This is a genomic window from Vibrio mimicus CAIM 602 (genome assembly GCF_000338875.1).
Classification (GTDB): Bacteria; Pseudomonadota; Gammaproteobacteria; order Enterobacterales; family Vibrionaceae; genus Vibrio; species Vibrio mimicus.
Genome location: NZ_AOMO01000016.1, coordinates 1 through 57,671 on the forward strand (window position 1 = coordinate 1; position 57,671 = coordinate 57,671).

Sequence of the window (57,671 nt, forward strand, 5' to 3'; positions counted from 1 at the left end):
GACCTGCCACTATTTCGATGATTCGAATTATCGAGTTATCACAAAAATTTGCGGAAGTGGCGAAATTGGTAGACGCACCAGATTTAGGTTCTGGCGCCGCAAGGTGTAAGAGTTCAAGTCTCTTCTTCCGCACCATATTTTGATGATATTAATCATCACTGCAGGTCTATCGCCAAGCGGTAAGGCAACGGGTTTTGATCCCGTCATCCCCTGGTTCGAATCCAGGTAGACCTGCCACTATTTCGATGATTCGAATTATCGAGTTATCACAAAAATTTGCGGAAGTGGCGAAATTGGTAGACGCACCAGATTTAGGTTCTGGCGCCGCGAGGCGTAAGAGTTCAAGTCTCTTCTTCCGCACCATATTGAAATCTGAAAAGATTTAGAGTGGCTACGTAGCTCAGTTGGTTAGAGCACATCACTCATAATGATGGGGTCACAGGTTCGAATCCCGTCGTAGCCACCAATTATAATTTGATGCATTTAACGCGGTGGTGGCGGAATTGGTAGACGCGCTAGCTTCAGGTGTTAGTGTCCTTAGGACGTGAGGGTTCAAGTCCCTCCTTCCGCACCAAATGTATCGAATTCTGCAGGTCTATCGCCAAGCGGTAAGGCAACGGGTTTTGATCCCGTCATCCCATGGTTCGAATCCATGTAGACCTGCCACTATTTCGATGAGTCGAGCAATCGGGTTATCACAAAAAATTTGCGGAAGTGGCGAAATTGGTAGACGCACCAGATTTAGGTTCTGGCGCCGCAAGGTGTAAGAGTTCAAGTCTCTTCTTCCGCACCATTATTTAGAGCAACGACGATCGTTGTGCAGAATAATACTGCAGGTCTGTCGCCAAGCGGTAAGGCAACGGGTTTTGATCCCGTCATACCCAGGTTCGAATCCTGCAGACCTGCCATTATATCGATGGTTTGAGAAATCAAATTATCACTACAATTTGCGGAAGTGGCGAAATTGGTAGACGCACCAGATTTAGGTTCTGGCGCCGCAAGGTGTAAGAGTTCAAGTCTCTTCTTCCGCACCATATAAACAAACCTAGCTTCGGCTAGGTTTTGTTTTATCTACACGTTTTCTTTTCGATAAATGATTTAGCGAGTGTTTATTAAGTCGTTGAGATTTCATCTAAATAGCCCCCCCTCTTACTTATTCCCTGACTAATCATTAAAGCTTTAGAACTCTCTTCCTAATGCTTCATAAAACACTCTTCTCAGTAATCTATTATCTCCCTACCACAAGGCCATATGCTTCTTATACAGCACGTGCTCGCATGGATTTTTACCCAATAAAAAACCCAGCTGCAGCTGGGTTTTTTCCTATCAACTCGAACTAGCCTAGTAGAGCTAGTGCTGAGTTGGGTGCCTGCTTGGCTTGTGCGAGAACAGAACTTGATGCTTGAGAAAGGATCTGCGATTTGGTCAGTGCAGTCGTTTCTTTGGCAAAGTCTGTATCTTTGATTCGGCTCTTAGAAGCATTCACGTTTTCGTTAATGTTATCTAAGTTGTTGATAGCATGGTTGAATCGATTTTGGAATGCACCGAGTTCAGCACGATGGCTATCCACGTATTTCAGCGCAGCATCGACAATGGCCACACTCTCTTGTGCGCCACCCACAGTGGTCACATCAAGTGTATCAACGGTAACATCTTGCGCGGCACCGATGCCTAACTCACCCGCTAGCGCACCACCAAAGGTTGCTGCACCATCGACTTTGTTGTTGTCAGTGAACAGTTGTAGTTTACCGTCTTCATCCACAGAGGCTTTTACCATATCGGTTTGGCCGTTGATGTAAGTCGCCAATTCTTCGATGTCATCCCCTTCTTTCGCATTGACCGAAATGGTCACATCGCCTTCGCGTTTATCTTTCAGAGTGATGGTCAAATCGGTTTTACCCGCTTCTACACCCCAGCTCTTATCTTTGCCATTCGCTGCTTGATAAGTTTTACCACCCATCAAAACGTTATCACTGCGCATGTCTTTGATGTTGAGCATAACCGCTTCACCGTTGTCCGCACCAATTTGGAAGGACTTGGTTGAGAAGGTACCGTTAAGCAGCTTGTTACCACCGAAAGAGGTAGTTTCTGCAATACGGTTCAGCTCATCATTCAGCGCTGTGATTTCTTCTTGAATCGCAACACGTTCGGATTTCGAGTTCGAACCGTTAGCGGATTGCAAAGAAAGATCACGCATACGTTGCAGGATGTTGGTGGTCTCATTCATCGCCCCTTCCGCTGTTTGCGCCATCGAAATACCATCGTTGGCGTTACGAACGGCGACGCCTAAACCACGGCTTTGCACGTTCAAGCGGTTAGAGATTTGCAGACCTGCCGCATCGTCTTTTGCGCTGTTAATTTTGTATCCTGAAGATAGACGTTCCATCGACGTTTGTTGTGCGTTAGTTGCACTCGTCAAGTACCGTTGTGCTGTCATTGCTGACACGTTGGTGTTTACATTCACCGCCATAGTGGTATCTCCTATTGATTTTCCGACGTAGCGGAACTCCCAAACGGTCTCCGACGTCTCGGAAAACCAAGCAGTTCTCTCAAAGTTACCTTTATTAGCGACTCGGCAAATAAATCCTTTAGCAAAAAGATGGGTTTTCTCTGTAAACCCTCTGGAATCTATGCATCTTGAGAGATATCACGCAAATTGGACAAATATCAGCAGGATCAGCTTAAGTTTTATCACTTCTGGTCGAGTGTTGAGCAAATGGTAAGCGAGCTAAATCTATATGAAATTGGCTTTAGGGGAAAATATGAGCGTAATGAGGAAAACGAGAGGTACAAAAATGCGATGGGTAAAATAGAAAAAGAAAAGCCCCTTTTCCTTTGAGAGAACCGGGGCTAGTTGGTGGTAGCCATCGCCAATGTGGAGATCAAGAGAAATGAACACATTTCGGCTAACCGTTAGGGGCGCATGATTATGTTTGGCTAGTTGAGCAGTTTTGAGTGAGAGAGCTCACCTAATATCCCACAACCATACTTTGCCAAAGTCCCTTCATTACATACCCACGTCTGAGCTTATTAATGAAGGTACCTGGGACTACTGCAATAACGAAATTGCAGAGTTTGGCAACTGTTTCGCTTGGGCAAGAATTGAGGTACCTGCCTGTTGCAGAATCTGAGATTTCGTAAGTTGCGTTGTTTCCTTCGCGAAATCTGTATCTTTAATCCGACTTTTCGACGCTTCCACGTTTTCCTGAATATTGGACAGGTTACTGATGCTGTGACTGAGTCGGTTCTGTTTCGCACCAAGGTCTGCTCGTTGCGAATCTACGTATTTCAATGCGGCATCGATGATACCCACGGCATTTTGTGAACCACCGACACTGGTAATATCAATGTCTTTCACTGTGGTTTTCACACCTGGGCCACCATTTAGGCCAAGTTCCGTCGCCAAGCCACCGGAGATATTGAAGTTGCCTTGAATATTGGGCTCTGCAACAAAAACCTGCAGTTTGCCATCTTGATCAACAGATGCTTTGAACAAATCTGTCTGACCGTTGATGTAAGTCGCCAGTTCTTCAATGTCATCGCCGTCTTTGGCCATGATATCGAGTACAACTGCTTCACCATCTTTCTTGGTGAATTCAAACTTCAGGTCGCGAGCGGTTGGCGGTACACCCCACTCTTTGGTTTTAGCTTGTTCAGCGACAAAGGATTGTCCACCCATGCGGAAATCGTCTGCACGCACACTGGTCAGCCCCATGATGATCGCTTCACCTGAGCTCGAACCAATTTGGAATGAAGCTTCACCAAACGAACCGTTCAGCAGCTTACGTCCACCAAATGATGTGGTTTCAGCAATTCGGTTTAGCTCATCTTGCAGTGCCGTGGCTTCTTCATTTAGAGCCTGACGTTCTGCTGTGGAGTTCGTGCCGTTAGCGGATTGCAGTGCTAGGTCACGAATACGTTGCAGAATACTGGTCGATTCGTTCATCGCCCCTTCAGCAGTTTGAGCAATCGAAATACCATCGTTGGCGTTACGCATTGCCACATCCAAACCACGAGATTGCGCCGTCAAACGGTTCGAAATCTGCAGGCCTGCCGCGTCATCTTTTGCACTGTTAATGCGGTTACCTGATGAGAGGCGTTCCATGGAGGTGTTTAATTCTCCAGTCGCCTTATTCAGGTAACGTTGTGCGGTCATCGCCGACACGTTGGTATTTACGTTAATGGTCATAGTTTGCTCTCCTATCGAGTTCGCAAGCTCATTTGCGAAGCGGTCAGCTTTGGTCTCTTTTGGAAGCACTGACCGTGAATAACTTGCCAAATCGGCCCAAAGGCGGATTTAAAAACCGGTTACAACAACTCTGATGTATCTCATTCAATTAGTGTGCCAACTTTAAAACTTTTGACACTCACCGCTATACATCAATTATTTTCAATAAGTTACACAACTTAGCTTGTTCAATCAGCCACTCAAGGTTGCCAATTGAAGTCGGCGGCGACACTTTTTGCCGCAGACTTGCCGCTTAGTTACCCTGTACAACTTTTCGCCAAGGCTTAATGTTATAAAAGCAACTTTCGCGCCACTTTTTAACTCAACTCACTTCGCTCATATGGCGTAGGCACATAAGGCATTGAAGGTTAGATGTAGTTAAACAGTGTGAGATCTTTCGTTTTACCAAATGCTTTTTGTGAAGCATCCAGAGCTCGTGAGTTCTCGTTGAACTCAATGACGGCTTCGGCATAATCCAGATCCTCAAAGGTACTCTTGGATTTCGCGAGGCTGATTTTAAAATCTTCGTGCTGCTCTTCTTGAATATCGAGCGTACTCAAGCGAGCACCAATATCCGTTCTCGTCTTATTGAGATGAATAAAGGCGGTATGAAACTCTTCAACCAGTTGATGCAGCTTGGCGGTGTTTGAAGCATCCGATACCGAACCTTCGGCATAACGAATCGCATCACGGAAAGTGTCAAACACACTAAAGGTATCGCGCGGAGTAAGATCAATCGCATCACCTTTCGTGATTTGCCCTTTCACCTGAATATTCAGCTCTTCAAACTGAATTCCGGTTTTGGGGTCAAATTCTCCGGCTTGCACAACACTGCCATTACGTTCCAGTTGATAACCGTTTTTCCCATCCGGCATATCCACAAAGGTGATGCGATAAGAAGAGGTATCATCTGGATTCAGGTTCACGGCACGTTCCAGCAGCAGCTCCGAACCTTCTTGCAGCGTGTAATTTGGTTCATAGCTGCCATAAGGATTGGGGATCTCCATGAACACTTTGCTGCCTGGGTTATTAAACGGAATTTCCAAGCTGTTGGAGATCTTCATCTTGCGCTGATAATCATCACCGGCGTAAGTTACGTTGCCTTGGTTATCACGGAAAAACGGCTGATTCTTTGGCTTTGTACCGGCAAAAATATAGTTGCCGGACTCATCCTGCACGTTGGCAAGGTTGAGGAAGTTACTCGCCATTTCCTGCAATACGCGAGCACGCGCCACACGATCTTCTGGTGACAACGAACCGTTGATCATTTCCATCACCGTACGCTTCGCGGAGTCAGAAAATTCTTCGGTATTGGAAATGATGACTTCTTGGTGCTCTAAACGGTTACGTACTAGCACGATGGCATCCAAGTACTGGCGCAACTGCTCTTCTTGTTGCCCTACGTTTTGGATGTAGTGCGTGGCAAGCGGGTTATCACTCGCCGATAACAGTTTTTTACCAGACGCTAATTGCGCCTGGTTATTAAATACTTTCGATTCCTGACGACGAATGTCGTTCTGAACCGCTTGATAATTGTGAAAGCTAGAGATTCGGTTCAACATTTACCCTTCTCCCTATCGCAACGCCAAAATGGTATTAAAGGTGTCATTCGAAGCCTGAATGATCCGTGATGACGCCATATACGCTTGCTGGAACTTCATCATATTGGCGGCTTCTTCATCCAAGTTGACCCCGGAGATGGAAGCGATGCGCGACTGCGCTGCCTCTTTTTCCAAACGAGCCACATCGGTTAAGCGTGTCATGGTCGCCATCTTCAACCCCACATCAGTGTTGAGGTTGTGATACAAATCTATGATGGTCGACTCTTTGTCGTTCATTTTCTTATCGGTTTGGATGTTGATCATTTTGCGCAGGTTGCCGTTATCCCCTTCAGATGGGACAAGGTTTGCCGTGAATTTGTCATTCGGCAAAGCACCTTCCGTCAACTCAAACGTGGTTCCGAGGACAGTGACAGGCCCGGTCGGTGGATACGGCTGAGGCTGCATCAAAATATTGCCTTTAGTATCCGTCACCGCAAATTGATCACCGGTAGGTGAAACGTGCACTTCAAACTCACGCACATCTCCCGCTTGCAGAATTTTGAATTGCGCTTTGCCTTGGGCAAACGTGGTGGAAGCCTCAAAACTCTGTGCGGCAATTTTTGTCGCATCTTCTGTGGCTAAGCGGATTGCCGCTGCGCCGCTACGCGTTGGGCGAACTAAAATACGTTCCCCTACTTGTGGCGCATTGCGTACTTCAATCCGCAAGCCATCAATATAGACATTGCCTTTCACCACAGGTTGTACGGTTTGCTGACCAGAAGGCAGGGTCACGACAAACTCACTGCCGTTGTATTGCATTGAGTATTCGCCACCTTTCAGTTGGCTAACATCGTCAATGAAAACCGCCATATCAGCTTTTGAATTACTGCTGGTTACCACGCGTGACCGGGCAATAACATCTAAGTTCACATCAGTAAATAAAGGGCCGCCCACGTTGCCGCGCAGATCCAAACCTTGTGATTGCAAGGTGTTGACCTCATGAGAAAACGAGATCGCTAAACGGCCGACTTCATCCATCAGATACGGGATGTGTTTATCGCGCATATCCAGAATTGCTTCCATTTTTCCGCCAATATCACGGGCAGAAATCGGTTTGATCGCCTTCCCTTCAATCATGGCTAAGCGATGCTGCTGCGTATCTGGAAAACCATCGATCACTCTAAGCTGGCTTGCCTCAGTACCGGATACCAAGGTGTGGCCATTGCCGATATGGATGTTAAAGCCTTCACCGTTCTTTCTTTGTGTGACGGTGACTTTGGTGTATTGAGAAAGCTCAGCCACCAGCTTTTCGTGTTTATCCATCAAGTCGTTATGCGGGCCTGGCACACGCATCATCAAACGCTGTAAATCTCGGATTTCCAAAGCAAGTTGGTTAATGCGTTCAACACCAAGATCCAAACCTTTGTTGGTGATGTCTTTTTGTAGGCGAACCGTTTCGTGAAAATCATTGAGGTTTTGCGAGATAAGCTTCGCCTTTTCTAATACCACCTTGCGAGCACCCAGATCATTTGGTGAATCAGCTAAGGTTTTAACGGCATCGAACCACTCATTGAGGTTTTCTGGAATTTTTTTCGAAGCGACAGAAGAAAGCAACTTCGACAGCATATCCAAGTTCTCTTCTGTATCTCGCTTGAAGGAATAGTCAGTAGAGGCAATGTTCAGCTCTTTAACGGCAAACTGATCCCATGAGCGGCGAACATTTTCCACATGCACGCCCATGCCGTAGGTTTCACCGCCGTATTGGCGGGGCATATTGGTCCCTTGGATCACAGACTGACGGCTGTAACCCTCTGTATTAACATTAGAAATGTTATGACCTGTGGTATTGAGTTGTCTCTGAGCCGTTAGTACGCTTTGCGTACCCACATTCAGAAGATCAGACGCCATACTGCCCCCGAAAACCGATATTAATCAGTAAAAAACACTGAATCTACACAGTAATTGCAATATGTATGCCAAATTAAGAATCTGATTTTTAATTGAATAAAAATAGAGAGTTAGCTTTCGAAGTCATAGGTTGGCTAAAGAACTTAGCCAACGAAAAGAATGCCGCCGGAAAAATTCCGGCGGGCAATTTACAACAGGTTCATTTGATCGATTTGCGCTTTTACGCGCAGCACTTTATCGGCGTACTGTGGATCCGTCGCGTAACCAGCACGATGAATACCGTGAATGAAACGCTCGTTATTTCCACCGTGATTCAACGCATTGGTATAACGTGGGTTGTTCTCAAGGAAACGAACATAATCATTAAAGCTTTCATCAAAGTTAGCATAAGAACGGAACGCCGCTTTCTCCATCACCGGAACATTGTTGTGGTATTCCAAGGTCTGTGTCGCCACTTTATTACCTTGCCAACTGCGGTCTGCCTTGATGTTGAATAGGTTATTACTGTTACCGTGAGCATTTTTTACCATTTTCTGCCCCCAGCCAGTTTCGAGTGCCGCTTGCGCAATCAACAAGGAAGAATCCACACCGAGCATGCGTGCCGCTTTATCAGCATAAGGTTTAAGTTTGCTCACAAACGACTGACGAGAATCAAATTGGGTAGACTGCACCGCTTGAGTTTTGCGTAGCGGATAAACAGCTGACACCAACTCATCATTACTGCGTTCACTGGCTGTTTGTCGTGCATGTTCCACACGACGCATTGCCTCTTGGAAACCGTCTTCGCCCTTTTTATCGGCCGCAGTTTGCCCCGTTGATAACTGAGCAACAATCATATCGGCCAAACCGAGTGAGCCGGATGAGCTGAACTCACTTGCCATCTGCTCATCGAGCATTTGGCGATACGTATCTTCCGTCTGGCTACTGAACATGTCTGATTTAAAATCGCTGTTCGCATCACGCATTGATTTGAGCATCATCGACGTAAAGATGGATTCAAACTGGCGAGCTGCCGCGGTTAATGCGGATTGCTCTGCCCCTTCATCGCCATTGATCGCCTTTTGACGCAGTTTATCGAGGCCTGCGATATCTTGAATAAAGCCAATGTCATTAGGATTGTTAATCATGGTTGGCTCCTTAAATAATGATCAGTTGGCCTTCAATGGCGCCCGCTTGTTTCAATGCTTGCAGAATCGCCATTAAATCAGAAGGTGCTGCGCCGACTTCGTTAACCGCACGAACCAAATCATCCAAGGTTACACCCGGCTCTAACTTAAACATTTTGCCTTGCTTCTCAGTCACTTCGATACTGGAATTCGGTGTTACCACAGTTTGACCACCACCCAATGCATTCGGTTGGCTGACATTCAGGTTTTCTTTAATCGCAACCGTCATACCACCATGAGTGACCGCAGCTGGTTTGAGGCGAACATTTTGCCCAACCACTATGGTACCCGTACGTGAGTTCACGATGATTTTGGCTGCGCTATCTGCAGGGCTGAACTCGAGGTTTTCAATTGCTGAAAGAAACGCAACACGCTGGCTCAGATCTCGCGGTGCACGCACTTTGATTGAAGCGGCATCGACGGCTGAAGCCATTTGTGGGCCAAGGAATTGGTTAACTGCATCCGCTAAACGCTGCGCAGTTGTGAAATCGGATTCAAACAGGTTAAAGGTAATGTAGTCACCACGGCCAAATGGGTTAGGCACTTCACGTTCCACTATCGCTCCGCTGGAAATCATCCCGACCGTTGGGTTGTTACCAACAATTTTTGAACCATCCGCACCAGTCGCACTAAAACCACTCACCACTAAGTTACCTTGTGCGACGGCATAAACTTGTCCATCCAAACCTTTTAAGAAAGTTTGCATCAAAGTGCCGCCACGTAGGCTTTTCGCCGAACCAATCGAAGAAACGGTGACATCAATGGTTTGACCTTGCTTAGAAAACGCAGGCAGATCAGCAGTCACAATCACAGCGGCAACGTTTTTGGTTTTTGGCTTAGTGCCGGGAGGCAATTGAATGCCGAAGTTTTGCAGCATGGCATTAAAGCTTTGATCGGTAAAAGGGGTTGATTCACCAGTACCCGGCAACCCCGTTACCAAGCCGTATCCGACCAGTTGGTTGTTACGAACCCCAGCAACCTGCGCGACATCCTTGATCCGTGCTGCTTGCGCACTGGAGGCCAGCAACAACATCAATAAAATCGTGAATTTTCTCATGGCGGATTTACCTTACTCTCTAAAACAACGATGAGGCCAAAGGGCCTCACCGTTCACTATGCTGTCAAAAAACTAGCCCAGCGGCTCGACTTATAAAGAGACATTAAAAAAATCGTGCCAAGAATCCAGGTTCTTGCATATCTTGATTGGTTCCCGTACCAGAATATTGAATTCGCGCGTTAGAAATACGGTTAGAAGCAATCGTATTATCGAAGTCGATATCATCGGGACGAATCGTTCCACTCAAGCGAATGTACTCATCACCAGTATTCAAAGTGAGCCATTTTTCACCACGAATCACTAAGTTACCGTTGGCAAGCACTTCAATCACTTCCACCGTAATCGAGCCAGACATGCTGTTACTTTGGTTGGCTGCTGCGCTACCTGTAAATTTATTATCGTTTTTCAGTGCGTAAGAGAAGTTGTAATCACCAACAGTCAAATCTTTGCCACCCACAGCCAAAGGATCCATTTTCGAATCATTTTTCTTTTTCAGATCGGCATCGGCACTTTTTGCCGCTTTAGTACTTTCATTTAAGGTCACCGTAATGATGTCACCAACACCGCGAGGTTTGGAGTCGTCATACATGCTATTTACGTTGGCCAAATTGAATAATGAACCGGTTTCTGCCGCATAATGATCAGGCTTCGCTTTCGGGTAAATCGGTGCCCAAGCTGGATCATCCGCTACAGGATCAGTGCGGTTACGCAGTGCATCCGTTAACCCTGTGTTGCTTTCTGATTTGTCCCCTTCCACTGCATCAACAGTCGTCGTGCCTTGAATAGTTTCAGCAGACTCAATGGGAGCCTGCATCAGGCTGCATCCGGAGAGTAAAATCAATAAGCTAGAAGCAAGTAGACGTTTCATAGCGGCCATCTCTTAATTAGCAATTACAGTTGTTGGTTAACGAAGCTCATCATCTTATCGACGGCAGAGATCACTTTAGAGTTCATCTCATACACACGTTGCGCTTCAATCATGTTCACCAACTCTTCGGTCACATTCACGTTCGACGTTTCGAGCATAGATTGACGAACATCACCCAAACCATCCAAACCCGGAACACCTTCTTGTGGCTCACCACTGGCTCCAGTTGGCAGGTAAAGGTTTTGACCAATCGGCTCTAAGCCACCTGGGTTAATGAAATCTACCGTTGTGATTTGCCCAAGCACTTGGTTATCTTGCTGACCACGCACTCGCACTGACACTTCACCATCGTTACCGATAGTAATTGAGATAGCATCTTCTGGAATCACGATTTCAGGTTGCAAACGATAGCCAGAGCCTGAGGTCACAATTGCACCTTCATCATCCAAGGTGAACTGACCATTGCGGCTATAGGCGATGTTGCCGTCTGGCATCAGGATTTGGAAAAAGCCATCGCCTTCAATCATCATGTCCAAACTGTTGGACGTGGTTTGCGCGTTACCATGCGTATGCACCTTTTGGGTTGCCACGACCTTAGAACCCGCACCCAACATCAAACCACTCGGTAAACGAGTATTTTGTGATGATTGCGCACCAGGCTGGTTAATGTTTTGGTAAAACAGATCTTCAAACACCGCACGCCCTTTTTTAAAGCCTACGGTGGAGGCGTTCGCCAAGTTGTTAGAAATCGTCGCGATGTTGGTCTGTTGAGCATCTAAGCCGGTCTTACTGACCCAAAGTGCTGGTTGCATACCTGACTCCTTACCTTAAATTAGCTTGTGCGAAGTAGTGAATCGGAAGATTTGTCCATCTCTTCCGCCGTGCTCATCATCTTGACCTGCATTTCAAACTGACGTTGCAAGTCGATAAGGCTCGTCATTTCACCAATCGCATTCACGTTGCTGCCTTCCAGCGCACCGGTGAGAATTTTTACGCTCGCATCTGCTTCAAACTGAGTGTTTGGATCCGTTGCACGAAATAGGCCATTCACATCTTTGAACAATGCCTGATCATTGAGGCGAACCAATTTGATTCGATCAACCACTTCCATCGCATCGGCAGGAGCACCTTGCGGACGAACTGAGATAGTGCCATCACCACCAATTTCCACTTTGGTCAGTGGTACAGGCAAAGTGATTGGCGCTCCGGTTTCCCCTAACACAGGATGACCATTGCCGTTAAGCAGCAAACCGGTTTCATCGATACGTAGGTTGCCGTTACGAGTCAGACCTTCTTTGCCGGTTTTATCCAGCACTGAGATCCATCCTTCGCCTTGGATAGTGATGTCGAGATCTCGCCCGGTCGTGATGACGCTGCCTTGGGCAAAATTGTGCCCCGGACGCTCAGTCATACTGAATACGCGAGTTGGGAGCCCTTCACCGTAAGCTTGCATTGAACGCGCTTGCGCTAAATCGGCACGAAAACCAGTTGTGCTGACGTTCGCTAGGTTGTTTGCCCGTAGCTGCATCGCTTGCATGTTTTGTTTTGCGCCACTCATGGCTAGAAACAATGCGCGGTCCATAATCTGCTCCCAAATCGTTAGTTAGAGCAGTTAAAGCAAGCAATGTGCCAACTTATTTAAGCGATATAAATCAAACTGATAGATGAGCCAAACGAGGAAAATTGCTGATTTTGCCGCGGCAATGGGGCAAAGAGGCAACCCCATTAAGCCGCTTTGCCGCAGCTTAATGGGGTTGAAAGTGATTAACGAATTTGCAGGATGTTCTGCTGTAGTCCGTTATGGACTTCCAGAGCACGTGAGTTTGCTTGGAAGTTACGCTGTGCGGAGATCAGATCCACCAGCTCTTGAGTCATGTCGATGTTCGACTGCTCTAATGAACCGTTACTGATGGAACCAAAGGAACCTTTATTGGATTCACCCCAGATCTTGTCACCAGAGAACTGAGTTGCATCCCACTGAGTGCCGCCCTTCTTATCCAGACCTTGCTCGTTCGCAACACGTACCAGAGCGACACGGCCCAGAGTAGTGTTTTGACCATTCGAGTAAGTGGCTAATACGCTACCATTCTCGTCAAAGTCGATCTTAGTCAAGAAGCCCGTTGTCGCACCGTCTTGGTCAAACTTTGTCAGCTCAAAAGGCGCCGCAAACTGAGTCGCACTATCAAGGCTGAAGGACAGCGTTTGACTTACATCTGCACCGTTCAGATCCACTGGGTTCGTACCACCACCTAGTGGTTCAGTCACAATCGGCTGACCGTTGTTTAGACTCGCAAGCGTACCATCGTTGTTAAAACGCATGGTGTGACCCACATGGCCACCAGGGCTTGATGCATCTCCACCGACCACGTTAATTGGCTTTTCACCCGTTTTGTCGGTCACGGTGTAATAAGTCTGCCACGTATTCGGCTGATTCATATCTTTCAAGTAATAAGTGGTGAGCTTATAAGGTTGTCCCATTGAGTCATAAATCGTGGATGACGTGGTACGGTTATAGGTTTCTGGATCCGTAATATCAAACAACGTAGGATCTTTCAGCTCACCGTTTGCTGGCAAGTTAGCCCCCAAATCGATATTCGCTGTCTGCTTCGGCTTACCGAATTGAGGCGGAATATTGATTGGTTTTGGCTCGTAAGACAGCACATCACCTGAATCTGGGTTCACTTCATAGCCCAGCAAAAACTCATCGTTTGCCGTTACCATGTAGCTGTTTTTATCCAAATGGAATGCACCGTTACGTGTCAATTCGTTTTGTTGCGGCACGATCTTGTCCTTCGCTACTGCAAAAAACCCCGTACCGGCAATACGCAAATCCAACGGGTTATTGGTGTAGATGCTGGAACCTTCGTGGAACTGTTGTGCCACTTTTGCCGCTTGTACACCTTGCCCTGGTGTTGTTTTCGCATTGGTAAATAGCGAAGTGGAATACACATCACCAAACTCAGCACGCGACTCTTTAAAGCCAAAGGTATTGGCGTTCGCAATGTTGTTACTGGTGGTATTCAAATCCATCTGCGCGGCGGATAAACCACTAAGAGAGATATATGACATGAGTAATTCTCCTATCTAGCTAGCGCAATCACGCTTTGCCTACTTCAAGTACTTCAGCAAGTCGAACTGGTGCATCAAAACCAGCCAGATTGAGTAGTACGTTACCATCGCCTTTGCCTAACAAAACGCTGTTGACGTTTGCATAAGTGGAGACTTCAAATTCTTTGCTCTCTCCATCCTGCAAGCCAGACGCTTTAACTTTATATTTGCCACCCGGCAACGGATTACCGCTCTGATCTTTACCATCCCATTCAACGCGGTTATCGCCAGAAGATTTGGCGCCCACATCAAAGGTTCGTACCAACTGACCAGCTTCATTCTCAATACGGATGAACAAGTTATCAATGGACTGCGGCAGTTTTACCATTGCCGCCATTCCGCCTTCAGGCTTCTTCATGCCTGCCGCACCTGGTACCAACACATCGCGTCCCACCAGTGATGAGGCTTGCAGTGCTTGGTTTGACGTCATCGACGAGTTGAGACTCTCAAATTGAGTGTTCATCTTGCCGATACCGTCTACAGTCGCAAATGACGCCATCTGTGCAATCATCTGATCGTTGCCGACAGGTTTGAACGGATCTTGCTGCGCTAACTGTTTGGTCAGCAGAGAAAGAAAGTCTTCTTGCTTGAGCGATTTCTGCCCTGTCGTTTCATCCGGTTTTTTCTGCTCTTGAAGAGCTTTAAGCTGATCAATATAGGACAAGCCGCTTTGACCAACATTATTGATTCCGGCCATACGTTAACTCCTTATCCTTACTGACCCATCTGCAGCGTACGCAGCAGCATCTGTTTACTGGCATCCGCTACTTGCACATTGGTTTGGTATGAACGAGAAGCTGAAATCATGTTCGCCATCTCTTCCATCACATTGACGTTTGGCTTGTAAATATAGCCTTCGTCGTTGGCAAGTGGATGCTCAGGATTAAACTCAGCAACCAGCGGTTTATCACTTTCCACAATGCCCAGCACTTTGACTGGTACATTCGGATCTCGGTTAAAACGCGCTTTACTCAATTCCGCGCCAAATACAGCGTGGCGAGCTTTGTAGGTATCTTTCGCTGAGCTACTAATACTATCGGCATTGGCCAGATTACTTGAGGTTGTATTGAGACGAACCGACTCGGCGCTCATCGCAGAACCTGTGACATTAAATACGCTGAATAAGCTCATCTAATTACTCCCCTTTAATCGCTTTGGTTAAGTTCTTAAATTTACCACCAAGGAAATCTAGCGATGCTTGATGACGGATTTGGTTTTGCATAAACATATTACGCTCCAGATCCACATCTACCGTGTTGCCGTCACCCGTATCCGGTTGTGTCGGTGTGCGGTAAAGAATTTCCCCAGTAACGGTCGAAGAGGCAGGAATATGCCGACCATCGGTACGGCTAAGACTAATACTTGCCCCCGAACTTGCCGCCTGCAATGCCTTCTGGAAGTCCATTCCTTTTGCCTTAAATCCCGGCGTATTGGCCTGCGCAATATTGGTGGCAATCACCTCAGAGTTGCGCTCGCGTACGCCCACCGTGTGCTGGTGAATGCCTAGGGCGTTGTCAAAAGAAATAGCCATGTTTACCTCTTCGATAAGAACTGACCGTTATTACTGAGATTATTTGCAATTAGCATACCAACTTTAAAAATCTCAGCCGGTGTAAAATGGGATAGTTGAAAATTAGCAAACTCCACGCCAAAAATGCGCCTTAATCCTAAGCGCTCATATTCTTGTCTAACAAGCGCAAACAAAAAGCCCGGCAAACGCCGGGCAAAAGGAGATGGATCGAGTTTATTATTTGAGTTTATAGATGATACCTGGGTTACAACGCACCATTTCAAATTTGTCGGTCAATCCTGTCAGTGATTCCGAAGCCCCCAGCAACAGATAACCACCTGGGTTTAAACTCGCCGCCATTTGGTTAAGCACTTTCGATTTCATATCTGGCGAGAAATAGATCAGCACGTTACGGCAGAAAATAATGTCAAACTTGCCCAGTAACGAATAGCTTTCCATTAAGTTCTGCGGACGGAAATTCACCAAACGTTTTACGTTATCTTTGACCTTCATCCGACCATCACCAGCATCTTCAAAAAAGATCCGGCGGCGTTCAGGCGAAAGGCCTCGGCCTAATGCAAGGTTGTCATAAACACCCGCACGACACATATCCAACATACTTGCCGAAATATCCGTTGCGGTAATCGCCACACTAGGCAACAGTCCTGGCCGTTTTTGCTGCACTTCCAGAATGGTCATAGCCATCGAATACGGCTCTTGACCGGATGAGCTGGCCGCAGACCAAATTTTTATTGGTCGTTTATTTGCCGCCATTTCCGGCAACAGTTTGTCAGCCAAAACAGCAAACGGATAGGTGTCACGAAACCACAAAGTTTCGTTGGTTGTCATGGCGTCAACCGCTGCTACTCGCAGATCGCGATTTCGTCCTGTCACGACATCCCGCAACAAGTCAGACAACGAACTTAACTTGAATTTGGTGACGAGTGGACTTAGACGACTTCGCACCAAATACTGCTTGCTGTCACCCAATACGATTCCGCACTGAGATTCCAGAAATCGGCAAAAGTCGCGATACTCTTGGTCGCTAATCGTTATAGCAGTCATTCATTTCTCTTTATTTTATCAGCGCAGCTTTCACCGCATTACCAAGCTCATCAGGGTTAAATTTAGCAATGAATGCATTTGCCCCAACTCTCTCAACCATTGCTTGGTTGAACACGCCACTCAATGAAGAGTGCAGAATAACATAAAGATCTTTCAATTCATTGTGACGACGGATTTCAGCGGTTAGTGTGTAACCATCCATCTCCGGCATTTCAATATCGGAAATCACTAACGAAATCTGATTACGGATTGGCCCATCTTTCACCATTTCCAACAGTTTTTCGTAAGCGTCTTTACCGTCTTTAGTGGAAATGACTTCAAATCCAATCGATTCAATTGCACGTTGTACCTGTTTACGTGCCACACTGGAGTCGTCCGCAATCAAGATACGGCGAACAATCTCTTTTTCCTGTTCCACTTGGGCGATTTCTTGACCGATGTCTTTGGTCATTGCTTCATTAACAGGCGCAATCTCAGCCAAGATCTTCTCAACGTCGATGATTTCAACTAACTCATTATCAATATTAGTCACTGCCGTGAGATAGTTAGCCTTACCAGAACCATCTGGTGGTGGCAAAATCGCTTCCCAACGCATGTTGATAATGCGCTCAACCGAACTGACCAAAAAGGCCTGAATGGTGCGGTTAAACTCAGCAATTACTACGAAACTTTTGTCTACATCAACTGTTGGGCGACCACCGATTGCAAGGCTTAAATCGATGACAGATACCGTTTGCCCACGAATATGCGCCACCCCTTTCACTAATCGATGTAGATTAGGCATGGCTGTTAATTTAGGACATTGTAGGACTTCTTTAACTTTAAAAACGTTAATACCGTATCGCTGACGGCCGTTAAGACGGAAAGTTAATAATTCTAATCGGTTTTGACCGACGAGTTGCGTACGCTGATTCACAGAATCAAGAATACCCGTCATAAGCTCATCTCCATCTCAAACTTTTATCCAAAAAAAGTGATAGTCTACTACAGGCTATGAAGAAACCAGAGAAACGAAAAATGCTACCGAAGATCGATCTCCATCCGCATTTCATAACTAAGTGTAGAGCTTTCTGTGAAATATTTTATAGCTTTATCGGCTTTTTATTGTTTTTCTTTAGTCTAGCGGCAAATTCGGCAACGCCGGAACAGCTTTCGATGATAAGAAAAGCCGCAGAAAATCATGTCCTGAGTACGGTCGATATGCCTTCAGGGGGCGAATTGGTAGTGAATGCCGCCAACATAGATGATCGACTTTACGCCACTGACTGCGCCGAACCACTCACAACGAATTCATCATCAAGCAATGGTTCTGCTGCAAACATAACGGTTTTAGTGGAATGTAAAAGTGATAACTGGCGTATTTATGTGCCTGTTCGTCTTACCATTACGATTCCGTTGATCACGGCGGCAGCACCACTTAGCCGAGGACAAATGATTTCAGCACAAGATGTTACGTTAAGTATGGTAGATCTGCTGCGTTTCCGGCGGCAAGGTTTTTCCACTCCTGAAACCGTAATTGGTGCCAAAATCAAAAAAAATGTTCGGGTGGGTGATGTGATTGAGCAAAGCGATGTATGCATCGTGTGCCGTAATGAAAGTGTTGTTATCAAAGCTGTGAGATCTGGTATGTCGATCACAACCAAGGGGACTGCGATGTCAGATGGCGTGCTTGGTGAACAGATAAAAGTGAAAAATGATAAATCTAACCGTATAATTGATGCGCAAGTCAGTGGTGTTGGTGAAGTCACCGTCGCGTTTTGATAGCTCTATCCTGCTTATCAGAAAAGCTTGTGCGAAGTGATTTTCTATTTGGTTAAAAAGTCGCTAAAGTTCTGACCTTTGTGGTCGATATTGACAGTACACGTTAAAGTTTATTGAAAAGGCTCATCTATGGCAGGTATTGATAACATACGCGCAGGACAGTCGTTAAACACGACCAGTCGCACCAATGTGCGTTCTTCGGATGCCAGCAATTCTTCACCTCAGTCCGGCGCGGTTTCACGCTCATCGGCGAATGGTCAAGATGCGGTATCACTTAGCTCACAAAGCAAAGCCATCGGCGAAATGCATAACGAGATGGCATCAAGACCCAGTTTTGACAGCGCAAAAGTCGCTGCAATTAAAGAGGCGATCGCCAACGGTTCATACGTGGTTGACCCTGATAAACTGGCCGATAACATGATCAAATTCGAAAAAGAACTGGGTGGCTTCTAAGCCGATTTAATAACCCATTTCTTGTTGTAGAAAGCGAGATAAACAGGCGATTTGGCAATGGCAGCATTAAAAGACTTAGTCGAATTTCAGCTAAAAAACGCGCATGAGTTAGTGACAGTGCTCGAAGCTGAGAAAATTGCGATCACCAACCGAATCTCTGTGGATATTGAATCCATCGCTAAACAGAAACTCACTTTAGTCAATCAACTGCAGCAAACTGACCAACGTATTGCTAAGCATCCACACGTCGCGAGCCTGACCGAAGATGTTTATCTCAGTGACTTGGTTAGTCAGATCCGCAGTATTATTATTGATTGTCAGCAAGCCAACCAGATTAATGGTGACGCTTTAGCCCGTGCGCAGTTGAGCTTTAATAAGCTCAATAATCTGATGCAGCAAAGCCATGGCAAAATCGGCATGACTTACAGCGCCACAGGGAAAACTCATACCATTTCTACGTTAGGTACCAATATCAAAGCCTGATGATATCCATCAGCATGGCTGACCAAAGATACAGAAAAGCAAAAGCGGCAATGATTGCCGCTTTTTTGATCTGAGAGATGAAAGAGTGAGATCTAGAATAAGGTCATTTGACGTTTTTCGGGTACTTGCTGCACTTCACCGTAATCACGCATCTTATCCATTTTACGAATATCAAGCCTAAGTTCAGTCACATAACTGTCACCAACTTTATAGCTGCGTACGACTTCTGCACCACGAATCACGCCATCAACCGCTCCTGCAGTCAATTCGGTACCAAGCCGTTGATCTTGCAGCTCAGCTCGACCACTCACGCGCATACCGTACACTTGTTCGGCCAATTCACGATAAGCATCAATTTTTGACGCTCGCATTGCTCGAACCTGCTTCTCTTCATCATTACGCCCTTTCTGCTCGCTGATGCTGGCATAACCAACTGCAGTTAGCCAATCATCAGGACGCATGGTTTGTAATGGTTGACAGCCGGTCATCACCAAAACTGCGATTAGGAGTAATAAAACTGATTTCATCATCGTACTCCTATGGGCGCAGAATGACGGTGTATGGCTGAGTCATCGTCGGATCGGAGCGAATCAAGACTCCATCCTGAGTACGAATACTGTTTAGAGTATCCAGATCTCGGCCAATACGATCTGCAGGCAAGAAGCCTTGTGCCGTTGCAACCACAACGCGTGACTGCATACCAACGACACGCGCATTCACAATTACCCCGCCCTCTTGGCGTAACATGGTGCCCGTCAGCACGTACTGCACTTCTTGCTGTTGTGAAAGATCTTTCCAGTCGCGGCTAAAAGCGAAGTCACCTTGCTGGGTCACTTGGATCGAACCTGTGGTTTTGAAATCAACCACTTTAAATCCACGACGTTGGAACTGATGAATAAAACCTTCAGAAACCGAATTCCCCAACCAGTTTGTGGTATCCATATTTTGCAGATCCACAAATGAGGTTACGGCAATCGGGGTACGAGCCGTAATGCTCGTATTGGAGAGCATCAAATCTTCGGTCATGCTCTCAACAAAGAAATCCAACGTGTGACGTGGACTCTCCATCAACATAAACTGTGAACCATTGTATGGCTCTTTACCGTTATAAATCGGGGCGTATGCACACGAAGTCAGTAAGACAACGGGTACTAAGGAAAGCCATTTTTTCATTCTCTTCATCTCCAGATATACTATGGCGCGCATTTCAGCTTCTCACTCGATTAAACTGGAACGCTCCTTGCTTTTCTCAATCTGTCATTATTCAGAATTGCAATGCCTACATCAGTTAGGATTTGAAAAGCAAAATTTATACCCACTTGGGACCTTACGATGAAAAAAAATATTTTATCCATAATTTCAGTACTTTGGATGAGCCTTTACCTCAACTCCGCTCATGCTGCTTGGTATGAGGTGACAGGCTCTGCCGCCATAGTTTCTTCAGAGGAGGTTGCCCGTTTACACGCATTAGAAGATGCGTTGTATAAAGCGGTAAATTTTGCCGGGGCAGATATTGGCAGCATCAGCAATTTAATGCCGCTGTTAGAATCTGACCGCAAGGAGTATTTGTTCTCCAACCATGAAGTGCGCTACATACTGATTGAAGAGCGAAAAGTTTCTAAAAATGTCATGTATGTCCGCACACGCATCGATATTTACCCATCGGCAACGGCTTGCCACGTTGAGCAATACAAAAAAACCATGCTGATCGGCAACATTGATCTTGCCTCTCCTCAGCAAGCGGTAATGGGACAGATTTACCAAGTGGGTGATGATTTTGCGCAGGTGATCAATCGCCGCCTAGAACAAGAATCTCGTAGCTTTGTCTCCGTCGGAACTACGCAATACGATATTGATCCCAAAGCGCCTGAGCGAATCAAGATGATCGCTCAAGATGCAGGAGCGCAATACATTATTGGCGGCGTCATCTCTGATCTCACGGCAACTATAGAGCAAAAGGCACTACAAGATGACGTTATCAACCGTCAGTTTGCAATGGAAATAAGCGTGTTTGATGGCAAAACAGGTAACGAAGTGATGACACGGACTTATCGGGAAGTTGCCCGTTGGCCATTTGCCAAAACAAGCCAAATTGATACCCGCAGTGCTCGTTTCTGGGCATCAACTTACGGTGAGATGATGCTACGAGTGAGCCGCAATATTATGCTCGACTTAGAATCAGAGATTTCGTGCAAAATCACTCTGCCAGAAATTATTGCGAAATTCGGTACGACAGTAACGATGGATCTCGGACGCATTCACGGTGTTCAACAAGGTGATAAGCTTCGCCTCTGGCATACGGGCGCGTTTATTGACCAGCAAGGGTTGCCACGTAATAAAGTCACACAAAGTGAAATCACCCTGACTGTATCACGTGTTTACGAACATGAAGCTGAATTGACCGTCGACCAACCTGAGCTTGCCTACAGTATTCAAATTGGCGATGTAATGCATAAACAGATGTAATAACTCAGTGAAGTGCCCTAAAGTGACACTTCACTCAATCTTGCTCCCGTGGCACAGCTGGATAGCGCAGCCCCCTCCTAAGGGGCAGGTCACAGGTTCAAATCCTGTCGGGAGCGCCATTTTTCCTAGTAACCAATGTGGACAAATGTTTTTTGTCTCGCTTTGTTGCCACTCATTCATGTCAACGTTTGGTCATTCCTTCATCACATTTCTTCTCGTGCTAGTCAAAATCCTCTACTATTACTATTAACAGTTTTATTTATAAAACACAGCATGTCGAAAAGTAATCTAGAAACCAATACCGGACATCGTTTTATTTCAAAAGCGAAGACGGCCTATAAAATCCATATCCATACTCCTGACGATACGGTTTTGCATCGCTCAGTCGGATTTGTGCGTCTAGGTGAAAGGAAAGGGCTGAAAAAAGCCATTCTGTTACGCAACGAATTAGGCTCCGCAATGTGGGGAAAATTTTGGCGGCGTATTCTGAAAGATCCTTATCTAATGACTCGCCTGCCACACAGCCTAGAACCGAAAATCATCCATAAACCTAGACCAACCCAAGATAATCCAGAGGCTCGTGATGCTTGTTATATTGCGGCATGGCGGGAATATGATGAACAAGGTAAGTGCCATTTCCGCAGCGTGGTTTGTTCAATCAATAAACACGGTAAGTTAGCGGCCTACACCAAAACCAAAAAAGCACTCTTGGCGGCGCATAAAGACTGTCTTGATATTTTGGTCTTCATGGGACGTTTGAACAGTATCGATCTGAAATAACTTCTCAAAACACTGTCATCGGTGATGTATCGATAGGGTGATGTATTGATAGATTGAGAGAAAAAACAAAGGCCCTGATGGGCCTTTGTTAATTTAATCGATGTTATTCAGTCACTGTTTGAACAGTCACTCATTACTCAGTAACTTGGTACTGGAACTCAGGAATAACTAGCTCAACACGGCGGTTTTTCTCACGACCTTCCGCTGTTGCGTTAGAAGCGATCGGGTTGCTTTCGCCTTGGCCTTTCGCTGTGATGCGAGCAGCATCAACACCTTGAGCTTCCAGAGCTTTCGCTACTGCTTGAGCACGTTTCTCAGACAGTTTTTGGTTGTAAGCTTCAGAGCCGTTTGAATCAGTATGACCTACCACTTCCACTTTAGCTTGTGGGTATTGGTTTAGGTAGCCTACCAATTTGTCGAGTTTCGTCTCCATTGATGGCTTTAGCTCAGCGCTGTTGTTAGCAAATGTGCCGCTGTCTAGATGTTGGAAAGTGAACGTTTTAGTTACTGCCACTTTCTCTACTACTGGCTCTTCTGCTACAGGAGCTGGTTCTGCTGGACGTTGTTCAACAGCAGCTGGTGCTTCACTTCCACCAAACTTATAAGCGATACCTAACGTGGCAGTTTCTGCGCTAGCACGTACGATGTCGTTGTTGATGTCTGTGATGTTTTGGTATTCCAAACGCATGGTGACGTTGTGGTTGGTGTTAAACTCTAAGCCAGCTGCACCTAGGTATGAGTAATCGCTCTTGCTGCCGTAATCGACATAAGCACCACCCACTTTACCGTATAGCGCAATCGCTTCTGTTAGAGGAAGGCTGAGTCTTGGTGCCAGCGTAACTGCCTGTACCTTCTCATCAGCTAATCCAGCAGCAGTAAACTTACCTAAGTAATCGTATCCAGCTTCTACAGAAAGCCATTTGTTAGCTTGGTAGCCTAGAAACGCGCCAACTACCTCATCATCATCGTTACATGTCTGATTTGCCAGGCATGCGTCATCCAACCAAGACTTACCGACCTTACCTCCGACATACACTTCAGCCATTGCAGCAGAAGAAGCAAAAAGTAACGTCGTTGAAATGATTGCCGCTAGCTTTTTCATGGTATTTCCTTTTTTCATTATGATTATTGTCGTGAGTGATTGACTGTTTCACGACCGTTCAAAAAGGTTTACTCGTATTCGAGTCATAAGGCCTTTTTGTCGGCATCACTATAACGGATGAAATAAAAAGGAAAAGAGCTATTGGGTTAATATTTTGTCACGTCTTTGCTAAAAATGAGAAAATTATAAAACACAAGTTTTTAACTCAAACCATCGCATTAGATTATTGTGTTATCAGTTAATAAAAAAGCCGCAGTAAAAACTGCGGCTTCAAGCTTAATATGCAATAGATTAATTATGCGTTTGCTTCTCGAGTCTCAATATAAGCTAATGCCATTTTGATACGCGTAATCACACGCTCTTGACCGATAAGGTTCATTACTGCATCAACAGAAGGTGATTGACCGCCACCTGTTACTGCAACACGTAGTGGCATACCGATTTTACCCATGCCGATCTCAAGCTCTTCACACACTTGAGCGATCACTTGGTGAAGCGCTTCGGTATTCCATTCAGTCAGAGCTTCAATCTTGCTCAGAGCCAGCATCAATGGCTCTTTCGCTACGCCACGTAGATGTTTCTTCGCGGCATCAGCATCAAACTCGGCAAAATCTTCGTAGAAGTAACGTGATTGCTGCGCTAGCTCAACCAGAGTATTGCAACGCTCGCCCACCAACTTCACCACTTCAGCTAATGCAGGGCCAGTCGCTTTGTTAATGCCTTGGTGATCAAAATGCCACTCAAGGTGTTTCGCCACATACTCAGGTTCTGAAGTCTTGATGTAGTGGTTGTTCAACCATAGCAGTTTGTCAGTGTTAAACGCTGACGCGGATTTGGAAATTGCGCCAAGGCTGAATAGGTTGATCATTTCATCGCGAGAGAAGATCTCTTGGTCGCCATGTCCCCAACCTAAACGCACTAAGTAGTTCAACAGCGCTTCTGGCAAGTAGCCGTCATCGCGGTATTGCATCACAGAAACTGCGCCATGACGCTTAGACAGCTTGGCACCGTCATCACCCAAGATCATTGCACAGTGTGCAAACGTTGGGATGGTTGCACCCATTGCTTTGTAAATGTTGATTTGGCGTGGCGTGTTGTTGATGTGGTCTTCACCGCGAATCACATGGCTGATACCCATATCAACATCATCCACGACTACACAGAAGTTATAGGTTGGAGTGCCATCAGTACGACAGATGATCAGATCATCCAGTTGGTCGTTACGGATTTCGATGCGGCCACGAATTTGGTCATCAAAAACTACGCTACCCTCTTTCGGGTTGCGGAAACGGATACAGCAAGGCTCGCCTTCTTTCGCTGCTTCATTTACCGCTTTGATTTTTGGATGATTCGCATCGTAGCGAGGCATCTCTTTGTTCGCTTCTTGCTCCGCGCGGATTTCATCCAATAGCTCTTTCGGGGCATAGCACTTGTAGGCTTTGCCTTCAGCCAACAGCTGATCAATCACTTGGTTGTAACGGTCAAAACGTTTGGTTTGGTAGTATGGACCTTCATCCCATTCCAAGCCTAACCAAGTCATGCCTTCAATGATGGCATCTACCGCCGCCTGAGTAGAGCGTTCTAAGTCAGTATCTTCAATACGTAGAACAAATTCGCCGCCTTGGCTTTTTGCATACAACCAAGAATAGAGTGCTGTACGCGCACCACCTACGTGCAGATACCCAGTTGGACTAGGCGCAAAACGAGTTTTAACCGTCATTTCAATTACCTTTGTGAGATTCTTTTGCTGAGTGCTCAGCATGCGAAATTTTGGGCGGTATTCTAACACCCGAGTTAGCGCGATGCTACGCACGATTTTCGGCAAATTCACACTCACCGAAATGAGTGCGAGAAGTAAGGGTTGACCTTACCTTAAGGTCAAGGTTTATCCTTGTTCTCATTCCAATGGGAGGAATGAAAATGAACTATTTTGCCTTACCTCTGCGTGGCCTAAATTGCATGGGCTGTGCTCGAAAATTGGAGCGCCAACTCAATCAAGATCTCACCGTCGAGATCGAAACGCTGACGCCAACCTCGATTGAACTACATACCAATGCCACCTTAAATGAGGTGCTCACCAGCATTGAATCGCTGGGTTATCAAGGCGGCACAGAGCAAACTTATCAGCTACAAGGTTTAAATTGTGGTCGCTGTGTGAATAAACTGACCACGCACCTCAGCGCGCAGGCAGAAATTGCCAAACTGCAAGTCAGTAAAGATCAGCTTTCGCTCGTCACAACCTTAACCGCAGAACAAGTGAAAGCGCTAGTGGCGGAAGTGGGCTATCAGGCTATAGAAGCAGAACAAGAATCAACATTCACGCCAACAGCCTCTATTAATGAGAAGAAAATCGACACGCCTGATGCTGAAAACTCCTCGAACACAGAACTAACTGAGGCTTCTAGCCAAACGCTCTCTCTTCTTATTAAAGGGATGACCTGCGCCAGTTGTGTGGCATCGGTGGAAAAAGCCCTGCTTTCTGTTGAGGGTGTACAAAGTGCACAAGTCAACCTCACAGAGCAAAGCGCCTTGGTGAAAGCCAATTTCGCTAATCCTCAACCACTGCTTAACGCCATTCAAAGTGCTGGCTACCAAGCTGAGATCTTGGATAACCCAGCGCAGCAACAAGCTAAACAGCAAGCGCAACTCGATGCTTTACAAAAAGAACATAAACAGAGTGCCTTATTGGGTATCGCTCTGGGTGCGCCTTTAATGCTGTGGGGCGTGTTTGGCGGCAACATGATGATCCGCAATAGTAGTGATCAAATGGTATGGGGTGGAATCGGCGTCATCTGTTTCGTACTGCTGCTCACCGCAGGACGCCACTTCTTTATTAATGCGTGGCAAGCACTGACTCATGGCAGAGCGACAATGGATACTCTCGTCGCATTGGGTACAGGGGCTGCTTGGTTTTACTCCATGCTCGTGGTGGCTTGGCCGCAAGCGTTCCCTGATGCGGCGCGTCATGTGTACTTCGAAGCAACGGCAATGATCATTGGTTTGATTTCGCTGGGTCATTACATTGAAACCAAAGCCAAAAGCAATACTAATCGCTCACTGCAAGCCTTGCTTAACTTACAACCACAGCAAGCGACGTTGGTGACTGAACAAGGCGATCAATCCATGCTGTCGCGGATATTCAACTGGGGATGTCACTACGCATCAAACCCGGAGAGCAAGTTCCTGTCGATGGTGTGGTCAGTACTGGTCACTCTTATCTGGATGAATCCATGCTCACGGGCGAACCCATTCCTGTTCTCAAAGAACAAGGAGCAAAAGTCGCGGCAGGTACTCTGAACCAAGATGGCAGTTTGGTGATCACTGCTACTGGCATTGGTTCGGAAACTATGCTGGCTCGTATTATCCAGATGGTAAGACAAGCGCAAAGCAGTAAGCCTGCGATTGCTCGTTTAGCAGACCAGATTTCGTCCGTCTTCGTCCCTGTCGTGGTATTCATTGCCATCCTGTCTGCCGCGCTTTGGTATCTGTATGGCCCTGATCCTAAAGCCAGTTACATGCTGGTCGTTGCAACGACTGTGCTGATCATTGCCTGCCCTTGTGCTTTGGGGCTTGCTACTCCGCTCTCCATTACCGTGGGTATCGGCAAGGCGGCAGAGATGGGTATTTTGATTCGCGACGCCAATGTACTGCAGACCGCAAGTCAGGTAGATACCGTCGTGTTTGATAAAACGGGGACTCTGACCTTAGGCAAACCAAGTATTCAATCACTGCATGTCATGCAGGGTGATGAAAACCAATTGCTTGCCTTAGCCTATGCCCTTGAGCAGCAATCTGAACACCCACTGGCTAAAGCGATCTGTGATTACGCGAAACAGCGCAATATTAGCCCAGTAGAGATCAGCCAATTCACTAACCAACGTGGGCGTGGACTATCGGCTGATTACCAAAATCAAACCGCGCTTGTCGGCTCATTGGCTTTTATGAAAGAGCAAGGCATTGATTTGTCTATGGCTGAATCGACTCTAGAGCAGTTTGCAGCACAAGCATGGACTCCGGTTGCAGTGGCTTATCGTGGCATGTTGCAAGGCGTATTAGCCATTGCCGATCCGATCAAACCCACCTCAGCACAAGCGGTACGTAAGCTCAATGAGCTTGGAATTCATACTGTGATGCTGACTGGCGATCATGCTTCGGTCGCGAATGCCATTGCTAAAGAGCTCGGTATCTCGCAAGTGATTGCGCAAGTACTGCCCGATCAAAAAGCGCAGCACATTCAAGCTTTGCAACAACAAGGCCGCAAAGTGGCCATGATTGGTGATGGTATTAATGATGCCCCAGCTCTGGCGCTTGCCGACATTGGTATTGCAATGGGTAGTGGCAGTGATGTGGCGATCGAGAGTGCACAGATGACACTTTTGAACTCATCGCCAACGAGTGTGGTCAGTGCGATTGAACTTTCTCAAGCCACCGTTCGCAATATGAAGCAGAACCTGTTTGGCGCATTTATTTACAACACGCTTGGCATTCCTATCGCTGCGGGTGTACTTTACCCGGCTTTTGGATTTTTGCTTAGCCCAGTTATCGCAGGGGCTGCGATGGCGCTCTCCTCCATTACCGTAGTCAGCAATGCGAATAGACTGCGCTGGAGCAAAATTTCTTTCGACCAACATTCTCAATGAGGTAAATCATGAAACGATCAATTATGACACTCGCCCTATTTGCAGCTTTTTCAGGGCAAGCGCTTGCCGTCGATGTAGTGAATCACAAATCACCTTACTGTGGTTGTTGCACCGAATGGACCAAACACATGGAAGAAAATGGTTTTACGGTTAAAGAAGTCCTGCATGACGACATGAATGGGATTAAGCAACAACTGGGGGTAAAACCAAAACTGGCCTCTTGCCATACCGCAGAGATCGGCGGTTATGTCTTTGAAGGTCATATTCCAGCGCAAGACATCAAAGATTTTCTGGCTAACCCACCAAAAAATGCAAAAGGGCTAGCAGTTCCTGGAATGCCTATGGGTTCACCGGGCATGGAATATGGTGATAAGAAAGACAGCTATGCGGTATACGCCTTTAATGAGCGCGGCCAAGTGTTTGAATACCGTTTCCATAAAGGAAACTGATCTCTCCTTTTTATCAAAGAGAATAGAGAGCTAGACACAAAGCGCTGTCTAATAACTTTTTCTTCTAGAAAAAAGACAAAAGAAAAGCCTCCGCATGCGGAGGCTTTCATTATCCATTCAGTGAAATGAGTGTTCGATTATTTTAGCGAAGTCACTCGGCTAGCACGCTCACCGCTGGCAGAAACAGAGCGAATCCAAACTTCTCCGTTCACTTTTGGTGCTTGTTTTGCGTCATAATCCAACCAAGTTTGACCATCCAGTGAGTATTGCAGCGTGACACCAGGGAACTGAACGTTCATGGCCAAATGACCGTTCTCGATCTTCGCTCCCGGAACTGGGAGGCGGTAATCAATACCTGCTTTCTCAAGTTTGGCCAGCTCACGTTGACCCAATACGTTAGCAAAGCGATTCCAATCCGCATTTAGAGCTTTGTCGTTGACTCGCTGAGTCTCCTGCGAATATTCCACGCCAGCTTTGTAAGTGTTTTCCCAATCCGCACGATGCCATGCACGCTCAGCGGCTGCGAGCACGCGAGGGAATACCATGTATTCATATTGCTCATCGGTACGTACGGTTTCAGACCAAAGCTGCGCAGACAGACCATAGAAAGGCTTACCTTTCACTTCGCCTTTACCACTGAAGCCATTGCCATCACGATCCAGTGAGGTTTCTGCGTTTTGTGGCAAGTTTTCCGGTGCAAAACCAAACATTTTACGTGTATCGGTCGCACGCGTTGCCCAGTAGTAGCCACGCTCTTTTGGATCAGCTTCATAAGGCATATCCATATACACGTAGTCAGGGTTAGAGATGATCACATCGTAACCTTTCTCAGCCCATTCATAGGCAGAAGCAGAACCGCCCCAGTACAGGACATCCCAGAAGTTCACACGCGTGTTCTCAGTCGCGAACGCTTTTTCACCTTCGCTGTATTTCAAGCCATCTTGCCATGCTTGGAAATTAGGAATGCCTTTCTCTGCCACCAGCTTAGAAACTTGCTCAGCAAAGTAGCTTGGTAAGTGGCCGAAATCACTCACTGCACCGCTCGCAATCAAGTTTTGACACTGCGGCGAACGCGCAAAGGGTTTGTCTTGCTTGCTCAGATCCAAGTTGCCTTTCCAGCTTACCGGCTCTTGAGTGTTGATATCTTGGAAGCCAGCGCCCAACTTGATGTTTTTCGCTTCGTCGCCACCAAAGTGCCACGTCGTCAAAGGCATACCTGCTGCTTGATGCATTGCCGCAATCTCAGAGATCACTTTATCCACAAAACGCTTTGACGAATCTAAGCATGGGTTGATAAAGCTCATGCGATCATAAAACTGTACTGTGGTGACGTTAGAGGTATCTTGCGGATCCAGCAGACGGAACTCATTGGCCGCCGCCTCATTGCCCTCTTGCATTAAACGTTGGTAACGCGCTTCCATGGAAACAACGGCAGCACGAGCGTGCGCTGGCATATCAATTTCAGGGATCACTTCGATATGACGTGCTTTCGCGTATTGCAGGATCTCTAGGTAATCTTGCTTAGTGAAATAGCCAGAGCCAAAGTTATCTGCATTTGGACCAGAACCCAATTGTGGCAATACACATTCCGTTTCGCTCGGGTCAAAACAACGTTGACTGCCGATGTCAGTAAGCTCTGGCAATCCTGGGATTTCAATACGCCAGCCTTCGTCATCAGTCAGGTGCAGATGCAGCTTATTCATTTTGTAAGCGGCCATCTGGTCTAATGTTGCCAGAATCGCTTGTTTAGAGTGGAAATTACGCGCCACGTCCACCATCACACCACGGTAATCAAAGCGTGGAGCATCGACGATTTCTACTTTTGGCAGTTGAGTCGCATCCGCCATATCGACTAGACCAAGCACCGATTGCATAGCGTAGAATGCACCCGCTTGGTCATATGCGGTAACTTTAATCGCCTTAGAGGTGATCGCTAAACGATAAGCACCAGATTTGGCCAGCTCACCTTTAAAAGATTTAGGATTGATAACAACTTGCGCTGGCATTACCCCTTTCAGGTTCACACCAAGCAGTTGCGCACGCTCATTGAGTGCTTTCGCTTGCTCACCTTCAAACGCTTTACTTGGCACTGCAATGCCTTTCGCGATAGAAACTGAACCTTTGTGGGTTTTCACTTGCAGCGGTGTTGGGATCAGTGCGCTGGAAACATCTTGCAAAGCGACATCGCTATTTTTTTCAAAACGAGACAGGGCTTGAGCAAACACATTGTTGTCGCTAGGAATGCGCTTGAGATTTTCGCCCTCTAGGCCAGACACAAAACTGTCCACATCTTCCGTGTTCAAAGAAGCAATCACTTTTGGCTCTGCATCAGGAGCTGTCACAAAAGCACGTGGCATAAAGTCAGTATCAAACAGAGTCCAGTACTCACCAATCAGCGGCAGAACCGCAGTTTCACCAGCGGCAAAACCATCAAATTTGTCTGTAGGTTCTAGCTTGTGCAAATCCCCGGTCACGCGGGTAACTTTAAATTGATCGTTATCTACATCGAGAATAATGCGAATGCTATGGAAATAGATGGCCCAATCTTTTGAATTGACCGCCTCACCACTGTTAACCAACGTCATATTGACTTGGTTACATGACGCCCACTCTGCTTCCAGAGTCTGACACGCTAACCCAGTATCTGCACCATGGTTGGTCACCACTTGATATTGGACATCCAAATTGTTCGCAAGTGTATTCACCACTTCTTGTGGTGATGATGAATTCAACGCGCAGCCACTTAATGAAGTGAATACCGCGATAGAGATAAGACTCTTCTTCAGCATAATAATTACCCTAAATTGATTCACGATGAGGATACTCAGCAAGCATCCAATCCCAAAACGACATCAGCCAATGGCTTTACCTAAAATTCAGGGAGTATTTAGCGAGACTTTTTTCTAAGCTCAAAATTAATCCTTTACGCCAGTGATCAACCTCAAACTTTACATTTTGAAAATGAATTAAATCCTTGTTTATCAAAAACATAAAAATAACGTCAAAATCGACAGTTCAGTTTTGACGAGATTTCCTAGAATTAAGATCACACTTCACACCTCTAATACCCCAATAAAAAGTGAGGATGATCACATGAGAAAAAATGTTAAATAAGTGAATAAGCTCGAACAAATCCACAAGATGTGAGCTTCATCATCATTCTCACTCCGTCAAATTCGTTAATTCACTGATAAAGTAACGTTTTTGTCGAACCATTGTGGAGTTCATACATTCAATGCGATGCCGAATATTTATCAGCTTATTATTGCTGTTTACTCAAACTCTTCATGCTGAACCGCTGTTCTGGTCAGCCACTAAAGGCACGACCCAATTATTAATCATGGGTTCATTGCATGTAGGGCGAGATGATCTCTACCCACTCCCGAAAGAAGTTGAACAAGCTCTGAAACACAGTGCTGGCCTAGTGGTTGAAACGGATATCCGTGCAGGTTCAGCCGCCGCCCCTGCCTCTTCGATGGTCAGTAGTGAACAAGTATTGAGTGATGAACAACTTTTTGTGTTAGATCGCATCGCACAACAGCTTGGGCTCAATAGTCAACAATTGCGCCAACTTCCACCTTGGTCTGCCAGTCTACTAATACAAATGCGCTTTTTTGCTGAGTTAGGTTATCAGGCTGAACGAGGTATCGATCTCTATTTCATGCATCAAGCAGAACAACAGCAAATTCCAGTACTGGGTTTAGAAACCTTGCAGTTTCAGCTTGATCTATTAGCAGGGTTACCTAATTCAGGTGAAGAGCTGCTGGTGAGTTTAATCAAGGATTGGGAAATCAATGCCAAGCTTACTGAATGCATGATTCAGAGCTGGAAAAATGGCGATCAGGACAAGCTATTAGAAGTGGCAAAGCTGAGTGAAATGTCGCCCGAATTAGAGCACAAAATGCTGATTGCACGTAATCAAGACTGGGCAGAAAAATTAAGCCAAACCAGTTTCTTGCCAGAGCAAGATAAGCCTTATCTGGTGGTCGTTGGAACTTTGCATTTGGTTGGTGAACAGAGCTTACTAGCCCAACTCAAGAAAAAGGGCTTTAGCATCAAACAGCTGAATCAAAACACTGAAGCGAAATGCTCATTTTTCTAGTGAATTTTCTGGTTAACGTTTTCTGAGCAACTTGGGGTCAATGACTTTACCCCTTAAAACGGCAATTTCCAGACAAAATTGGCAATGGCAGAAAGTAAAAAGGCCCCAGCATAAATGCTGAGGCCTTGAATATGGTCGGTGAAGAGGGATTCGAACCCCCGACCCTCTGGTCCCAAACCAGATGCGCTACCAAACTGCGCTATTCACCGGAACGCTGCGTATATTACTCGTCATTTCCGGAAACGCAAGCCCTTAAGCCAGACTTTCTTCGTGGTTTATATCGTTCGCTCAAAAGACCATCAAAGCACGTAAAAAATGTGACTCACAACTCAACATCGGAAACATATAAGTAACCTATGCAACACAATTGATCCAGATCAGTGCTGCAAATGTAGCCAGAATTTAACGTTAGCTCGTCTTCAACACTTTGGAGGAAACATGGACTTCTGGCTCGATCTTCTTTTTGGTAATGCAGTTGGACTCTCTTCAATGATAGTCATCTTGGGCGCTTTAGGTCTTATGCTGTTCTATGGCGGTTTCTTCATCTACAAAGTAATGAACGACAAATCTCCTCACTAGATCGCTAGCCTCTATTGAAAGATAGAAAAACGCTATGCACCGGAGCCGACTGCGTGTCTGCTCCGGTTTTTTATTGTGCATTCACACTCAACACGACTCTCCCTCCCCATCAACTCGGTGCAACTTGGTAAAGTACGAGTATATAATCACGTCCATGTGAAATAACTTTGATGTGCCGTTATGTCGCAAGATGATTTCGAACTGTTCCAACAAATGATGGGCGATGTAAAAACCATTACTCATGACACCGTTGAACTTAAAAAGACTCACCAAATCACCGAAGCCCAATTGGCTAAACGTGAAGCGGCGGTAAGTTTGGCAGACCATGATCCCGATGCTCTATCCGTTGATCATGCGCCTATGGTTAAACCCGATGATCTCCTCGAATTTAAGCGCGATGGAGTACAGGACGGCGTTTACCGCAAACTCAGATTGGGCAAGTACCCCATTCAGGCACGCTTAGACTTACATCGAAAAACGCTTAAAGAAGCACGCAGTGAAGTGATCCAATTTATTCGTCAATGCATGGCGATGGATATTCGCACCATGCTGATTGTGCATGGTCGTGGCGAACGTTCTACACCGCCTGCATTAATGAAGAGTTTTGTGAGCCATTGGCTGACCCAAATCAGTGAAGTTCAGTGTGCCCATTCCGCACAACGGCTGCATGGCGGCACTGGTGCCGTTTATGTATTACTGCGTAAAAGCCCAGAGAAAAAAGCAGAAAACCGCGAACGCCACCAGAAACGCCTTGGCTAAGCAGTCAAAGCTGCTAGAATGCGCGGATTTTGTGCAACCATCCGTTGTGAAACGTTAGGAGATTGTATGTCCCAACCTATTGAAAAACGCCTTAATAAATTCATCAGTGAAACCGGTTTTTGCTCACGCCGTGAGGCTGACAAACTGATTGAACAAGGCCGCGTAACCCTCAATGGCGCACAGCCTGAAGTCGGTAGCAAGGTCACAGAACAAGATGAAGTGTGTATTGATGGCAAGCCGCTACGCAGCAAAGAACGCCCTATCTATATTGCTTTAAACAAGCCAACAGGCATTACCTGTACTACGGAACGCGATGTTCCGGGGAACATTGTCGACTTTATTGATCACCACAAACGTATCTTCCCGATTGGTCGTTTAGATAAGCCGTCTGACGGACTGATCTTCCTAACCAATGATGGCGATATCGTGAATAAAATCCTGCGCGCAGGTAATAACCACGAAAAAGAGTATGTGGTACGGGTTGATAAACCTATCACACCTGAATTTATCCGTCAGATGGCATCCGGAGTGAACATCCTCGATACCGTTACTCTGCCTTGTAAAGTCACTCAGGAAACTCAGTATTCTTTTCGCATCGTGCTGACTCAAGGCCTCAATCGCCAAATTCGCCGCATGTGTGAAGCCTTGGGTTATGAGGTATTTAAACTGCGCCGAGTGCGAATCATGAACATCACTTTAGATGGGATTCCAAACGGTAAATGGCGTTATTTAAGCGAAGCAGAAGTGAATGAAATTCTGGCCATGTGTGAGGATTCAAGTGGTACGGAAGAAGCATCACGTGTCGCACAAAGTGGTGACAGCATTAAGCGTGCGACTGATGCCAAGCTGTTTGATAGTCGTGAAGCCAATAAAGAATCCAAAGCGCGCCGCAACCCAAAAACCTATCATGGTAAAAATGCGCAAGAGTTTCGTCATGCCCCCCAACTCAAAAAAAGCTCAGCGCCATCCAAAGAGCTCTCCATCAAACTCTTCGACAGCATCAAAACCAGCCTCGCGTCCAACCCCACGCACTGGCGGCACCTTGAGCCTAAGAAAGTCGAAATAATCTTGTCATGCCACATAGAACAGAAAAGGGAAGCCATACGCTTCCCTTTTTATTGATACAAATCCTATGTTTCGGTTGCGCTTTCTTATCACAGAGCCTTGTTAGGATTACTTAGTACCAAAAATCTTGTCGCCAGCATCACCAAGACCAGGAACGATGTAGCCTTTGTCGTTCAGCTTCTCATCGATAGCCGCTGTGTAAAGCTCTACATCTGGGTGTGCCTTTTCCAGAGCAGCAATACCTTCAGGAGCCGCCACCAGCACCAGAACTTTAATCTGGTTACAGCCTTTCTCTTTCAGCAGGTCGATAGTGGCGATCATTGAACCACCAGTTGCTAGCATAGGGTCAACCACTAGGGCAATACGCTCTTCAATGTTAGAAGCCAGCTTATTGAAGTAAGGCACTGGTTCAAGAGTTTCTTCGTCACGGTAAATACCCACTACGCTGATACGCGCACTTGGGATGTGTTCAAGTACACCATCCATCATGCCAAGACCCGCACGCAAGATTGGCACTACTGTTACTTTCTTACCTTTGATCTGATCCACTTGTACTGGACCATTCCAGCCTTCGATCGTGACTTTTTCGGTTTCAAAGTCAGAAGTCGCTTCATAAGTCAGCAGGCTACCAACTTCTGTCGCAAGCTCGCGAAAACGCTTAGTGCTGATATCGCCTTCACGCATCAGGCCAAGTTTGTGTTTTACAAGAGGGTGCTTAACTTCAACAATTTTCATGTCCAACTCCGGCTTCATTAATTTAAACCTGCGGATTATACACTTATTTTGTCGACTTTTCCGACTGTAAAACCGGATAAAAATCTTACGCAAACGTTTTCCTTTTTGTTTTAAGCCCTGTAGAATAGCGCCGTTTTCATATCCAACTAGACCGAGGAACTTCCCCGTGAGCGGTAATAATCCATCTCTCAGCTATAAAGATGCAGGTGTCGATATTGATGCAGGTAATGCACTCGTTGAACGAATTAAAGGCGCAGTGAAGCGCACCCGTCGCCCTGAAGTTATGGGTGGCCTAGGTGGTTTTGGCGCACTGTGTGAGCTGCCAACCAAATACAAACACCCAGTTTTAGTCTCTGGTACAGACGGCGTAGGTACCAAACTGCGTCTCGCACTGGATATGAAAAAACATGACACCATCGGTATCGATCTCGTCGCTATGTGCGTTAACGATCTGATTGTTCAAGGCGCTGAGCCGCTGTTTTTCCTCGATTATTACGCGACTGGCAAGCTGGATGTGGATACCGCAGCCGAAGTCATTTCCGGCATTGCCGATGGCTGTTTGCAAGCAGGTTGTGCGCTGATTGGAGGCGAAACTGCTGAAATGCCAGGAATGTACGAAGGTGAAGACTACGACGTTGCAGGCTTTTGTGTTGGCGTTGTTGAAAAAGAAGAGATCATCGACGGCAGCAAAGTACAAGTGGGTGACGCACTAATTGCGGTTGGCTCTAGCGGCCCTCACTCCAACGGTTACTCGCTGGTACGTAAGATTTTAGAAGTCTCTAAAGCCGATAAGAATGAGCTTTTAGCAGGCAAAACCATTGGTGAGCACTTACTCGCACCGACCAAGATTTACATCAAGTCAGGCTTAAAGCTGATTGCTGAACACGATATTCACGCAATCTCTCACATTACTGGTGGTGGTTTCTGGGAAAACATTCCACGCGTACTGCCTGAAGGTACTAAAGCGGTGATCGATGGTAAGAGCTGGGAATGGCCAGTAATTTTCCAATGGCTACAAGAAAAAGGTAACGTGACCACTCACGAAATGTACCGTACTTTCAACTGTGGTGTAGGTTTGATCATTGCTCTGCCAAAAGATCAAGCAGATGCAGCCGTCGCTCTACTCCAAGCGGAAGGCGAAAATGCATGGGTGATCGGCGAAATCGCAGCAGCTAATAGCAACGAAGCACAGGTAGAGATCAACTAAGCATGAAGAGTATTGTTGTTTTAATTTCGGGAAACGGAACCAACCTGCAAGCGATCATTGATGCTTGTGAAACCAGTATTCAAGATGGCAAAGTGACGGCTGTGTTTTCCAATAAAGCAACAGCTTACGGTTTAGAACGCGCAAAACAGGCTGGCGCAGCCGCCTGTTTTATTGATCCCAAAGCTTACGAAACTCGTGATGCCTTTGATTCTGCATTGATGGAGCAGATGGATAAATTTTCACCTGACTTAGTGGTGCTCGCAGGTTACATGCGCATCCTCAGTAGTGAATTTGTTCGCCATTATCTGGGTCGAATGATCAATATCCACCCTTCGTTATTGCCAAAGTATCCAGGGCTAAACACTTATCAACGTGCTATCCACGCCGGTGATGAAGAACATGGTACGAGCGTACATTTCGTTACTGAACAGTTGGATGGTGGACCAGTGATTCTGCAGGCAAAAGTACCTATTTTCGAAGAAGATAGTGTCGATGAGCTGACAGCTCGCGTGCAAGATCAAGAGCATCGCATCTACCCGCTTGTCGTGAAATGGTTCGTTGAAGGGCGCTTAGAAATGAAAGAAAGCAAAGCTTATCTTGATGGTGAAGCGCTCGGGATGCATGGCTACGCTACAGAATAATGGCAAATCGAAAAATGGTTGAAATCATTCAACCCTTTCTTTTTGTATCACGCCTATCCCCAAATTACTTGGAGTTACAAGTAGTTTGGGGATATAACTTAGTCGAGTGGTTGGGTTGGAGCCTGACATCCGGGTCGGCCCGGTGCAAAATCCACATCCGCCAACAAATGTGCATTATCTTCGACCAATTCTCCAAAATGGAAAAACGCGAATTGACCCGGCTTCATGCGCTGCCAAGTTTCATTCCCCGTTAACGGCTGAGTAGCAATCACCGACACCACATCATTGGGCGTCGTCTCTTCTTGGAAATTGATTTCGACATCTTCATCGAGTAATGCGGCATGGCCAAATGGCGCTCGACGGGTTATCCAATACAAATGATTGGTGCAATACGCCATCACATATTCGCCATTGGACAGCAGCATATTGAACACACCTAACGGACGAAGTGAGTCACAGCACTGCGCGACATAGCGCAACATTTCTGACCAATCTTGCGGCCCTTCTGGGTATTTCTGTTCCATCTGGTTTAGTAGCCAACAAAACGCCCATTCACTGTCAGTTTGTCCTACCGGGCGATGACGTCCGGTCGCTAGATCTTGATAGCCAGTCAGCTGCCCATTATGCGCAAAGGTCCAATAATGCCCCCAAAGCTCACGGGTAAAGGGATGGGTATTCTCTAAACTCACCCCGCCGCGATTGGCTTGGCGAATATGGCTGATCACTGCGCAGCTTTTTATTGGGTACTGCTGCACTAATTCAGCGATTTTAGACTGGCTACTGGGATTTGGGTCTTTAAATGTGCGAAAGCCTTTGCCTTCGTAAAAAGCGATCCCCCAGCCATCACGATGCGGGCCAGTTCTTCCGCCACGTTGCATCAAGCCGGTGAAACTAAAACAGATATCGGTTGGAACATTCGCGCTCATGCCGAGCAATTCACACATGGTTTAAACCACTCCTTACTTAAACCAATCGCCCGGCCGTAATGGCCGGGCGTATCAAGCGTACCTTAGGCCATCTCTTTCTCAATCAATTGAATGATGATATGGATGATCTTGATGTGCACTTCTTGAATACGATCTGCGTAACCAAAATGTGGAACACGGATTTCGACATCCGCTAGACCTGCCATTTTGCCGCCATCTTTACCGGTCAAAGCGATAGTTTTCATGCCTTTTGCTTTCGCCGCATCAATCGCTTTTAGGATGTTGCCTGAGTTACCAGAAGTAGACAAACCAAACAACACATCACCTTTGGCACCTACAGCTTCAACATAGCGAGAGAACACGTACTCGTAGCCAAAATCATTACTTACACAAGACAGGTGGCTTGGATCTGAAATCGCAATACCAGGATAACCAGGGCGGTTTTCACGGTAACGGCCTGTTAATTCCTCAGCAAAGTGCATGGCATCACAGTGTGAACCACCATTACCACAAGAAAGCACTTTTCCACCTTGCTTGAATGAATCAGCAATCAGCTTAGCCGCCGCTTCAATTTGTGCGATATTGCGATCATCGCTCAAGAATTTCTGCAAAACGTCAGCCGCTTCGGTCAGTTCACTTCTAATTAAATCCTGGTACATGAGGCATCTCTCTTATTGATTATTTGTTATCCGAACCGAGCGCTCTTGGCACTTCTATTCAGTATCCACCTGAGTTTACCCAAACAAGCTGAGCTGTCGATAGCCAAACAACAAGATTTACTCCTAGTTGGCAAATCCTTTCCATTCATAACACTCAAAAACAAGATTAGAGGTATTACTCTAGTCAGATCACTTTCGCACAAAATGTTGTTTTACATTTCGTTAATACTTTGGTTACACTTTAACTGGTTAGACCACTAAACTTAGAATCGCCGTATTCGTATTAGATGACAGAAGAATGCAGGTCTGAAAAAGGATAAAACTGTATGGAAATCTTGCTCTCTACCTCTATCGTGCTCTTGATACTGGGTGCTTGCCTGTATCAAAGAACATCACTCTTTACTTCACTGGCTGCACTGACCTTTACCATGCTAGCCCTATCACTGTTCGGTCCTTTCGGATTTTTCAGTTGGGCACTCTATCTTGCTGCTGTGGCCGTGCTTTGCGTCCCTTCCATTCGTCAATCTTTGATAAGTGGTAAGGCTTTGGCTGTATTTAAAAAAGTACTGCCAGCGATGTCGCAGACCGAGAAAGAAGCTTTGGAAGCTGGAACCGTGTGGTGGGAAGCAGAGCTATTTAAAGGCAAACCAGACTGGAAAAAACTGCATACGATCCCTGCACCAAAACTGAGTGCGGAAGAGCAAGCCTTCCTTGATGGCCCTGTAAATGAAGCGTGTGCTATGGTCAACGATTACCAAGTCACTCACGAGTTGGCCGACCTACCACCTGAAATTTGGACTTTCCTCAAAGAGAAAAAATTCTTCGCCATGATCATCAAAAAGCAATATGGCGGCTTAGAATTCTCTGCGTATGCACAATCGCTTGTTCTGCAAAAACTGACTGGGGTTTCTAGTGTACTTTCCTCCACTGTCGGCGTGCCTAACTCACTGGGCCCCGGTGAATTGTTACAACACTACGGTACAGAAGAGCAAAAAAACTACTACCTACCTCGTTTGGCAGAAGGTAAAGAAATCCCTTGTTTTGCCCTGACCAGCCCAGAAGCTGGCTCTGATGCAGGTTCAATCCCCGATTTCGGTGTGGTGTGTAAAGGCCAATGGGAAGGTAAAGAAGTTCTGGGCATGCGCCTGACGTGGAACAAGCGTTACATTACACTCGCGCCTGTTGCTACCGTACTTGGGCTTGCTTTTAAACTGCGTGATCCGGAAGGATTACTGGGCGAGAAAGAAGATCTCGGCATCACCTGTGCTTTAATCCCGACTCATCTCAAAGGCGTGGAAATTGGCAATCGTCATTTCCCTCTGAACGTTCCATTCCAAAATGGTCCAACCCGCGCGAAAGATCTGTTTGTTCCACTCGATTTCATCATCGGTGGTCCGAAAATGGCGGGACAAGGTTGGCGTATGTTAGTGGAATGTCTGTCCGTTGGACGAGGCATTACCCTGCCTTCCAACTCAACAGGCGGAATTAAATCAGCTGCATTGGCCACTGGTGCTTATACACGAATTCGTCGCCAATTTAAGCAGCCTATTGGTCAGATGGAAGGGATTGAAGAGCCTTTAGCGCGCCTAGCAGGCAACGCTTATGTGATGGATGCTGCAAGCAATCTTACCGTCGCGGGTATTGATTTAGGTGAAAAACCTTCGGTAATCTCCGCCATTGTGAAGTATCACTGCACCCATCGTGGACAACGTTCGATCATTGATGCAATGGACATCGTCGGCGGTAAAGGCATCTGTTTAGGCCCCGCTAACTTCTTGGCTCGTGGCTATCAAGGTGCTCCGATCGCTATCACAGTGGAAGGTGCAAACATTCTGACTCGTTCGATGATCATCTTTGGTCAAGGTGCTATTCGCTGCCATCCTTATGTGCTTAAAGAGATGGAAGCGGCTTATAGCCCAAATTCTGATGCAGTTGAAAAATTCGATATGGCCTTGGCAGGTCACGTCGGCTTTGTGTTAAGTAACCTAGTTCGCAGCTTATGGTTAGGCTTGACCGATGGTTACGGCTCTCAAGCTCCGACTCGTGATGCCACTAAACGTTACTATCAGCAGCTCAATCGTTACAGTGCGAATCTTGCCCTACTAGCCGATGTTTCAATGGCTGTCCTTGGTGGTTCTTTGAAACGTAAAGAGCGTTTATCGGCTCGTTTAGGTGATATTCTCAGCCAGCTTTACTTAAGCTCTGCGACCTTGAAACGCTTTGAAAACGATGGTCGTCCGGTAGAGGATCTCCCTCTGGTACATTGGGGATTGCAAGACAGCTTACGTCAAACCGAAATTGCGATTGATGAATTCTTAGCGAACTTCCCTAATCGCTTTATTGGCCGTGCACTGCGTTTGATCATCATGCCATTTGGCCGAGTACGTAAAGCACCAAGCGATAAGCTAGACAGCAAACTCGCAAAAATCCTGCAAACACCGAGCGCAACCCGTTCAAGAATTGGTCGTAACCAGTACTTAACGCCTAGTGATCACAACCCTGCTGGTAAAGTAGAACAAGCGTTAACGGTGATTTTGCAAGCTGAACCTCTGTTCGACAAAGTGTGCAAAGCGCTTAATCAACGTCGCCCCTTCACAGGGCTCGACGAAGTGGCAAAACTGGGATTGGAAGCCAAAGTACTCACCATCCAAGAGGCGGCATTGTTGAGTGAAGCTGAAGCACATCGTCTCTACACCATTAATGTGGATGACTTTGCACCACAAGAGTTGGCCGCGAAAAAACGCTCACAACGTAAAACGGAAGTTGCTTAGCTCATTCGCATCAATTCACGCTGTTAAAAACAAAAAGGGAGACAAGTGTCTCCCTTTTTAACTTTGTGCCTAGTGCTTTTGGTGCTACTGACTACTGGTGATAATCACTTGCCTTTCTTAGGCATATTCAATTGCATTTCAGGCTGCGCCGCTTTTTTCATCTTGATTTTGCGTAATACAAACCACACCACCAACGCCAAAATCAAAACAACCACATTACCGATGATGATGTACATCATATTGCGGCTGCGCTGCTCTTCACGCATCTGAATCATCAGTTGCTCTTGTTCCTGTTTAAGACGCAGCGCCTCTTCCTCTTCCTGAATTCGGCGAACTTCCGCAATGTTTAACTCATCGACCACGCTATAAGTCTGATCACCAATTGGGAAATAGAGTTCACGTTGAGAAGCCAATTCGGTAGCCCAAACTTTACCGTCCCATGAATAGTTACCAAATTCGCCATCATAGGGAATGGGTAACTTCGCAGTCAGCGACTCTTTACCAGCTTGAGCTTCGGCAAGATAGTCATCCTGATAAGGATGGCGGTGACGAATATGCGCCAACAACGACCCCGGTTGGATCATTCCTTGCTCACCGGTAAAAATTACCTGATGTGGCGTTCCAGCGACTCGAGATTGAATAAAAGTAGTAGAAATCGGCGTTGGATAAACCAAAACCTCTTGCTCTTGCGCACGTAAGAAAACCCCGTTGCCAGAGGTAATGCGTACTCGATATTTGCCAGGCTCAATCCCCATGTTTAAAGAAACGGTGAAAACACCGTCTCCGGGCTTTTCATCAAGCAAAGTACCATCATCAGCAAACTCGCCCAGCACTTCAGGGATTGGGCGCGCTTCTTTCGCCAAAGAATCTTCATTTTCCACAAACTTGGTAAACGTCACTTTGAGATTCACTCGATCGAGAAAATCACGCAGCAACAGAGGTTTGCCGTCCGAAGTTAAACGCGCGGTAAATTTAAGCTCTTCCCCCTGAAAAACACGGCTGGGAAAGACATCCGTTGTGAGTTGAAGGTTGGAGATAAGTTTGATGTTGTTTTTTGGGGTAACTTTACCAATCGCCTGCCAAGGTCCGGGCATAGGGTTGTCTATCGAGATGATGTCCATCGACGATTCTTGGTACCAACGAACATTGTCAGGATTTCGCCATTGATAATATTTGGTACCATCGGGGCGAACCAACACCACAGGCTGAGACTCTTTTTCGCGGTAAATAACAAACGTGATTTGCGAGATCGTCGGATCAACTCGAAAGCGGTTATCGAGGAGCGACATGGACGACTCCTGCGCCGCTAAGCAACTCAAGCTAATCAAACATCCCACTATCGCCGCGAGAATCCTCACCATAACAACTCCTAATTACGCCAGAGGCAATTGCCACTTTTTGCGACTAAATCCAAACGATCTTGGTGTGCTTGTAATTCATCGGCGCTAGCGTGCAAAACCTTTAGCGCTTTTCGCTCTGAGCGCGAACGTTTTAACGATTCTGCGTCCAATTCACCACTATTTTGCGTTGCGGCTGAAAATTGCAGTGAAGTCTGCCCACCGGTCATCAACAGATAAACGTCAGCCAGAATCTCCGCATCGAGCAATGCCCCGTGGAGCGTTCGGTGTGAGTTATCTATCCCGTAACGTTCACATAAGATATCTAAGTTATTGCGTTTACCGGGAAATATCCGCTTGGCCATCGCCAAGGTATCGGTAACTTTGCAAAAATCTGTGGTTTTAACCACCGAGCCGCCGAGTTTGGCAAATTCATAATCCATGAAGCCGACGTCGAACGGCGCGTTGTGGGCGACCAGCTCAGCACCTTTGATGAAGTCTAGAAATTCATCATGAACATCTTTGTACTCTGGTTTATCACGCAAAAATTCATCGGTAATACCGTGAACTTCAATCGCTTCTAACTGAATCTCTCGATCCGGTTTCAAATAGACATGGAAATGTCGCCCGGTGAGTTTACGGTTGATGATTTCGACAGCACCGATTTCAATAATTCGATGCCCTTCGTAATGTGGGCCGCCTTCGCGGTTCATACCTGTGGTTTCGGTATCGAGCACCACTATGCGTTGGTATTCTGCATTGTTGCTAGTATTCATTAGGATATCTATGTCAGACTATGCCAATTCTTTGCGTGACCCAATAGTATCAAATCATGAACAAACAGGTGGAAATTTTCACTGATGGATCTTGCCTCGGCAATCCTGGGCCTGGTGGCTACGGTGTGGTAATGCGCTATAAACAGGTGGAAAAAACGCTTGCCCGTGGCTATCGCCTCACCACCAACAACCGGATGGAAATGCTCGCCGCCGTGGTTGCGTTACAAACGCTCAAAGAACCCTGCCGAGTAATTCTTACCACAGATAGCCAATACGTACGCCAAGGGATTACTCAGTGGATCCACAACTGGAAGCTGCGTGGCTGGAAAACAGCCGACAAAAAGCCCGTCAAAAATGCTGACCTGTGGCAAGCTCTGGATCGTGAAACTGCACGTCATCAAGTGGAATGGCGCTGGGTTAAAGGCCACGCGGGTCATCGCGAAAACGAAATGTGTGACGAACTTGCACGTCAAGCCGCTGAAAACCCAACCGAAGACGATACTGGCTATCAACCAGAAGCCAAATAGCTCTGCACTAAAGCCCAGACTCACTCAGACATACCGCAGTCTCACGACTGCGGTTTGCTATTCACTCGATAATTAACCCCAACAGGCGATAGTCTGCGCTTCAAACGCCACTTAGAGCGAATGGGTTTAAGTGGACACGTTCGCTTCCGCGCCACAATAAAGTAAAGGCTGCCAAACGCCGTGCTAGATTCTCCTATGCCATTTTCTAACCAAGTCCAGAAAGGGCGATATTTTTGCATTGGGAAAAGCGCATACTGGTCACACTCAACCACTTGGTAGTTGAGCACCCCAAGCCAGTCTTTGATGCGATTGGGAGTAAACATGCGCCCACTCCACGGCAAGTTATTTTTGCGCCAAGGCATCAGGCTCGCTAAACCAATAAAACTGATCGGATTAAAGCCGGTGACAATTACATAACCATCATCAATCAACACACGGTCAACTTCACGTAATAAACGGTGGGGATCGTTACTGTAATCGAGCTGATGCGCCAGAATTGCTACATCAATGCTCTTTTCCAAAAATGGCAGTTCATACTTATCCGCAATCACCGTGTGCAGAGGATTTTCAATATCAAGATGCACTTGGTGTTGAATATTGCAGGTACAACTGGCAAGCTCACAGCTCAGACCGCCGAGCTTTAACATGTGGTAACCAAATAATTTTGGACACCATTCGTCTAAACGGGTCTGGATAGACTCACTCACCCATTCGCCATTTTTCAGTTGCGACCATGAGTGTGGATTTTCAAGCGCTTTATCACTGCGTGCTGGTTTCATTGCTCACCCGCTTCATCAAGGTAACCGGAGACAACTCATGTTACAGATCAAAAGCATACCCGCATTTAACGACAATTACATCTGGCTGATCCAAAATAGCGATCGTGATTGTGCCGTCGTTGATCCGGGTACTGCCGAACCTGTTCTCGCCTATATCAAACAGCATGATTTGAACTTAAAGGCCATCTTAATTACTCATCATCATCATGACCATATTGGTGGTGTTGCTGAACTCGTTCATCAATTTCCACATACTCATGTTGTGGGGCCTGCTCATGAGCCAATTCCAACACTCACCCATCCGGTTGAAGATGGTGATCAAATCGAACTGTTTGATGAACGTTTTCTGGTTTTAGGCTTACCTGGACACACTCTTGGACATATAGGTTATGTAGGTGACGGCAAGCTGTTTTGTGGTGATGTGTTGTTCTCAGCCGGTTGTGGGCGTGTTTTTGAAGGCACGATGCAACAGATGTTCTCTTCACTTAATAAACTCCTCACCTTGCCTGAAGAAACTCTCATTTATAGCGCGCACGAATACACGGCTTCCAATGTCGCTTTTGCGCTGGCTGTAGAGCCAGAAAATGAACAGTTGCATATTTATCGAGAAGAAGTGAGTCGTTTACGCGCCCAGAATCAACCGACTTTACCTTCAACACTGGCGCGAGAAAAATGGATAAATCCCTTTTTGCGCACCCAAGAGCCAAGTGTGATTCGTTCTGTCGCTAACCGAGTGTCAACTCTGGATCCGCTCACAATATTTACTGCATTGCGCGAATGGAAGAATGATTTTTGACTTTTGTCGCTTGTCACCAAGATAAAGTGGAAAGTATTATCAGCAGCCATGAAGAATAAGGGCTGTGTTACATGCGAGTTAAATTCAGTTGGGTATTGGCATTGCTGCTTGTCGGCTGTCAAGCCCCCCAACCTGTGGATACAACCACATCAGATGACCAAGCGGTAAACCCGCCAGCTCAATCTGTAAAGGTTAAAAAGAAGCGTAAACCACAAACAACGGCCACTCTCCCTGCCCAAACGACAGAGAGCGTGGAGGAAGAAGAAGTCGCGCTGACACCACAAGAACAAGACGATGTATGGCAACGCATTGCTATGCAGTTACGACTCGGAATACCAAAGGATCCGAGTGTTGATACTTACCGCGAGTGGTTTATAAAAAACCCGGGGCATCTGCAAGCAATCGCAAGTCGTGCCGAACCATTTCTCTATCTGATCACCGAAAAAGTGGAACAGCGTGGTCTTCCCATGGAGTTGGTTCTCCTACCCATTGTAGAAAGTTCCTTTGACCCGTTTGCCTATTCACACGGCAGTGCGGCTGGCTTATGGCAATTTGTCTCAGCAACAGGTAAACGATACGGGCTTAAACAGAACTTCTGGTATGACGGTCGACGTGATGTTTCCGCCGCAACCGATGCTGCTCTAGACTATCTCACTGTATTGAGCAAACATTTTGATGGCGATTGGTACCACGCCATCGCAGCCTACAACAGTGGAGAAGGACGCGTTGCAAGGGCGATCAAAGCCAACAAAAAAGCGGGCAAACCGATCGATTTCTTCTCACTGGATTTACCCAAAGAAACCAGTGGTTATGTGCCTAAACTCATGGCACTGGCGGATGTGATTGCCAACCAAGAAAAGTATGGCATCGCGATCCCGAGTATAGAGAACCGCCAAGTATTGGCTATGGTTGACCCCAAAGAACAGTTGGATCTGGCGATTGCAGCGCAATACGCAGGCCTAACGGTGAAAGAGCTGCAAAGTTTCAACCCTGCCTACAATCAGTGGGCTACTGCGCCGAATGGCCCGCACCAACTGCTGCTGCCAGTAGATAAGGTTGAGCGATTTAATGAAGCGATTGAGACCAACCGTGGCAAAGGTGTGAAGGTAGTTCGTTATCAGGTCAAATCGGGCGATACGCTCAGTACGATTGCGGACAAATACAACACCACCACAAAAGTGATCAAAGCGGCTAACCAGATTGCAAGCAATCAGATCCGTGTGGGTAGCTACCTGTTTGTTCCTACGTCAGTAAAAGATGAGAAAGCTTATGCGCTTAGTGTGAGTAATCGTCTTGCTAAAACTCAGTCAGTGCCTCGAGGACAGTACCAAGTAACTCACGTGGTCAACTCTGGGGAAAGTCTCTGGAGTATCGCGAAAGAATACAAGGTGTCTTATCAGTCCCTTGCTAAATGGAATGGCATGGCTCCGAAGGACTCACTACGTAAAGGGCAAAAGCTCGTCGTATGGAAAGACAGCAAACCTAGTGGTGTGATCCGCACTGTGACCTATAAGGTGCGCTCAGGTGATACATTGAGTGGCATTGCTAATAAGTTCAAAGTAAAAACCACTGATATCGTCAAGTGGAATGCATTGAACAGCCGCAATCATCTTAAACCTGGTCAGCAGCTCAAACTGTATGTCGATGTGACTAAATTCAGCGCATAAGTCATGCGCTGAATGAGCAGGATTAGTCTGGTAATCGAAAACTGACTAACAGTGGATTATGATCAGAAGCGTCCGATTGAGGCGCTTCTGCTTTTTTAAGGATTAGACCACGATAAAAAACATGATCGAGCGGCAAACCATTAATAAACGTGGTACGGTTATCGGACTCAAAAACCACGGCTTGCAAGCCAATATCCGTAAGTGCAGCGCTCAGTAGAGCCATCCGCGCCTCACTCCAACTGTTAAAATCACCAGCAACAATCACAGGTCCCGCAAAAGAGCGAAGTTCATCAAGCAATGCTGCAATCTGCTCTTGATACTCTTGCGTACCATATGTGAAATTCACCGCATGCAGGTTCACCACCGCCAACTCTTGCTGGTTGCTTAATCGGTAACGTGCATAAATCGCTGATTTAGGTAAACGCAACCAAGGCTCTAACTGAGTGTAAGCACACGCCATTGCAGGCATGACTTTAGCGAGATTGATGACTCCAGCCGCTTCACCAAATGCTTCAAAAGCTCGTGTTTGAGTGCCATCCCAACCATATTGGCTAATCCACGCTTTAAACGCCTCGTTCATATTCGCCTCTTGCAACAACAAAAGTTGCTGAGGAGCACTGAGTTGCGCGAGCGCGCCTTGCCAGTTAGAGCGATTTTGCTTATAGATATTCCATACCAGAAGGTTGATCTGTCCATCCTGATCCAAAACTTGAGGCTTGGGATTTTGATAACACAACAGAGGCTCGCCTTGCTGATTGTGACCTATCGTCACCAGCTCGGGTTGGCTAGGAATGGTAAAGATGAAGAAAAAAGCAGAAATACCAACAACTGAAAGCAGTATGGGGAGAATCCAGTAACGTTTTTTCATCAAGCACCCTCAAAACAAAATAAGGAGCCTTAGCTCCTTATTGTCGACACGATATAACCTACAATTAGGCTCGATGCTTAAATAGCATCTTCATCCTCTTCACCAGTACGAATACGGACTACACGTTCAACGCTGGTGATAAAGATTTTACCGTCGCCGATTTTCCCAGTTTGGGCAGTTTCAATAATAGTATCGACACAGCGGTCGGCAACATCATCGGTTACCACAATTTCTAACTTAACTTTAGGCAAGAAATCGACCATGTACTCAGCACCGCGGTACAGCTCAGTGTGTCCTTTCTGACGGCCAAATCCTTTGACCTCAGACACTGTCATACCTGTAATCCCAACCTCGGCCAGAGCCTCACGGACATCATCGAGTTTAAATGGCTTGATAATGGCTTCGATTTTTTTCATGTTCATCCCTTAAACGGCTGTCAGTGCACGGCATTATCTGTCAGCAACCGATAACAATCAATAAAAAGCCCAAGCAAGGCTTGGGCATTCATCAAAACAGGTGCTTATTTCAAACTAGAGTAGTATGCGGCTAAGTTAGCAATATCATCATCACTCAGCATCATCGCCTGTGCTTGCATTACTGCCGCTAGGCCACCGTTACGTTCTTTGTTTTTGTATGCTTTCACAGACGAAATGATGTATTGCTCATTCTGTCCTTTCAGATTCGGATAACCCGGGATCACAGCAACCCCATCCATACCGTGACAAGCTGCGCAAACTGCTGCTTTTGCTTGACCAGCGGCTACATCACCCGCCAGTACCGAACCTGACAATAAACTTCCACCAAGAACGAGCGCCATTACTACTTTGTTCATTGCTTTCCCCATGTAATTATCCCTATAGATTATGTGTGGTTATGAATTTATTTTGGCACAGAATCGGAAGATTTGAACCAAACCAACTCACAATCTTGACCACTGAAATCACGATCCACGAATAAATCCGCTACACAAATCACCCGATCTTGGTACATGAGGATGGGGATTTGTCGCCGCTGCCAACTCGGGATACCGTACTCTTGAAAAAGCTTTTTCAACTTACGCGATCCACTACGACCAACCGGACAAGCCACCAACCCTTGAGGATCAAAACTTACCCAGAGTTGGCTTGGGTCATCAGGAAGTTTTATATTTCCTGATAAGTGCATCGCCAATTTTAAGCGGCCTAAACCTTGCGGTAATGACAAAAGCTGCTCAGGGACAATAGTGCTACGCCACCCAGAGAGATCAATTTCAGGCTGCACTAGATGCAATTGCTGCCGAAAACGACGGACTTCGATCTGATTCAGTCGGAGTTTGGGGTTAGCATCCTCGCTCGCTAAGGCAACTTCATACCATAGCTGATCGGTGTGTTGACGACTCGGCATCGGCAGTCGGTGATGCGCAAACCAAGCTCGTATCAGTTGTCGCCGCGAAGCCTCACTACTCTCAGCAAGTGTGAGGATCGATAATCCGCCATCCTGAGTAATCGCCCTTTTTAAAGCATCGGCCAACAGCTCTTGCAATAGCACTTCCTGTTCAGCGCACAACTCGGCACTGCGTTGTACCGCTTGGCGAATGCTCGGCCAACGTTCTGCAAGAACGGGCGTGATGTGATGACGCAGAAAATTGCGCTCGTAGCGAGTATCAAAATTACTTTCGTCCGTGATCCAACTCAGCTTCTTCTGTATGGCATAAGCTTCGATATCTTGGCGAGAAACGGTCAATAATGGACGAGCTAAGTGGCCTTGGGCAAAAGGCGCGTAGGCAGCCATTGCCGACAAACCTTTAGGGCCACTACCTCGCTTTAACGCGAGCAAAAAGGTTTCGAGTTGATCATCTGCATGCTGACCAAGCAATAGAAGCGTGTCAGAACCCACATGCTGAGATAGTGCTTGATAACGCGCTTCACGCGCCATTTTTTCAATGCTTTCACCACTGCCGACCGCCAATTGAACGCGCTCAATTTGGCATGAAATGTTGGCTGCTTGGCACCAAGTTTGGCAATCTTGCGCCCATTGATCCGCATTCGAACTCAATCCATGGTGTACATGAACCGCTTCTACATCCCAACCAAACTCATCACGCCCACGAGCTAACAACGAGAGTAAAACTCGCGAATCCACTCCACCGCTTAACGCCAGCACTAATTTACGAAATGGGTAACGCGCTAATTGCTGCACGAAATGGGGATAAAGATCGCTCATAAGCTCAACACAGTGTGAAAAAGTGCCTCAAGTTTACCCCTTGGGCTCAGAAAGCAAAAGGGCTGGCCTAAGCCAACCCTTTCCGTTTTTTGATGAGTGATTGCCCATACTCAGCAATCAAACTATCGCTAGTCCAATGATCAACAGTAGCCGTAGTTCATCAGACGCTGATAGCGACGCTCAAGTAAGTTTTCATGGTCAAGCGTGTCCAGATCCGCTAACTGGCGCAGTAGAGTCGCTTTCAGGTTTTCTGCCGTTTGTTTGTGGTTACGATGCGCACCACCCAGCGGCTCTTCGATGATTTCATCGATCAGTTCAAGCTCTTTCAGACGAGGAGCAATCAAGCCCATCGCTTCTGCCGCTTGTGGCGCTTTGTCGGAATCACGCCACAGAATAGATGCGCAACCTTCTGGTGAAATCACTGAGTAAGTTGAGTATTGCAGCATGTTCACGTAGTCACCCACGCCAATTGCCAATGCGCCGCCAGAACCGCCTTCACCAACTACGTTACAGATCACTGGTACTTTCAGGCCTGACATCACTTTGAGGTTTTTTGCGATCGCTTCAGACTGACCGCGCTCTTCCGCTCCGACACCTGGGTAAGCACCCGCAGTATCGATAAAGGTGATGATTGGCATGTTGAAACGTTCTGCCATCTGCATCAAACGTAATGCCTTACGGTAGCCCTCAGGTTTTGGCATCCCGAAGTTACGTTTCACTTTTTCACGAGTTTCACGCCCTTTCTGGTGACCAATCACCATTACCGCTCGGCCATCAAGACGCGCAATACCGCCCACAATCGCTTTGTCGTCAGCGTAGGCACGATCACCAGCCAGTTCATCAAACTCAGTAAAGATATGATTGAGGTAATCCAGCGTGTAAGGACGCTGCGGGTGACGCGCCAATTGCGCGACTTGCCATGCACCTAAATCACTGAAAATTTTCTTTTTCAGCTCAAGGCTTTTTTTCTCAAGCTGTTCCAGCTCTTTTTCCAGATCTACGGATGCACTTGTACTGTGACGAGATACATCACGCAGTGCCTGAATTTTCGTTTCCAGTTCGACAATCGGTTTTTCAAAATCAAGAAAATTGAGGCTCATCTATCGATCCTTTGTGACTCAGCCATGCCACCCTCAGTGCGCACTGGCTGAATTTTAGTTAAATTCGAGTTCTACCTGATCTTTACCAAGTAGATGCTTTAATTCGTCTAACAATGTATCGCTTGGCGTGACTCGCCACTCTGTGCCTAACGTCAGGCGCGCTCGCGCATCAGGGCGCTGGTAGTATACATTGACAGGTACGGTTCCTGCGCGGTGAGGTTCCAGTATGTGACTAAAACGCTCAAAAAATTGTTGATCAATCTGCGACTGTAAAATCGAGATGGATAAACCGCGGGCAAATTTTTCACGCGCGCTGCCCAAGTCCATGACCTCGCGCGCCGACATTTTAAGTCCGCCATTGAAGTCATCAAAGCTGACCTGTCCGGAAACCACCAGAATTTTATCTTTTTCTAGCCATTCTGCATACCGATCTAATGCTTCAGAGTAGAGCATCACTTCCATACGCCCCGAACGGTCATCCAGTGTCATCAAACCAATCCGAGTACCGCGTTTGGTGGTCATGACTCGTGCGGCAATCACTAATCCCGCTACGGTTAATGATTGATCGCGTCGAGTTGGCGCGGCTTCATTCAAACGACAACTGGTGTATTTCACCAATTCTTTAAGGTACTCATCAACCGGATGACCAGTCAAATACAGGCCAAGTGTCTCTCGTTCACCTTCTAAGCGCACTTTTTCTGGCCACTCAGGGACTTGAGTATATTTTTGTTCCACTTCTTCCGGCGCATCGGTGAGCACACCAAACATATCGGTTTGTCCGAATGCTTCCGCTTGGTGATGTTGGCTTGCCGCACGCACGGCATCATCCACTGACGCCATCATGGCAGCACGGTGTGGCCCAAGCCGATCAAGAGCACCGGCCAAAATCAGTTTTTCAATCACGCGTTTGTTGACCTTTTTCAGATCAATTCGCGCACAGAAATCAAACAAATCTTTGAAATAACCGTCTTTGTTACGTGCTTCAAGAATGGCCTCAATCGGGCCTTCACCCACACCTTTGATAGCACCGATGCCGTAGACAATTGCGCCGTTGTCATCCACGTTAAAGCGATACAAGCCGGAGTTGATATCCGGTGGCAACACGGTCAATCCCATGTTCTTACACTCATCCACTAGGCCAACCACTTTTTCGGTGTTGTCCATATCGGCCGTCATTACCGCGGCCATGAACTCAGCAGGATAGTGCGTTTTCAACCATAGGGTTTGGTAAGACACCAGAGCATAGGCAGCAGAGTGCGATTTGTTAAATCCGTATCCGGCGAACTTTTCCACCAGATCGAAGATTTTCATCGCCAACTCACCATCGACGCCATTTTTCTCCGCACCTTCTTGGAATACGGCGCGCTGCTTGGCCATCTCTTCCGGCTTTTTCTTACCCATCGCACGACGCAACATGTCTGCGCCACCAAGGGTGTAGCCAGAAAGTACCTGAGCAATCTGCATTACCTGTTCTTGATAGAGGATGATGCCGTACGTTGGCTCTAGAATCTCTTTGAGTGACTCATGTTGCCATTTTTCATCAGGATACGAGATGGCTTCACGACCATGTTTACGGTCGATAAAGTTATCCACCATGCCAGATTGCAACGGCCCCGGACGGAACAACGCCACCAGAGCGATGATGTCTTCAAAACAGTCTGGCTGTAGTCGCTTAATCAGCTCTTTCATACCGCGCGATTCAAGCTGGAATACCGCGGTGGTTTTTGCATCTTGTAGGTTACGGAATGAACGAGCATCGTCGAGAGGGATCGCCTCAATCCGCACAGGCGGTTGACCCATTTTTTTCAAACGAGGATTAACCAGACCCAGAGCCCAATCAATGATGGTAAGAGTACGCAGCCCTAAGAAGTCGAACTTGACTAAGCCTGCGGTTTCTACATCGTTCTTATCGAACTGGGTAACGGGGAAGTTACCTTCCGCATCACAGTAAATCGGCGCAAAATCGGTAATTGCCGTGGGCGAAATTACGACGCCCCCAGCGTGTTTACCGGCGTTACGGGTACAACCTTCCAGAATTCGACACTTGTCGATCAGCTCTTTAACTTCTTCATCAGCGTCATACAGCTCTTGCAATGCAGGCTCGGCGATAAACGCTTTTTCGAGTGTCATGCCCGGATCGGGTGGGACTAATTTTGAAATGCGATCGACAAAACCGAACGGATGACCAAGCACTCGACCCACATCGCGAATGACCGCTTTCGCCGCCATGGTACCGAAGGTAATGATTTGTGATACCGCATCACGACCATACATTTCCGCAACGTGATCAATCACTTGGTCACGCTTATCCATACAGAAATCGACGTCGAAGTCGGGCATGGATACCCGCTCTGGGTTCAAGAAACGTTCGAACAGCAGATCATATTCCAGCGGATCAAGGTCGGTGATTTTCAGTGCGTACGCAACTAATGAGCCCGCACCCGAACCACGCCCCGGACCTACCGGAATATCGTTATCTTTTGACCACTGGATAAACTCCATCACGATCAAGAAGTAACCAGGGAAACCCATCTGGTTGATTACATCGAGCTCGATTTGCAGTCGCTCATCATATTCTGGGCGGCGCTGTGCTCGGACTTCTGGATCAGGGAAAAGGAATTCGAGTCGCTCTTCCAAACCTTCACGGGATTTCATGACTAGGAAGTCTTCAATCGCCATCCCTTCGGTTGGGAAGTTAGGCAGGAAATATTCGCCCAAGCGCACCGTTACGTTACAACGCTTGGCAATCTCCACGCTGTTTTCCAGTGCTTCGGGAATATCCGCAAACAGCTCGCACATTTCCGCTTCGCTGCGTAAGTACTGCTTAGGGCTGTAATTTTTCGGGCGGCGCGGATCTTCAAGCGTGTAACCATCATGAATCGCTACTCGGATTTCATGCGCTTCAAACGATTCTTCGGTAATGAACACCACTTCATTGGTTGCGACCACTGGCAGCTCATATTGCTCAGCCAACTCAAGCGCAAAATGTAAGTAGCTCTCTTCATCAGCACGCCCGGTGCGCACTAATTCTAAATAGAAATGGTCAGCAAAGTGGGTTTGGTAAAACTCAAGACACTTCTCAACTTGTTGTTGGTTGCCTTTCAGCAAAGCGCGCCCAATTTCGCCACTCTTGCCCCCCGAAAGCACAATCAAGCCTTCGGCATGCTCCATCAACCAAGCTTTATCAATCACGGGTTGATGTTGGACATGACCACGCAGATACGCTTTGGAGATCAATAAGGTGAGGTTTTTATAGCCGACATTATTTTTGGCAAGGACGGTCAGCTTAGTCAGTTCGTCACCAAACTCTTCCGATTGCAGAGTAAAATCGGCACCGATGATCGGTTTGATACCGCAATTATGCGCGGTGCTGTAAAACTTAACCAAGCCACACAAGTTAGTGAAATCGGTCAACGCCATTGCTGGCATGCCCATTGCCGCCACTTTTTTCACCAATGGCGGTACTTTGGACAAACCATCCACCATTGAGAAATCACTGTGAACACGTAAGTGGATGAACTTTGGGTCTGACATGCAAGGAATATCCAAGTCTGGGAAACGCAATTGCGCTCTATTCTACGTTAATCTGAGTTGGCTTTCAGTCGCTTATTCTAAGCCAAGTGCGCGTTTTACTGGGCCAAAGCTTTTACGATGCTGCTCAATCACACCATGCTGATCGATGGCCGCAAAATGTGCTGCCGTTGGGTAGCCTTTGTGTTTGGCAAAACCAAACTGAGGATATTGCTTATCCAGCTCTTCCATCTCGTGATCGCGGATCACTTTGGCAATAATCGAAGCTGCGCTGATTTGCGCCACGCGGAGATCGCCTTTTACGACGGCTTGAGCATCCATCGGCAATGTAGGTACTTTATTACCATCCACCAACACCAAATCTGGCTGCACAGCCAATCCCGCCACACGCGCGCTGCATGGCGACCATGGTCGCTTGGAAGATATTCAATTCATCGATCTCTCGCGGAGAACAGCGACCGACCGACCAAGCTAAGGCTTTTTCTTGAATCTCAGGAAACAGCGCTAAGCGTTTTTTCTCACTGAGTTTTTTGGAGTCATTCAAGCCAACAATCGGCCGATTAGGGTCAAGGATAACCGCCGCAGTAACTACATCCCCAACAAGAGGACCACGGCCAACTTCATCCACTCCCGCAATCAAGGCATAACCAGCCGGAATCTCAAAGGGAGGCAGCTCAATGCTTGGTTTCTTCGCCATGTTGTTTTCTCAATTTTTTTAATTTTGTTTTTGAATCAAATGCAGTACAGCTTGTGCAGCTTGTTGATCCGCATCTTTACGGATCCATTGATGCATTTCGGTGAATTTACTCATCAAATCTTGGTTATCACTATCAAGCAAACGGCTCACTTCATGGTAAAGATTGTCGACCGTACAATCATCTTGCAGCAGCTCTTTCACCAACTCTTCACCGGCCAAAATATTCGGCAAAGAGACATAAGGCGTTTTCAGCAGACGTTTAGCCAGAAACGCAGTAAATGCATTCACTCGATAACCAACCACCATGGGCCGCTTAATCAACATACATTCCAGTGCAACGGTTCCAGAAGCTAGCATAACGGCATCGGATGCGGTAATCACATTGCGCGCGGTATCATCCACCAACACAAAGTTGAGTTCTGGCGCAACTTGCTTCCATACTTCTTCAAATTGTGCACGGCGTTTGGCATTCACTAACGCGACGACAAAGCCTAATTCTGGATAGCGCGCCTGCAACTTTTGGCAAGTCTCGATAAACGGTTCCGCAAGCATTTTCATTTCGCCACCACGGCTACCAGGCAATACCGCTAACCAGCGGCGTTGCTCATCTAAGCCAAGTAACTGGCGAGCGGCCAACTTATCTGACTCTAACGGAATAGAGTCCGCTAAGGTGTGACCGATAAACTCACAAGGTACATTGAATTTGTCGTAAAACGCTTTCTCAAACGGCAGAAAAGCCAACACCAGATTGGTGGCCGCCGCAATGCCATGAATACGATTTTGTCGCCATGCCCACACCGATGGACTGACATAGTGCACCGTTTTGATCCCCGCTTGTTTGAGGCTCAGCTCAAGACGCAAGTTAAAATCAGGGGCATCGATACCGACAAACACATCAGGCGGATTCGAGGTGAAATATTTGACCAGTTCGGCTTTCACTTTCAGCAAGCGCGGCAAACGCCCAAGCACTTCGACCAGCCCCATAACGGCGAGTTCTTCCATATCAAACAGAGACTCACAGCCGAGTGCGATCATTTTTGGCCCACCGATACCGACAAATTCAGCATATGGGTAACGCGCACGCACCGCTTTGATGAAGCCTTCACCCAAGGTATCACCCGAGAGCTCGCCTGCAACTATGCCAATCCGTAATGGTCTGTTCACTCTATTTTCTCCACCGTTGAAAGAGACTCTTAACTCCGCTCAAACTATGTAAAGTTGCCGCTAATACCGCAGCCGCTTCAGTAAGCAGAGTCTAAAAATGCAAAAGATCGCTGAGAGTAGCAGCGATCTTTCAATTTATCAGTCAACTCACTGCTCTGAGTAAGTCAATTAGCGCATGCCCATTAACGAATGATACCG

49 protein-coding genes, 11 tRNA genes and 3 pseudogenes (1 of these 63 running past the window's edge) are annotated in these 57,671 nt (G+C 46.7%); 27 read left to right on the top strand and 36 right to left on the bottom strand.

The genetic code is table 11. The features are described from left to right. Positions 1-50 precede the first annotated feature (50 nt). From D908_RS17545 to D908_RS17505, 9 genes are all read left to right on the top strand, one after another. Positions 51-135, top strand: a tRNA-Leu gene (locus D908_RS17545). A 27-nt stretch (positions 136-162) separates the two neighbouring features. Continuing rightward, a tRNA-Gln gene (locus tag D908_RS17540) sits at positions 163-237 on the top strand. A 41-nt stretch (positions 238-278) separates the two neighbouring features. Continuing rightward, a tRNA-Leu gene (locus D908_RS17535) sits at positions 279-363 on the top strand. Positions 364-389: 26 nt separating this feature from the next. Beyond that, positions 390-466: transfer RNA gene (locus D908_RS17530), tRNA-Met, on the top strand. 22 nt (positions 467-488) lie between these two features. Continuing rightward, positions 489-574 (top strand) — tRNA-Leu (locus D908_RS17525). A gap of 17 nt (positions 575-591) precedes the next feature. Next, a tRNA-Gln gene (locus tag D908_RS17520) sits at positions 592-666 on the top strand. A gap of 42 nt (positions 667-708) precedes the next feature. Continuing rightward, a tRNA-Leu gene (locus D908_RS17515) sits at positions 709-793 on the top strand. Positions 794-834: 41 nt separating this feature from the next. Further along, a tRNA-Gln gene (locus D908_RS17510) sits at positions 835-908 on the top strand. Between the two features lie 41 nt (positions 909-949). Then, positions 950-1,034, top strand: a tRNA-Leu gene (locus D908_RS17505). Positions 1,035-1,336: 302 nt separating this feature from the next. On the opposite strand, the gene flaC is transcribed toward D908_RS17505, so the two are convergent. The 15 genes from flaC to D908_RS17430 all read right to left on the bottom strand — a co-directional run bounded on the left by flaC (position 1,337) and on the right by D908_RS17430 (position 17,388). Continuing rightward, positions 1,337-2,470 carry a flagellin C gene (gene flaC / locus D908_RS17500; protein ID WP_000290383.1) on the bottom strand — a complete coding sequence of 378 codons (1,134 nt, stop codon included), beginning with the start codon at positions 2,468-2,470 and terminating at the stop codon, positions 1,337-1,339. Between the two features lie 579 nt (positions 2,471-3,049). Continuing rightward, complete coding sequence (flaA, locus tag D908_RS17495) at positions 3,050-4,189, bottom strand: flagellin A (RefSeq protein WP_000154822.1); 1,140 nt, start codon at positions 4,187-4,189, stop codon at positions 3,050-3,052. Positions 4,190-4,596: 407 nt separating this feature from the next. Then, positions 4,597-5,790 carry a flagellar hook-associated protein FlgL gene (gene flgL, locus D908_RS17490; RefSeq protein ID WP_000934647.1) on the bottom strand — a complete coding sequence of 398 codons (1,194 nt, stop codon included), beginning with the start codon at positions 5,788-5,790 and terminating at the stop codon, positions 4,597-4,599. A 12-nt stretch (positions 5,791-5,802) separates the two neighbouring features. After that, entirely contained in the window at positions 5,803-7,677 is a 1,875-nt protein-coding gene (flgK, locus tag D908_RS17485) for a flagellar hook-associated protein FlgK (RefSeq protein ID WP_032467496.1), read from the bottom strand. 188 nt (positions 7,678-7,865) lie between these two features. Continuing rightward, positions 7,866-8,804, bottom strand: a complete 939-nt coding sequence (gene flgJ / locus D908_RS17480; protein ID WP_005522346.1) for a flagellar assembly peptidoglycan hydrolase FlgJ — start codon at positions 8,802-8,804, stop codon at positions 7,866-7,868. 10 nt (positions 8,805-8,814) lie between these two features. Further along, positions 8,815-9,900, bottom strand: a complete 1,086-nt coding sequence (locus tag D908_RS17475) for a flagellar basal body P-ring protein FlgI (RefSeq protein WP_005522347.1) — start codon at positions 9,898-9,900, stop codon at positions 8,815-8,817. Positions 9,901-10,003: 103 nt separating this feature from the next. Beyond that, positions 10,004-10,768 carry a flagellar basal body L-ring protein FlgH gene (gene flgH / locus D908_RS17470; RefSeq protein WP_005522348.1) on the bottom strand — a complete coding sequence of 255 codons (765 nt, stop codon included), beginning with the start codon at positions 10,766-10,768 and terminating at the stop codon, positions 10,004-10,006. Between the two features lie 23 nt (positions 10,769-10,791). Then, positions 10,792-11,580 carry a flagellar basal-body rod protein FlgG gene (gene flgG / locus D908_RS17465; RefSeq protein ID WP_001182098.1) on the bottom strand — a complete coding sequence of 263 codons (789 nt, stop codon included), beginning with the start codon at positions 11,578-11,580 and terminating at the stop codon, positions 10,792-10,794. A 20-nt stretch (positions 11,581-11,600) separates the two neighbouring features. After that, positions 11,601-12,350, bottom strand: a complete 750-nt coding sequence (gene flgF, locus D908_RS17460; protein WP_000373287.1) for a flagellar basal-body rod protein FlgF — start codon at positions 12,348-12,350, stop codon at positions 11,601-11,603. A 182-nt stretch (positions 12,351-12,532) separates the two neighbouring features. Further along, positions 12,533-13,837, bottom strand: coding sequence for a flagellar hook protein FlgE (gene flgE, locus D908_RS17455; RefSeq protein WP_005522349.1), 1,305 nt, complete (start codon positions 13,835-13,837; stop codon positions 12,533-12,535). Positions 13,838-13,865: 28 nt separating this feature from the next. After that, positions 13,866-14,573, bottom strand: a complete 708-nt coding sequence (gene flgD / locus D908_RS17450; protein WP_000907399.1) for a flagellar hook assembly protein FlgD — start codon at positions 14,571-14,573, stop codon at positions 13,866-13,868. Positions 14,574-14,590: 17 nt separating this feature from the next. Further along, positions 14,591-15,007 (bottom strand): flagellar basal body rod protein FlgC, encoded by a 417-nt coding sequence (flgC, locus tag D908_RS17445; protein ID WP_000051919.1) that lies wholly within the window; start codon positions 15,005-15,007, stop codon positions 14,591-14,593. A 4-nt stretch (positions 15,008-15,011) separates the two neighbouring features. Continuing rightward, positions 15,012-15,407 (bottom strand): flagellar basal body rod protein FlgB, encoded by a 396-nt coding sequence (gene flgB / locus D908_RS17440; protein WP_001007979.1) that lies wholly within the window; start codon positions 15,405-15,407, stop codon positions 15,012-15,014. 216 nt (positions 15,408-15,623) lie between these two features. Next, positions 15,624-16,451 (bottom strand): protein-glutamate O-methyltransferase, encoded by an 828-nt coding sequence (locus tag D908_RS17435; RefSeq protein WP_000125389.1) that lies wholly within the window; start codon positions 16,449-16,451, stop codon positions 15,624-15,626. 10 nt (positions 16,452-16,461) lie between these two features. After that, complete coding sequence (locus tag D908_RS17430; protein WP_000145783.1) at positions 16,462-17,388, bottom strand: chemotaxis protein CheV; 927 nt, start codon at positions 17,386-17,388, stop codon at positions 16,462-16,464. A 56-nt stretch (positions 17,389-17,444) separates the two neighbouring features. Here D908_RS17430 and flgA point away from each other — a divergent pair, with 56 nt between their 5' ends. The 3 genes from flgA to D908_RS17420 all read left to right on the top strand — a co-directional run bounded on the left by flgA (position 17,445) and on the right by D908_RS17420 (position 19,148). Continuing rightward, positions 17,445-18,212, top strand: a complete 768-nt coding sequence (gene flgA / locus D908_RS0118785; protein ID WP_005508966.1) for a flagellar basal body P-ring formation chaperone FlgA — start codon at positions 17,445-17,447, stop codon at positions 18,210-18,212. A 129-nt stretch (positions 18,213-18,341) separates the two neighbouring features. Continuing rightward, positions 18,342-18,665 (top strand): flagellar biosynthesis anti-sigma factor FlgM, encoded by a 324-nt coding sequence (gene flgM / locus D908_RS17425; protein ID WP_000907264.1) that lies wholly within the window; start codon positions 18,342-18,344, stop codon positions 18,663-18,665. Positions 18,666-18,722: 57 nt separating this feature from the next. Then, a complete protein-coding gene (locus tag D908_RS17420) occupies positions 18,723-19,148 on the top strand; it encodes a flagella synthesis protein FlgN (protein WP_000729361.1) in 426 nt (141 codons plus the stop codon). A 92-nt stretch (positions 19,149-19,240) separates the two neighbouring features. Here the strand turns inward: D908_RS17420 and flgP are convergent, their stop codons facing one another. Further along, the gene (gene flgP / locus D908_RS17415; protein WP_082320856.1) at positions 19,241-19,678 is read right to left on the bottom strand and encodes a flagellar assembly lipoprotein FlgP; all 438 of its coding nucleotides are present in this window, start codon (positions 19,676-19,678) and stop codon (positions 19,241-19,243) included. A gap of 7 nt (positions 19,679-19,685) precedes the next feature. Beyond that, on the bottom strand, positions 19,686-20,321 hold the full coding sequence (locus D908_RS17410; RefSeq protein WP_000759069.1) for a FlgO family outer membrane protein: 636 nt from the start codon (positions 20,319-20,321) through the stop codon (positions 19,686-19,688). Between the two features lie 159 nt (positions 20,322-20,480). Here D908_RS17410 and D908_RS17405 point away from each other — a divergent pair, with 159 nt between their 5' ends. The 3 genes from D908_RS17405 to D908_RS17395 all read left to right on the top strand — a co-directional run bounded on the left by D908_RS17405 (position 20,481) and on the right by D908_RS17395 (position 22,394). Next, positions 20,481-21,614 (top strand): flagellar assembly protein FlgT, encoded by a 1,134-nt coding sequence (locus D908_RS17405; protein WP_000739500.1) that lies wholly within the window; start codon positions 20,481-20,483, stop codon positions 21,612-21,614. A 42-nt stretch (positions 21,615-21,656) separates the two neighbouring features. Continuing rightward, positions 21,657-21,733 (top strand) — tRNA-Arg (locus D908_RS17400). A 154-nt stretch (positions 21,734-21,887) separates the two neighbouring features. Further along, entirely contained in the window at positions 21,888-22,394 is a 507-nt protein-coding gene (locus D908_RS17395; RefSeq protein ID WP_000045928.1) for a hypothetical protein, read from the top strand. Between the two features lie 133 nt (positions 22,395-22,527). On the opposite strand, the gene D908_RS17390 is transcribed toward D908_RS17395, so the two are convergent. Both D908_RS17390 and gltX read right to left on the bottom strand, forming a co-directional pair. Next, positions 22,528-23,496, bottom strand: a complete 969-nt coding sequence (locus tag D908_RS17390) for an OmpA family protein (RefSeq protein ID WP_005522351.1) — start codon at positions 23,494-23,496, stop codon at positions 22,528-22,530. 295 nt (positions 23,497-23,791) lie between these two features. Further along, positions 23,792-25,216, bottom strand: coding sequence for a glutamate--tRNA ligase (gene gltX, locus D908_RS17385; RefSeq protein WP_005522352.1), 1,425 nt, complete (start codon positions 25,214-25,216; stop codon positions 23,792-23,794). 200 nt (positions 25,217-25,416) lie between these two features. Between gltX and copA the strand changes: the two are divergent. Beyond that, positions 25,417-28,136: pseudogene (gene copA, locus D908_RS0118790) on the top strand (copper-translocating P-type ATPase CopA). Between the two features lie 8 nt (positions 28,137-28,144). Then, on the top strand, positions 28,145-28,585 hold the full coding sequence (locus D908_RS17380) for a DUF411 domain-containing protein (RefSeq protein ID WP_000830505.1): 441 nt from the start codon (positions 28,145-28,147) through the stop codon (positions 28,583-28,585). 137 nt (positions 28,586-28,722) lie between these two features. On the opposite strand, the gene D908_RS17375 is transcribed toward D908_RS17380, so the two are convergent. Then, positions 28,723-31,374 (bottom strand): beta-N-acetylhexosaminidase, encoded by a 2,652-nt coding sequence (locus tag D908_RS17375; RefSeq protein WP_005522353.1) that lies wholly within the window; start codon positions 31,372-31,374, stop codon positions 28,723-28,725. A 446-nt stretch (positions 31,375-31,820) separates the two neighbouring features. On the opposite strand from D908_RS17375, the gene D908_RS17370 reads away from it, so the two are divergent. Further along, positions 31,821-32,687, top strand: coding sequence for a TraB/GumN family protein (locus D908_RS17370; RefSeq protein ID WP_005522354.1), 867 nt, complete (start codon positions 31,821-31,823; stop codon positions 32,685-32,687). 132 nt (positions 32,688-32,819) lie between these two features. Here D908_RS17370 and D908_RS17365 read toward each other — a convergent pair. Further along, positions 32,820-32,896, bottom strand: a tRNA-Pro gene (locus D908_RS17365). Between the two features lie 229 nt (positions 32,897-33,125). On the opposite strand from D908_RS17365, the gene D908_RS17360 reads away from it, so the two are divergent. From D908_RS17360 to rluF, 3 genes and pseudogenes are all read left to right on the top strand, one after another. Beyond that, positions 33,126-33,266 (top strand): DUF3149 domain-containing protein, encoded by a 141-nt coding sequence (locus tag D908_RS17360; RefSeq protein ID WP_000348346.1) that lies wholly within the window; start codon positions 33,126-33,128, stop codon positions 33,264-33,266. A 180-nt stretch (positions 33,267-33,446) separates the two neighbouring features. Continuing rightward, a complete protein-coding gene (smrA, locus tag D908_RS17355) occupies positions 33,447-34,025 on the top strand; it encodes a DNA endonuclease SmrA (RefSeq protein WP_000076081.1) in 579 nt (192 codons plus the stop codon). 66 nt (positions 34,026-34,091) lie between these two features. After that, a pseudogene (rluF, locus tag D908_RS17350) lies at positions 34,092-35,091 on the top strand (23S rRNA pseudouridine(2604) synthase RluF). A gap of 107 nt (positions 35,092-35,198) precedes the next feature. Here rluF and upp read toward each other — a convergent pair. Further along, complete coding sequence (gene upp, locus D908_RS17345; RefSeq protein WP_000706206.1) at positions 35,199-35,825, bottom strand: uracil phosphoribosyltransferase; 627 nt, start codon at positions 35,823-35,825, stop codon at positions 35,199-35,201. A gap of 166 nt (positions 35,826-35,991) precedes the next feature. On the opposite strand from upp, the gene purM reads away from it, so the two are divergent. Then, positions 35,992-37,032, top strand: a complete 1,041-nt coding sequence (purM, locus tag D908_RS17340; protein WP_000016419.1) for a phosphoribosylformylglycinamidine cyclo-ligase — start codon at positions 35,992-35,994, stop codon at positions 37,030-37,032. Positions 37,033-37,034: 2 nt separating this feature from the next. Next, a complete protein-coding gene (gene purN, locus D908_RS17335; protein WP_005522356.1) occupies positions 37,035-37,673 on the top strand; it encodes a phosphoribosylglycinamide formyltransferase in 639 nt (212 codons plus the stop codon). Between the two features lie 98 nt (positions 37,674-37,771). Here purN and D908_RS17330 read toward each other — a convergent pair whose 3' ends face one another. Next, on the bottom strand, positions 37,772-38,617 hold the full coding sequence (locus tag D908_RS17330) for a class II glutamine amidotransferase (RefSeq protein ID WP_005522359.1): 846 nt from the start codon (positions 38,615-38,617) through the stop codon (positions 37,772-37,774). Positions 38,618-38,682: 65 nt separating this feature from the next. Then, on the bottom strand, positions 38,683-39,258 hold the full coding sequence (lpcA, locus tag D908_RS17325) for a D-sedoheptulose 7-phosphate isomerase (RefSeq protein WP_005522361.1): 576 nt from the start codon (positions 39,256-39,258) through the stop codon (positions 38,683-38,685). Between the two features lie 326 nt (positions 39,259-39,584). Between lpcA and fadE the strand changes: the two genes are divergently transcribed. Further along, positions 39,585-42,029, top strand: coding sequence for an acyl-CoA dehydrogenase FadE (gene fadE, locus D908_RS17320; protein ID WP_005522364.1), 2,445 nt, complete (start codon positions 39,585-39,587; stop codon positions 42,027-42,029). A 104-nt stretch (positions 42,030-42,133) separates the two neighbouring features. Here the strand turns inward: fadE and D908_RS17315 are convergent, their stop codons facing one another. Together D908_RS17315 and dnaQ are read right to left on the bottom strand one after the other, a co-directional pair. Then, positions 42,134-43,390, bottom strand: a complete 1,257-nt coding sequence (locus D908_RS17315; RefSeq protein ID WP_005522366.1) for a TIGR03503 family protein — start codon at positions 43,388-43,390, stop codon at positions 42,134-42,136. Positions 43,391-43,398: 8 nt separating this feature from the next. Then, complete coding sequence (gene dnaQ / locus D908_RS17310) at positions 43,399-44,142, bottom strand: DNA polymerase III subunit epsilon (RefSeq protein WP_005522368.1); 744 nt, start codon at positions 44,140-44,142, stop codon at positions 43,399-43,401. A 56-nt stretch (positions 44,143-44,198) separates the two neighbouring features. Between dnaQ and rnhA the strand changes: the two genes are divergently transcribed. Further along, the gene (gene rnhA, locus D908_RS17305; RefSeq protein ID WP_001041879.1) at positions 44,199-44,669 is read left to right on the top strand and encodes a ribonuclease HI; all 471 of its coding nucleotides are present in this window, start codon (positions 44,199-44,201) and stop codon (positions 44,667-44,669) included. 41 nt (positions 44,670-44,710) lie between these two features. On the opposite strand, the gene D908_RS17300 is transcribed toward rnhA, so the two are convergent. Beyond that, positions 44,711-45,448 (bottom strand): methyltransferase domain-containing protein, encoded by a 738-nt coding sequence (locus D908_RS17300; protein ID WP_000801262.1) that lies wholly within the window; start codon positions 45,446-45,448, stop codon positions 44,711-44,713. 37 nt (positions 45,449-45,485) lie between these two features. Between D908_RS17300 and gloB the strand changes: the two genes are divergently transcribed. Both gloB and D908_RS17290 read left to right on the top strand, forming a co-directional pair. Next, on the top strand, positions 45,486-46,244 hold the full coding sequence (gene gloB, locus D908_RS17295; protein ID WP_005522369.1) for a hydroxyacylglutathione hydrolase: 759 nt from the start codon (positions 45,486-45,488) through the stop codon (positions 46,242-46,244). Between the two features lie 71 nt (positions 46,245-46,315). Continuing rightward, positions 46,316-47,911, top strand: coding sequence for a lytic transglycosylase (locus D908_RS17290; protein WP_005522370.1), 1,596 nt, complete (start codon positions 46,316-46,318; stop codon positions 47,909-47,911). A 22-nt stretch (positions 47,912-47,933) separates the two neighbouring features. On the opposite strand, the gene D908_RS17285 is transcribed toward D908_RS17290, so the two are convergent. From D908_RS17285 to lpxA, 9 genes and pseudogenes are all read right to left on the bottom strand, one after another. Further along, positions 47,934-48,779, bottom strand: a complete 846-nt coding sequence (locus D908_RS17285; RefSeq protein ID WP_005522372.1) for an endonuclease/exonuclease/phosphatase family protein — start codon at positions 48,777-48,779, stop codon at positions 47,934-47,936. A 77-nt stretch (positions 48,780-48,856) separates the two neighbouring features. Then, entirely contained in the window at positions 48,857-49,195 is a 339-nt protein-coding gene (gene glnB, locus D908_RS17280) for a nitrogen regulatory protein P-II (protein WP_000717796.1), read from the bottom strand. Between the two features lie 104 nt (positions 49,196-49,299). After that, positions 49,300-49,623 (bottom strand): c-type cytochrome, encoded by a 324-nt coding sequence (locus D908_RS17275; RefSeq protein WP_000513619.1) that lies wholly within the window; start codon positions 49,621-49,623, stop codon positions 49,300-49,302. Between the two features lie 35 nt (positions 49,624-49,658). Beyond that, on the bottom strand, positions 49,659-50,981 hold the full coding sequence (tilS, locus tag D908_RS17270; protein WP_005522385.1) for a tRNA lysidine(34) synthetase TilS: 1,323 nt from the start codon (positions 50,979-50,981) through the stop codon (positions 49,659-49,661). A gap of 140 nt (positions 50,982-51,121) precedes the next feature. Then, complete coding sequence (gene accA / locus D908_RS17265) at positions 51,122-52,081, bottom strand: acetyl-CoA carboxylase carboxyl transferase subunit alpha (protein ID WP_000055731.1); 960 nt, start codon at positions 52,079-52,081, stop codon at positions 51,122-51,124. A 54-nt stretch (positions 52,082-52,135) separates the two neighbouring features. Continuing rightward, on the bottom strand, positions 52,136-55,615 hold the full coding sequence (dnaE, locus tag D908_RS17260) for a DNA polymerase III subunit alpha (protein ID WP_005522387.1): 3,480 nt from the start codon (positions 55,613-55,615) through the stop codon (positions 52,136-52,138). Between the two features lie 72 nt (positions 55,616-55,687). Then, a pseudogene (rnhB, locus tag D908_RS0118795) lies at positions 55,688-56,309 on the bottom strand (ribonuclease HII). Between the two features lie 18 nt (positions 56,310-56,327). Further along, positions 56,328-57,473, bottom strand: a complete 1,146-nt coding sequence (gene lpxB / locus D908_RS17255) for a lipid-A-disaccharide synthase (protein ID WP_005522389.1) — start codon at positions 57,471-57,473, stop codon at positions 56,328-56,330. Positions 57,474-57,655: 182 nt separating this feature from the next. Beyond that, positions 57,656-57,671: the 3' end of an acyl-ACP--UDP-N-acetylglucosamine O-acyltransferase gene (gene lpxA, locus D908_RS17250; protein WP_000581096.1), read on the bottom strand. It continues 773 nt past the right edge of the window; only the last 16 of its 789 coding nucleotides appear in the window; its start codon lies beyond the right edge, outside the window; the stop codon is at positions 57,656-57,658.

Excerpts from the sequence above, each read along its gene's own strand:
- rnhA (WP_001041879.1), top strand. The coding sequence starts at position 44,199 with ATGAACAAACAGGTGGAAATTTTCACTGATGGATCTTGCCTCGGCAAT.
- flgM (WP_000907264.1), top strand. The coding sequence starts at position 18,342 with ATGGCAGGTATTGATAACATACGCGCAGGACAGTCGTTAAACACGACC.
- D908_RS17410 (WP_000759069.1), bottom strand. The coding sequence starts at position 20,321 with ATGAAAAAATGGCTTTCCTTAGTACCCGTTGTCTTACTGACTTCGTGT.
- D908_RS17375 (WP_005522353.1), bottom strand. The coding sequence starts at position 31,374 with ATGCTGAAGAAGAGTCTTATCTCTATCGCGGTATTCACTTCATTAAGT.
- D908_RS17275 (WP_000513619.1), bottom strand. The coding sequence starts at position 49,623 with ATGGGGAAAGCAATGAACAAAGTAGTAATGGCGCTCGTTCTTGGTGGA.
- D908_RS17315 (WP_005522366.1), bottom strand. The coding sequence starts at position 43,390 with ATGGTGAGGATTCTCGCGGCGATAGTGGGATGTTTGATTAGCTTGAGT.
- flgK (WP_032467496.1), bottom strand. The coding sequence starts at position 7,677 with ATGGCGTCTGATCTTCTGAATGTGGGTACGCAAAGCGTACTAACGGCT.
- D908_RS17360 (WP_000348346.1), top strand. The coding sequence starts at position 33,126 with ATGGACTTCTGGCTCGATCTTCTTTTTGGTAATGCAGTTGGACTCTCT.
- D908_RS17390 (WP_005522351.1), bottom strand. The coding sequence starts at position 23,496 with ATGAAAAAGCTAGCGGCAATCATTTCAACGACGTTACTTTTTGCTTCT.
- tilS (WP_005522385.1), bottom strand. The coding sequence starts at position 50,981 with ATGAGCGATCTTTATCCCCATTTCGTGCAGCAATTAGCGCGTTACCCA.
- D908_RS17380 (WP_000830505.1), top strand. The coding sequence starts at position 28,145 with ATGAAACGATCAATTATGACACTCGCCCTATTTGCAGCTTTTTCAGGG.
- D908_RS17475 (WP_005522347.1), bottom strand. The coding sequence starts at position 9,900 with ATGAGAAAATTCACGATTTTATTGATGTTGTTGCTGGCCTCCAGTGCG.
- fadE (WP_005522364.1), top strand. The coding sequence starts at position 39,585 with ATGGAAATCTTGCTCTCTACCTCTATCGTGCTCTTGATACTGGGTGCT.
- flgB (WP_001007979.1), bottom strand. The coding sequence starts at position 15,407 with ATGGCTATTTCTTTTGACAACGCCCTAGGCATTCACCAGCACACGGTG.
- D908_RS17370 (WP_005522354.1), top strand. The coding sequence starts at position 31,821 with ATGCGATGCCGAATATTTATCAGCTTATTATTGCTGTTTACTCAAACT.
- flgE (WP_005522349.1), bottom strand. The coding sequence starts at position 13,837 with ATGTCATATATCTCTCTTAGTGGTTTATCCGCCGCGCAGATGGATTTG.
- flgG (WP_001182098.1), bottom strand. The coding sequence starts at position 11,580 with ATGCAACCAGCACTTTGGGTCAGTAAGACCGGCTTAGATGCTCAACAG.
- flgA (WP_005508966.1), top strand. The coding sequence starts at position 17,445 with ATGAAGAAACCAGAGAAACGAAAAATGCTACCGAAGATCGATCTCCAT.
- D908_RS17285 (WP_005522372.1), bottom strand. The coding sequence starts at position 48,779 with ATGAAAAAACGTTACTGGATTCTCCCCATACTGCTTTCAGTTGTTGGT.
- flgP (WP_082320856.1), bottom strand. The coding sequence starts at position 19,678 with ATGATGAAATCAGTTTTATTACTCCTAATCGCAGTTTTGGTGATGACC.
- flgC (WP_000051919.1), bottom strand. The coding sequence starts at position 15,007 with ATGAGCTTATTCAGCGTATTTAATGTCACAGGTTCTGCGATGAGCGCC.
- D908_RS17430 (WP_000145783.1), bottom strand. The coding sequence starts at position 17,388 with ATGACGGGTATTCTTGATTCTGTGAATCAGCGTACGCAACTCGTCGGT.
- flgJ (WP_005522346.1), bottom strand. The coding sequence starts at position 8,804 with ATGATTAACAATCCTAATGACATTGGCTTTATTCAAGATATCGCAGGC.
- dnaE (WP_005522387.1), bottom strand. The coding sequence starts at position 55,615 with ATGTCAGACCCAAAGTTCATCCACTTACGTGTTCACAGTGATTTCTCA.
- flgD (WP_000907399.1), bottom strand. The coding sequence starts at position 14,573 with ATGGCCGGAATCAATAATGTTGGTCAAAGCGGCTTGTCCTATATTGAT.
- upp (WP_000706206.1), bottom strand. The coding sequence starts at position 35,825 with ATGAAAATTGTTGAAGTTAAGCACCCTCTTGTAAAACACAAACTTGGC.
- gltX (WP_005522352.1), bottom strand. The coding sequence starts at position 25,216 with ATGACGGTTAAAACTCGTTTTGCGCCTAGTCCAACTGGGTATCTGCAC.
- flgL (WP_000934647.1), bottom strand. The coding sequence starts at position 5,790 with ATGTTGAACCGAATCTCTAGCTTTCACAATTATCAAGCGGTTCAGAAC.
- flaA (WP_000154822.1), bottom strand. The coding sequence starts at position 4,189 with ATGACCATTAACGTAAATACCAACGTGTCGGCGATGACCGCACAACGT.
- D908_RS17300 (WP_000801262.1), bottom strand. The coding sequence starts at position 45,448 with ATGAAACCAGCACGCAGTGATAAAGCGCTTGAAAATCCACACTCATGG.
- D908_RS17435 (WP_000125389.1), bottom strand. The coding sequence starts at position 16,451 with ATGACTGCTATAACGATTAGCGACCAAGAGTATCGCGACTTTTGCCGA.
- lpcA (WP_005522361.1), bottom strand. The coding sequence starts at position 39,258 with ATGTACCAGGATTTAATTAGAAGTGAACTGACCGAAGCGGCTGACGTT.
- D908_RS17405 (WP_000739500.1), top strand. The coding sequence starts at position 20,481 with ATGAAAAAAAATATTTTATCCATAATTTCAGTACTTTGGATGAGCCTT.
- D908_RS17395 (WP_000045928.1), top strand. The coding sequence starts at position 21,888 with ATGTCGAAAAGTAATCTAGAAACCAATACCGGACATCGTTTTATTTCA.
- accA (WP_000055731.1), bottom strand. The coding sequence starts at position 52,081 with ATGAGCCTCAATTTTCTTGATTTTGAAAAACCGATTGTCGAACTGGAA.
- D908_RS17420 (WP_000729361.1), top strand. The coding sequence starts at position 18,723 with ATGGCAGCATTAAAAGACTTAGTCGAATTTCAGCTAAAAAACGCGCAT.
- smrA (WP_000076081.1), top strand. The coding sequence starts at position 33,447 with ATGTCGCAAGATGATTTCGAACTGTTCCAACAAATGATGGGCGATGTA.
- dnaQ (WP_005522368.1), bottom strand. The coding sequence starts at position 44,142 with ATGAATACTAGCAACAATGCAGAATACCAACGCATAGTGGTGCTCGAT.
- flgF (WP_000373287.1), bottom strand. The coding sequence starts at position 12,350 with ATGGACCGCGCATTGTTTCTAGCCATGAGTGGCGCAAAACAAAACATG.
- D908_RS17330 (WP_005522359.1), bottom strand. The coding sequence starts at position 38,617 with ATGTGTGAATTGCTCGGCATGAGCGCGAATGTTCCAACCGATATCTGT.
- purN (WP_005522356.1), top strand. The coding sequence starts at position 37,035 with ATGAAGAGTATTGTTGTTTTAATTTCGGGAAACGGAACCAACCTGCAA.
- gloB (WP_005522369.1), top strand. The coding sequence starts at position 45,486 with ATGTTACAGATCAAAAGCATACCCGCATTTAACGACAATTACATCTGG.
- flaC (WP_000290383.1), bottom strand. The coding sequence starts at position 2,470 with ATGGCGGTGAATGTAAACACCAACGTGTCAGCAATGACAGCACAACGG.
- D908_RS17290 (WP_005522370.1), top strand. The coding sequence starts at position 46,316 with ATGCGAGTTAAATTCAGTTGGGTATTGGCATTGCTGCTTGTCGGCTGT.
- flgH (WP_005522348.1), bottom strand. The coding sequence starts at position 10,768 with ATGAAACGTCTACTTGCTTCTAGCTTATTGATTTTACTCTCCGGATGC.
- glnB (WP_000717796.1), bottom strand. The coding sequence starts at position 49,195 with ATGAAAAAAATCGAAGCCATTATCAAGCCATTTAAACTCGATGATGTC.